Genomic DNA, 57,671 nt, shown 5'->3' with positions numbered 1-57,671 from the left:
TGGGATCCGGCAGTGGAGATCCCGTGACCAGAATGCCGCGAAGCGCAGAGAAGTCGTACCGAATTTTTGGATAGGTACCTCCACGATGCGCCATGGTGAGAACGCCCGCGCCTGTGCCGAAGAAAGTGATCCCGTGGCGGGCGACTAGTTCGAGGGACTTGTCCGGACCATTGTGCCCGGGTGAGCCATCATATGTCAGGATCGTTGCCCCCATCATCAGGTTGCCCATATGCAGATTCCACATCATCCATGTGGTTGCGACCGCAATATAGGCTCGGTCGCCAGGATGAACGTCGGCGTGGAGCCCGATTGCCTTGAGGAACTCCAAGATCACCCCACCATGGGAATGGACTATGCCCTTGGGCTTGCCCGTGGTTCCTGAGGAATACAGGATCCAGAGCGGATGCTCGAACGGAACCTGCTCATATCGGGGCTCAGCCGAGACCTGGGTGATCTGCGAGAAGCGAAGCGCATCCTCCGCGATATTTCCGACGTCCTCGGGATTGCACTGATCGACCACGATGAACTGTTCAACGGTCGGTAGCACCTCGCGGAGCTGATCGACCGTTCCAGTCATGTCCCGCATTTTGCCCGCGTAGTCATAACCGTCCACAGTGAACAAGACCTTCGGCGCGATCTGTGCAAACCGGTCGGCGACACCGGTTGGACCAAAGTCTGTGTTCACCACGGACCATACGGCACCGACGGCAGCCGTGGCCATCAGCGCGACGACGGTTTGTGGAATATTTGGCAGCACCGCGGCCACGCGATCTCCCGGCTTGACACCGAGATCCCGGAGCTTGTGCGCGAGGGAAGCGACTTGGGCCTCGAGTTCGCCCCAGGTGAGTTCGATGGACTCCGCCGTCTCATGATCACCGATGACGGCGACCTCATCCGGGCTGGTCTTCGCCGTCCGCAATGAGTTCTCGGCGTAGTTGAGTCTGGCACCGGGGAACCACCGGGCCCCGGGCATCTCGCGAGTGGTCAGGACTTCTTCCGCCGTTTGGGTGGCTACAACACCGAAGTAGTCCCAGATGTCCTGCCAGAATTCCTCCAGATTGTCGACGGACCACCGGTGCAGTGACACATAATCAGGGACCTTGATACTGTGCTTCTTCTCCGCCCAGCGGGCGAAGTCGTACATACGGGATTTTTCAACCTGTTCACGGCTCGGCCCCCACAGGAAGACGTGCTCGCGCGGAGTCTGTTCGGTAGCTGTTTGGGTCATCTTCAATCCTTATTCCTTCCAAATCACCTGGGTTCGGTCAGTCTTGAAATGGCCCCTGAATACTGTGCTCAGCGGCCAGACGTTTGACCGCTTCACGATCACGTCGGTCTAGCGCATCAACCAGGTTTGAGTGAAGCTTGTATCGATCGCGTATATAACAGGCCAGCGGTCGGGTTTTGTCGGATTCCACCGCGACGGTATGGCTGCGGATCATATCCAAGAGGCTCACGTAGATTGAGCGCAAAGGCTTGTTCGGCGTCACGCGGGCGATCGCCTCGTGCAGCGACCAGTTTGCACGCAGGAAGTCCAGGTAGTCCCCGGTTTCCATGGTCGTTTCCATCTCCTCAAGAGAGCGGCGCATCCGCGCGATATCGGCTGCCGAGCTATGTTCCAATGCATCTTCGATCAACAGCGGATCCAGCGCGTCACGAATGCGCACGGCATAACCGACATCTGAGGCATCCGCATCAAGCCGCAAAAGCGAGTTCCCGAGACGAGCAAGTGGGCTCGGCGCTACCGAAAACAGCCCTCCACCTGGCCCAGTCCTGGTCGAAACCAGGCCACGAGATTCCAACAACCGCACAGCCTCGTTGAATGTGCCTTTCGATACACCAATCCGCTCTCGGAGCTCTTTCTTGGTCCCCAGGTGGGCTCCCGGCGAAGCGGCTTCTGCCCAACGGCCAAGAACGAGCGCAGCCTGCTCGGCACGGCTCAGCGACGCTTCCGCTCCGGTCAACATCTGTGTCATGAATCTTCTGAACCCCTCTCATGCTCATGGCTTTGCCCCTCATGAGGTGCACTTCCCTCAAAGATTCTTTCACTTCGTGCTTGACAGGTGATCTACCTTACGTCCAGTCTATACCTATTGAGCATGACTAATAAGGCTCAATACAGATCAATCGATGGAGATGGATCATGAACGCTGAAACCCGAGCACCTCAGCACACGGACGTGACGGTTGTGGGCGCCGGCCCGGTGGGGCTCGGGCTTGCGCGGCTCCTTGGCCTTCAAGGCCACTCCGTGGTGGTGATCGAGCGACAAAATGCCCCGTACCCTCTACCCAGAGCGGTCGTTTTCGACGACGAGATCGGGCGAATTTTCCAGAACATGGGCTTGGCCGAGCAAGTGCGCAAAATCTCCGCGCCGGTCCCCGACCACTACGAGTGGCGGAACCGCGATGGTAGGACCCTGCTCTCAATGGACTGGTCGGGGACCGGCAACTGTGGTTGGCCGGTCGAGAGCTTCTTCGCCCAGCCCGAGCTCGAAAGAGTCCTTGCCGAGAGCCTCGAGGAAATGGACACGGTCACGGTTCTCCGGGGGACCGAGCTGGTCTCCCTGGAAGACCAAGGAGACTCCCTCACAGCGGAATGCATCGGCCCCAACGGCGACTTCGAGATCGAGGCGCAATTCCTAATAGGTTGCGATGGCTCCAAGAGCACGGTCCGTGAGGCACTCGGGATCCAGATGAAAGACCTGGGTTTCCGTTACGACTGGCTGATCGTAGATACCTTGCCTCAGGACGATCTCGAGTGGTCGCCGCAGAACTGGCAACTCTGCGACCCCCGACGGCCTACAACGCTTGTTTCCGGCGGCGTAGGGCGTCGCCGTTGGGAGTTCATGCGACTGCCAGGAGAGGATCCTGCCGAGCTCAATACCGAAGAGCGCGCGTGGGAACTGCTCCGCGGCTGGGACAGGACTGCCGAAAACACCGAGATCGAGCGACGGGCCCTCTACACGTTCACGGCCTGCTGGGGTCAAACCTGGAATCGCGGCCGCGCCGCGATCGCAGGTGACGCTGCCCACCAGATGCCGCCTTTCGCCGGCCAGGGCATGTGCTCGGGACTCCGCGATGTCGCAAACCTTGCCTGGAAGCTCGACCTCACACTGACAGGATCCGCAGGGCCAGCCATCCTGGATACCTACACCAGCGAGCGTAGCCTACACATCCGCTACGCGATCGCTATGTCGGTGGCTCTTGGCCAGGTTATCTGCGTCTTGGACGAGGATCAGGCCGAAGACCGAGACCAGCGGATGCTCGCCGGCGGCGGCGATCCCGCCAAGGTCCTACCGCTGACGGAGTCCCCAGTCCTCGGGGACGGAATTACCGACCGAGCGGCGGCCAGCGCTTCAAACAAGGGAACTCTCGCCCCACAGTTCGCGGTGGCCGATGGTCTGCTCGATGAAGTGACCGGGCCCGGGGCCGTACTCCTGACCAAAAACCACCGCTCAGATACACGTCCCCGGTCGTTTTCGATCGAAGAACTAGGCGATCCTACCGGTGCATGGACCAGGTGGTTCGACGAGATCGACGCGGATGCCGTGATGATCCGCCCTGACCACTACATTTTCGGCGTAGCCGATGCCAGCAGAGCAGCGGCCCTTTATGACCGCTATACCGCCGCCTTCACCTCAACCATGGTCCCGACCACTATCTAAGGAGATCACCATGACTAATAACCGACAGTACAACCGCCCGACCACCGCACCGAAGTTCCACCACACAACTTTCACGACCCTTCACTTAGACGAGATGGTCGAGTTCTACGAGAAAGTCGCCGGGCTGCAACCGGTCTACTACGGGGAAGATGCTGCGTGGCTGTCCAATGACGAAGCCAACCATCGCATCGCGCTTCTGGCCTTTCCCGACCTCAAGAAGCCCGAGGACAAGGGACATACGACCGGACTTCACCACACCGCATTCGAATACCCGGATTTCGATTCCTGGATTCTGAACTATAAGCGTCTCAAGCGTCTGGGCATCCACCCGTTCGTCGCGCTGGACCACGGCATGACCATGTCGGCCTACTACCTCGATCCCGAGAGCAACGGTGTGGAGATTCAGGTGGACGCTTTCGGTGATTGGCAGAAATCTCGGACCTGGATGTATTTCTCAACGGAGTTCGGAGAGAACCCGATCGGCGAGCACATCGACATGGAGAAGATCCTCGCTGCTTATGAAGAGGGCCAAAGCATGGAGGAAATTCACCGCAGGGCACGCAATCAGGAGTTCCTGCCCGCTGAGATCCCGGATATCCATCTGCCCGAGGCTTGGTAAACCACTTTCATCCCACCTAAGGAGACTCATGAAAATCGCTAACCTGTCCAACCGTGTCGTGCTGATCGATTCGAAGGGGCGCGCCGTCGACGTTGAAAGGGCCAGTTCCGGAAAGTTCGGACCCGCCGCTCAGGATATCTACACCCACTGGTCCGAATTCTCCGCCTGGGCGGGCCGAACCGACATTTCCTCCATTACAGCTACGGACTACGAGGCCACCGAACTCGGATCACCCACGCCGGAGCCGCGCCAAATCTTCGCAATTGGCCTCAATTACAGTGAGCACGCGAACGAGTCGGGATTCCAAGAGCCCGATAAGCTGCCGCCGATATTTACCAAGTACGTCTCTGCGATGACCGGTCCAGTCAGCTCGGTCGAGTTACCGAGGGATGGCAACACGGACTGGGAAGTCGAGCTGACCGTGGTGATCGGCAAGGAAGCTCACCTGGTGTCCAAGGACCAGGCGTGGGACTATGTGGCCGGCCTCACCGCGGCCCAGGACCTATCAGAAAGAATCACCCAGACTAACGGCCCGGCTCCGCAGTTCGGTTTCGGCAAGTCCTTCCCGGGCTTCCTACCTGTAGGCCCGTACGTGGTCACCCCTGATGAGTTCCCCGACCGAGATGCGATCAGCCTCTCCTGCGAGATCGATGGGGAAACGATGCAGGCCGGCAACACACGGGATCTGATCTTTAGCGTCGCGCAGTTAATCGAGGGAATCTCTCAAGTCGTAACGCTCTACCCTGGCGATTTGATCCTCACCGGAACGCCTGCGGGAATCGGCAACGGACGGAACCCACCGCGCTTCCTCCAAGCCGGTGAAGTGTTGACCTCACGTATTGAAGGAATCGGCGAGCTGCAGCAGTCCTTCACAGGCCCGGTGGCGTAAACATCGAACTGCAGCGTTAGCCCCCCCCCCCCCCCGACTAGTCGACCTCCGAGGACGCAATGTGAACACCCCCGACCTCTCCTGGATCTTTGATTTGGAGCCGGCCTGCAAAGCCGGGGAGCTGTCAACTGTGAGCTCCGGCTGGCGGGTCAAAAAGGCGAGCGCCGCACTGGGCAGCGGTCCGGTGACCTGGGCAGTCGAGCTCGGCAGGAGTATGGCCGCAACGATAGCCAGCGAGGTCCCTGGCCATCGATCGGACAACGGCTCGGATATCCTTCGGATGGGCAACGAATCGGTCATACTTCAAGCGCTGCTCGAATTTTCCGGAGTTCCCAGCGGCACCCTCGTAACTGACGACGCACTCGGTGGTGTCCAAGATTTCGTCCAGAGGCAACTGACCATGGAAGACATGCTGAGGGGTATCCGATTTGGGCATTCGTTACTGACCGAAGCCCTTCTGGACGAATGCATACGACGAAGTGATCCTGATTTGGCCCGTCAGCAAATGCGCTTCATCTCAGGGCGCATGTTCGAGCTTTTCGATGACTTCGCCCTGCGCATGGAACAGGAATATCACCAGCAAGAGGCACAGTGGGCCCAGAGCCAAACTGCCAGACAAATTCGAACGATCGAATCCATCGTCCAAGGCCACAGCATCGACGAGTTGGCCGCGGCCCGAATCCTCCGCTACGACCTGAAGCGAACACATGTGGGTCTGGTTGCGTGGAGCACCGAGCGGAACATGGACGCGGAAGATGGCAGTGCCGTCAAAGCCCTCAGGAGGGCCTTGAGTGATGTAGGCGTCGGACAAAGTCTAGTGATCCCCGCACACCTGGGCGTGGCCTGGGCCTGGACCTCAGGCGGGTGCACCACTACTGAACTAGCTGGGCGCCTCCGAGCTTTGCGCCTTCCTTCCGATCTACGGATCTGCATCGGCTCGGCTGGCATGGGCATCCAGGGATTCCGCACCTCCCACGACGACGCCGAAGCGGCTTTTGCTCTAGCTTCCACAACGTCGACGCCCGGTCACGTGATCGAGCACTCTGACGTCGATACTGCCGGACTACTCCTGGAGAATCGCGTTCGCGCCAGGAGATTCGCTGTTAGTGAGCTCGGCAGGCTATCCACCGAGCAAGCAACGGTAGCAGATCTGCGGAAAACTCTGGCCGTCTATCTGGAAACGTGCGGAAGCCCGCAAACCGCATCGGAGAGGCTATCGGTATCCCGAAATACCGTGACTTACCGCGTCCACAAAGCCGAAGAGCTTCTGGGCCGAGATGTGTCCGTTCGCCGCTTTCAGCTACAGGCCGCCCTGGAAATCCTCGCGCGACTCAGCAGTTGAGACCTTCAGAGTTCTCCCCACCAGGTTAATGATTCTGTCGGTAGGTGACGGCCCGATCCGGCGTTGAGCGGAGCGATTCTGCTCTTGCAATAGACAAGGGGCTGTTCGCGGCAAGACGTCGTATCATAGTCCTGGACCCTGCCCAAGAAGCCCAGGTGGTCGCCCGCGGTTACAACACTATCGAGCCGGCAGTCCATCCAGAGCACTGCCCTTCTCAAACGCGGCATGCCGGAGAGCGACTCGCAGAGCTCGATGTCGTCGAAGCGATCCGGAGCTGAGGAAGCGAACCGATAGCACTGAGCCTCGGCTCCTCTCCCGAGCACGTTAACGCCGAACCATCCGGAAGCTTCGATTACGCTAGCAGTTCTAGAGCCCCGCTGGGCAAAAAAGATGATCATCGGTGGATCATAAGAGGCGCAGGTCAGCGAACCCACTGTCATGCCAAAGGGGTCGTGCCGATCGAGTGCCGTAACCACGGATGCTCCGGTGGGGAGGTGGCCTGCGGCCCGTCGGAACCTGGTCGCCGCGTCCGGTCCGGTCAATGGCGTTACCCGTGCGGTCGTCATGATGAGTTCCTCCTGCCTGAGACGCCGGGCCCTTCGCCCAGCGCAGATTCCTTCGGGGTATTGCTGGTTACCATTCAACGCCGGCCCAACCCTCCACCCCAGGGCTGCGGGCCCAGAAATCCCACTTTTCTCGTGCGGCTCGCCCAAATCTCATTCTGGAAAACCAGGAGCACAAAGGAGGAGGAAAGTCTGTGCCGAGAGCACAAGACAGCTGTGATCCCGGTTGCCACACTGAATGAAAACGTGTTCCAGATCACTGGACGCGGTCTCGATGATGAGAGGAAGCGATCGCAATGACGACCACAACCCGGACACCCGACACCACGAACTTGGCCGGTGTCGAAGAGCTCAAGAAACGCGTGATAGACATCCAGGGTGTGATCAGCGAGCACGCCCGGGAGAGTGAGGAGAACCGCCGCATTGCTCAGCCAGTAATTGACGCTCTGGATGAAGCCGAAGCATTCAAGCTCACGATCCCTAGACGCTACGGCGGGCTCGAACTGTCCATTCGCAACTTCGTAGACATCAATGCGTTGATCGCAGAGGCGGATACTTCCACCGCTTGGGTCACCACTTTGATCAATGTTTGTTGCTGGGTAGGGGGACGGTATTCGCAGCAAGCGCAGGACGAGATCTGGGGAGAGAACCCCGATGCCAAGGTGTGCGGCGTACTTGCGCCCAACGGCACCAGCAAGCGTGTAGACGGCGGTTACGTCATCAACGGCAACTGGGGCTTCGCCTCGGGTAGTCAGCACGCGGATTGGACGCTTCTCGGTATACCAATGGTCGATGAAACGGGCGCGCAGGTCGATCAGGGGGTCGCTATCGTTCCGATAGGCGAGTTGGGCTATAAGGATACTTGGTTCGTGGCAGGAATGTCCGGAACAGGCAGCAACACCCTGATCGCGGAGGATGTATTCGTCCCGGACCATCGAGTACTCTCGGTAAGTGAGGCACTGAAAGGCGAAACGGCTACGGAGTACAAAGACGAGGCCTTGTACCGCACTTCTTTCGCCTCGGTGCTTGCGCTAGTTCTGGCCGGTCCACTTGTCGGCGCAGCCCGCCAAGGCCTGAATCTGGTCCTCGCCTCCATGGCCAAGGGCAAGGGCATTTCCTACACTTTCTTCGACCATGCGGTGGATGCAGGTTCCACGCAGATTGGCATCGCCGAAGCGGCAAGTCTGATCGACACAGCTGAGCTCCACATCCAGCGCTCCGCTAATAATTTGGACGAGCATGCGAGAGCGGGCACTCAACCGTCCATGCTCGAGCGCTCCCGCGTGCGCATGGATACCGGCTATGCTGCTGAAAAGACACGTGAAGCTATGGACAAGCTACTGTCAATCCAAGGCGCTGGCAGCTTCGCGACCGCCAACCCGCTCCAGCGCACGTGGCGTGACCTGAACACGGCATCCCGCCACGCGATCATTGGACCGGGCATCGCCACGGAAATTTACGGTCGTGCGCTTTTGGGAATCAAAGAGCCGGTCAGTCCACTGGTCTAAGAACTCTGCGACGATGCCCCGCGGCGACCTGGCGCGCCCAGGTACGCCCCGCGGGGCCTCTTACCCATACAGCCAGAGCCCCTGACCCAACACTCCGGCGTCACACTGCTTGTTACTCGGAAGACAGGCCTTAGCCGCTGGAAGGTTCCTTTCCGAGCCCTTTTGCCCCTGCCCTGAGCAACGAACCCGGCAAAAGACAGCGATTGACCGGGGGCCGCGACTCCGTGGTCGCTACCAGTGCTGTTGAAGGGTCGAGTGAGGATCCTCGGCAGCGGCCAACCCCTGTGAGTTTGTCACAGGTCACGGCCTCCTCCAGTGGGTGGGGAGACTACCCCAGTCCGCCGGGAGGAGGCAGGCCGCATGCTCGAAAAACACTCACACCGGCGCCTGCAACCCTAATAGGTTTACAGTCGTGAACCGAATAGACGCTCCGCATTCGCGGTAGCCAGCTTTCGCCATGACGAGACCCCGCGGGGGGCGTCGGCCGCGTCAATACTCTCCAGCTGTGCGTCCACACCAGCCGCGGGCGTCCAGCAAGAATCACTGCCGTAAAGAATGTGATCGGAACCGGCCACCTTTTCGAGGACCGGCACGGCAGTTGGGAATGGCGTGCCCGCCATATCAAACCAAAACCTGTTCATGGCATCCTGCCATGCGGTAGTCCCGGTGCCTAACATCCGCTGGAAAAGCGCGATACGGTCTGAAAGAGCAGGCAACACTGCTCCAGCGTGCGGGACGATCACCTTCATGTCCGGATAGCGGTCCAAGACCCCGGAGAAGACCAAATCGACGATACTGCGAGTGTTGTCGAACATGAACTCGAGCATCGGCCGCGGTCTGCCCAACGCTGACTGCTCCCAGCCGACAGGAGAGGTCGGATGCACAAACACTGCGGCCTTCCGAGCGTCAAGCTCTGCCCACAACGGCTCCATTGCAGGGTGTCCGAGATATTGACCGTGAGCGTTCGATTCAAGCGCTACACCCACGGCCCCGAGATTGTCGAGTGAGCGGCGCGTCTCGCGAATGGCCGCATCCATATTGGGAACAGGGACTGATGCGAAGAACCTGAAGCGGTCAGGATAGTGCCGGACGTGACGCGCGGCAGCGTCATTCACGGATTGAGCTAGCGAAGCCGCATCGTCGTCGTCACCGAAGTGCACTCCGGGTGACGAGATCGAAAGCACTGCTTTGCGAATCCTTCGACGATTCATATCCGCAAGCTGTTGGTCAATGGTCCATGATGGCCAGCCAGGCATCCCGTCCGGATACACATGCCCGGCGTCCTGCGCTGCGGCAACGTAGTCCTCCGTGAGGAAATGCGCGTGGACATCTATGAGCTCGGTTTTGTCCGGCATACTGACCATCCTTCTTGCCCGGCAAGACTCAGACATTAATTGACTTTAGTGAACAAAATTGTACACTATTTCTCATGACAACAAGAATTCGAAATGTGCGCCTTGCCTTCGCCGCCAGCAAAAACAGCAACCATCCAGTTGATGTGGTCTTCGATGCGGCTATCACCTCAATTCGCCCTGCGTCAGACAATGCGATGACAGACGGAGACGTCGACGGGACTGGGAAGTTCCTCTTGCCTGGCCTCATCGACACTCATGTGCACCTTGGCTCAAGCAACGCCTTGCAGAACGCTGCGCGGGCCGGTGTCACCACACTGGTCGACCTCGGCACCCACCCTGACTCACTGATAATCGAGCAACGGGAGACCATAGGCGCCCCCGCGATCGTCAGCGCCGGCTCCGCGGCCTCTGCGCCAGGCAGTACCCAAATCACACGTATGGGTTTTCCCTCCGCGAGCGGAGTCACCGGTGCGACGGATGCGGATCGATACCTCGACTGGCGCGTTCAAAATGGATCCGACCTCATCAAGATCATCATTGAAGACCCCGACGCGACCGACGTGCCCGCTCTAGACAACGCAACCCTCGCCGCCTTGGTCCAAGGAGCACATAAGCGGGGTCTGATGACCGTGGCACACGTTGTGACGGCTTCCGCATTCGACCGCGGCCTTGATGCCGGCGTCGACATCCTTACCCACGCGCCGCTCGACCGAGACCTGGCGGACACGACGCTGAAGCAGATGCTGAGGCAGGGGACGATCTCATCCCCGACACTGGTCATGATGCGCGCCATGGCACAGGTTCAACTCGGCGACCGAGCCGATGAAGCATTTCAACATTCCGTCGACAGCGTTCACGCAATGCATGCGGCTGGAGTTCCGATCGTCGCTGGAACGGACGCGAATGAAACGCCGATCGCCCCTGTAGAGCATGGCCCTTCCCTCCACGACGAGATCGCTTATCTGCAAAAATGCGGGCTGACTCCATCCGAGGCACTCACCGCTGCGACGAGTGCAGCTGCGGACGCGTTCGGGCTATCCGATCGGGGCAGGATCGACATTGCCAAACGAGCCGACCTCGTCCTCGTCGACAGCGACCCCACCATTGAGCCCCGGATCCTGCGTCATCCTGCAGCTGTGTGGATCGCCGGCGTGGCCGTAGAGACGAACTGAACAGTACAATAAAACTCCTCACTGCGGGAACGCAGCAGGTCCGCCCTGCGAGCGCATGGGATGGTGATCGGAAACATTCCGGTTAACTTGCGCTCGGCGGAAGCATTTGACTGGAGTCACACCTCCAGCGCCCAGCCCCAATCCGCAATCAGCTAACGGATCTCGGAAGAGTACGGCTGCAATATTATGGACACAAAGGCATCGACACGTGAGCGTAGCCCAGATCATGTTCTCCGGGAGCGAGTTCTTGATCGCCATCGAGGAAACACGAACGAGCCTGAAAGGTACCTACATATCAGCAAAGGGCGAGGTCGCATTGCTTACTAACATGCCGAACAAATCCTGTGTCTGGAAATCAACCCCTGAGCCACACGTCATCCTGCCGCTGTGGCGTAGTTACGACCAATACCAGGTAGCGGCAACTCTCCGCACCACCGTTCCTTGGAGCGTGCGATAGTGAGCGCACGTGCCCGCCGACGAGGCAGCGAGCTCGAACACGCAGTCTTCGAGGCCACACTGGCCGAACTCGCCGAACACGGCATGGCAGGCCTGACGTTCGACCGCATTGCGGCCCGTGCGGGAGCAGGCAAAGCCTCCCTGTATCGGCGGTGGACCAGCCCTGAGCAACTTGTCATGGCAGCGCTGACCCGCGCCGAAGACCAAGCAAGGCGAAGCGAACATCCTAGCGGTACCCGCCTTGACGCTGTCGGCAATCTCCGCTCAGAGCTAATTACTTTCCTGGGGGATCTGGCGACTGGACTCACCACCCCTCTTGGTCGAGCACTAACACCACTACTGCTCGAGCGCGACCGTCGGCCCGAGCTCTGGAACCAGATCACCGTCCTTTTGGTCAATCCACGTCAGCGGCTTGTCTCCGAAGCACTCACACGCGCAGCCACCGACGGGCAGATTGATGCCAGCGCGGTGACCCCTGCACGAATCAGCGCCGGGCCTGCAATCGTGCTCGCCAGTCACCTCACCACGGGACCCGTTACGTCCGCCGAAGTGACCGATATCGTCGACGAAGTGATTCTCCCTGCCCTCGGATGGATCAGCCGGTGAGACAGCAGATCGTCTGATCAGGCTCTAACTACGGGCGTTATCATCCTCTGACCACTTCTTCGAAGGTACGGCCGCGGAATTGACAAGTTCTTGGTCATCAGTGTTGCTCCTAGCATTCAGTGCTCTTCCGTCTCCTTGGAATCCGTCAGGGTACGCACCCCAATGAAGGACATGACGAGCACAATGCCCGCCAGAATCCAGAAGGAGATCTGCTGGGAGTGCACGAATCCGTTGACGGTCGCGGCATCCCACGCGCCGTGCGGCAGAGTCTTCCCGACGACAGTCGCCATGACCGTTCCGACGACCGCCACGCCCACGGCGTTACCGAGTTCTTGAGCGGTGTCGTTCATCGCGGAACCGATTGAGGTGTGGGTTTCAGGAAGGGCACCCAAGAGGGCGACCGCGCCCGTCGTCATGATGGTTCGCATACCCATGGTCATGATGAGCATCCCGATCGCGCACCAGACATAACTGTGGGAAACCGCATACACCCACAACAGCAGACTCCCCAGAACCAGCACCGAGCCGATCATTGAGGTTTTGCGGTGGCCGAGTTTGACCACCATTCTGTCGACGAAAGGCCCGGCCAGCAGCATTCCGGCGACGAACGGCAGGTTCGCCAACCCGGCCTTGAAAGCGGACCAACCCCATGCGAATTGATACAGCTGGGTCGAACCGAACATCACACCGACCATCGCAATCATCACGGCGGTCTGGATGATGGCCGATCCGCGAACCGTCGGAATCGATAGCAAGGTCAGGTCGAGCATCGGATCTTTGGCCGTTTTCTCTCGCCAGATGAAAGCCACCAGACACACGATCCCTGCAACCAGGATGCCCAGGGTCTTCGGAGAGGACCAACCGTATTCGGTTCCTGCGGTGAACGAATAGAGGATCAAACCGAGAGCTCCGACGGAGAACAGCGCTCCGGGAACGTCGGTTCCGCCGACTCGACGGTCCTCCAGCTTGTCCCTCTCAACACCGAGTCGAACCCCCAGCCACGCGATCAGGGCCATCGGGGCGTTGAGGACGAGGAGCGACTGCCACGGCCAGCTTTCCACGGCGAGTCCGGCCAGCGTCGGCCCAATCGCGAAGCCGATCATGGACACGACCATGATCACACCGATCGCCTTGGTCCGCAGATCTTCTCGGTCGAAGAGGCGGAAAACCAAGGACATGGTCAGCGGGGCCATGAGTGCGGCGAACGCCCCGGACAGGGCACGGACGGCGATCAGCTCTGCCGGGGTCTGCACGAGCAGAACCGCCAGACCTGCCAGACCGAAGAGCGCGAGCCCGGTCAACAAGGTGCGACGCCGCCCGAGCTTGTCACCGAGGGTGCCGCCCACCATGAGCAGCCCTCCGAAAGTGAGGGAGTAGGCTCCGACGATCCACTGAAGGTCCGTCGGACTCGCGTGAAGGTCTCGCCCAACCGTAGGCAAGGCGACGTTGAGGATCGAGTTGTCGACCATCTCCACGAGCATCGCCAGACAAAGGCCGAGGAGTGCGGGCCACGCCGCGCGCAAGCTCTGAGGCTTGTTGGAGGCTTGTGGTGGAGCCTCCATCGTCGAAATTTCTTGGGCAGACATAGGGAAACCTTTCTATCGGATCGAACTGTGTTCGATGAATAGAACACCGTTCGATAAGTCGAACCGTGTTCGAGAATAGAACGTTGTTTGATTCCGCGCAAGAGCCTGCGTAGATTTTTGGGTATGACATCGTCCAGACCCGGGCCGAACAGGCAGAGCCTCACCGCCGCAGAGCGGGCGCAGCAGCGCGAAGTACGCCTCAATGCGCGGCGCAATGCTCAGCGCCAGGCACGCAAGAACGACCGGGTGGCGAATCAGAGATCACGATCCGGCAACGGCCGGGGGATGGCCCGTCAACGAGCTTCCCTTTCTCTCGACTCGATCCTTGAAACAGCCATCGCAACCCTTGATCGTGAGGGCGCCGAAAAGCTGACCCTCCGCGGCCTGGCGGCCGACCTGAACAGTGGGGTCGCCAGCCTGTACTGGTACGCGAGCGGCAAGGAAGAGCTCATGGCGTTAGCGGCTGACGAGTTGCTCGGCAGAGCCCTGCGGGAAAATGAGATCCTGGATTCCTCCGGGACCCCCACGCCCGCCGGCTTTGCGGATTTCTCGACTCCAGCGCCTGACCCTCGTACGAGCGAACAAACCGTCGACGCCCTCATGAGGCTTCGTCGTCTAATCCTGTGCCTCTTCGCACAGATGCTTGGACACCCGTGGCTCGCCGCTCAGCTCATCAAGGCAGGACCCGATGAGCACAATTCCTTCATGTACTGGGAAACGGTAGGGCAACAACTCTTGCGCATGGAGCTGTCCCGTTCCCAGCAATTTCACGCCTCTCTGGCCGTGATCAATTACGCCTCTGGCATGGGCGCAGAGATCGCCGAGGGGGCTAAGGAAATAGCTGACTTGGAGAGCAGGGAAGAAGGCTTCATCGACCAAATCCGCGAATGGGAAGCCTCGGATCCCGAAGAGTTCCCGTTTGTTCACGCGATTCTCGGGGAATTCGGCAAGATGGACGACCGTTCCCAATTCATCGCAGGGCTGGATCTGCTCCTGAGCGGGCTAGAGCGCCAAACCTGGGGGTGAGCGCTCGTCCAAAGGTGCACATGATCGTCGTCAGACCTGCCCAAAGACAGCCCTCACGGATGTCTTTGTCCCGCAATGCTGTCCGGCCTAAGCCATTCCCCGGACCATGCGGCCCGTCGTCGACGGCGCCCACGACCCCTCTGTTTCGAAAGCCTCGCCCAGCTCCTGGAACCCGTGACGACGATAGAAACGGGCAGCGGCCTCGTTGCCGTTGATGAGCCACAGCAACGCCGGGTCCTCCGAGGGCAAAACCTCCTGCAGCAATTCTTTTCCTAGACCGTCGTTCTGGGCCTCGGGAAGGATGTACAGGTTAATGAGTTTGCGCAGCCGCTGGCCCGCTGGGGCTTCGAGCCGGTGGGCGCCGATCTCGCGCTCCCAGTCCTCGAGCGGACCCGCGTCGGTGGCCAAGGCTATGCCGACGGGTCGAAACCACATGTCCGGGTCCGCACCCACGGAACAGCAACCGTAATCATTGCTCTCACCGAATTGGGGGTTCGCCCAGGCGATGAAAGCCCGGGCACCCGGCTGTGAAAGATACTCAAGGTCCTCGGAAGCGATCTCACCAGCCTGAGCACGCATCCTAGGCCCGAAGTCGGGCCCGATGATTTCCCGGTACGACTTTTCCAGAGCACTCAGGTGCACCTGCGTGTAGGTCGAAGCATCTTCGACGCCAGCGGGAGAAATGACATATTTTCCGTCACAGACGAAGGTCATTCATTTCCTTCGATTGCTTGCTCGAGCCTTTCGAGCTTGCCCGTCAATTCGCCTTCGTACCCTGGTCGAATATCCGCCTTGAGCACGAGGGACACGCGCGTTCCATACTCGCCGACGGCTTCGGTCGCGCGTTTGATGACGTCCATGCATTCGTCCCAGTCGCCTTCGATGGTGGTGAACATCGAATCGGTGCGGTGGGGCAAACCGGATTCGCGGACGATGCGGACTGCCGCCGCAACGGCTTCATGGACCGAAGCGTCGGGGGACTCGCCGCCGGACGGGGCAACTGAGAATGCGAACAACATGGTTCCAGAATGCCACCGACCATGCTCAATGGCCTAGAGAATTCCGCCAACCGTTGAATCTTCCACATGAGACGTACCACGTACCGCCGTGACGACGCCGCGCCTAAAATCGATATCGTCAGCGCGCCGAGCAGGCGAGCCCTCCAGCGAAGGATGAATCATGACCACCGGAATTTTTCTCGATGCAATGACCCCGCGGGCGGGTAAGACTCTGATCGCCTTGGGCCTGACCGATTCCTTGATTCGCAGGGCGGACTCTGTCGGCTATTTCCGGCCGGTCTTCGAGACCGACTCGGTCGAGACCGACCCTCGGATCAGGCTCATGCGCCAGACCTTCGATCTCGACGGTTCTTCGGCACGCGGCGGCGTTTCGCTGGCGCGATGCCGCGAGCTTCTCGCCGCCGGAGATCTCAACGAGCTGGTCAACACGTCCTTGTCAATCTATTCGGAGATGAGTCAACAATTCGACGTCGTCATTGTGGACGGCACCGATCTGCTGGCTCACAATGCGGCAACTGCAGAATTCGACATGAATGCCAGACTCGCCAACAACATGGGTTGCTCCGTCCTGGCAGTGATCTCCGGGGCCGAAGCAGACAGCGTCGAAGACATCGTCAACTCCGTGGAAGTTACACGCGCCGAGCTGCACGCTGCCAAAACGGATCTGCTGGGCATCATTGTCAACAGGGTTGATCCGGAGATGGCCTCCGAGGTCGAGGCCCATGTTCCCGCGGGGCGCCGCGGGGGCCACGTTTACGTTGTTCCGGAGACTCCAGCAATTTCGCACCCCACGGTCGACGAGGTTGTCAACGAACTCGACCTCGAAGCCGAGGGGGTCGGGGCATCCCTGGATCGCGACATCCAAGCGGTCAAAGTCGCGGCGATGACGGTCGGCAATTTCCTCGAACAGATGGCGGACGGAGACTTCGTCATCACGCCGTCGGACCGCTCCGACGTCGTGATGGCGACTTTGGCCTCTGCGCTCTCCCCGACGTTCCCGGTTCCTTCGGGTGTGCTCCTCTCGGGGGATCTGCATATCAATACCGCGACCCAAGCGTTGATCAAGGCTGCTCCCTTTCCGATCCTGCGTACCTCGGTGGATACTTTCTCCGCGGCACAGGCCGTGGGAGCGGTTCACGGCCAATTGCGGGCAGGTGCACCCCGAAAGATCGCAGCGGCCATGGGCGAATGGTCGAAGTCCGTGGATGAGAAGGAACTGCTCGGGCGCCTTGACTTACCTCGCCCCGCCACCATGACCCCATTGCGCTTCCTGCACGAACTGATCGAAACGGCCCGCTCGAATCGGCGCCGCATCGTTCTGACCGAGGGGGAAGACGTCCGAATCCTGCGTGCTGCCGAGATCATTGTCCGGCGCGACTTCTGCGATCTGACCATTCTGGGAAGCGAGTCGACGGTGCGCGAACTGGCCCAGGCCGAAGGCATCGATCTCAGTTTCGCCTCCAGCGGATCCCCCAGCCGGGGCGAAGTCAGATTGATTGACCCCACCGATTCCCCGTTGCGGGAGGAATACGCCGCCGAATACGCCAGGCTCCGGGCGCACAAGGGCGTAGAACTCGAGCAGGCCAAGGAACGCATGCTGGACGGTTCTTACTTCGGAACCATGATGGTTCAACTCGGTCATGTGGACGGGATGGTTTCGGGCGCTGCGCACACCACGGCCAATACCATCCGCCCGGCCCTGGAATTCGTGAAAACCAAACAGGGAGTCAACATCGTTTCCTCGGTGTTCTTCATGCTCCTCGAGGATCGCGCGCTGGTGTACGGGGACTGCGCGGTGAACCCCAATCCCAATGCCGAGCAGCTCGCCGACATCGCCAAGGCGAGCGCGCGGACCGCAAGGCAGTTCGGCGTCGAACCACGGGTTGCCATGCTTTCCTATTCAACCGGAGGGTCCGGCTCGGGCGAGGACGTCGACCGCGTTCGTGAAGCAACCGAGTTGGTGCGCTCAACACACCCGGATTTCGAGGTCGAGGGACCGATCCAGTATGACGCCGCAACCAATGCTTCAGTTGCGGAGTCGAAGCTCCCGGGCTCTCAGGTTGCCGGTCGGGCCACAGTTTTTGTGTTCCCGGATCTCAACACGGGCAACAACACCTACAAGGCGGTTCAACAGTCCTCGGGCGCCGTGGCAGTCGGCCCGGTCCTCCAGGGGCTTCGCAAACCGGTCAATGACCTTTCTCGCGGCTGCACGGTCGACGACATCGTGAACACTGTGGCCATCACGGCGATTCAGGCGCAGTCGGAGTAGCCCGCACCCAACCAGTGTTCTGCCTCTGTTCTCTCTGCCGGGCATCAGGTTCATTGATTGTCCTAGCGGTTCCGGGCGTCCGACCTTAGACTTCACTCAAGCACCGTGAAGGAGTTCGAGCGCTATGAGTGTCCCGCGTCCTGAATACATCGATTTTCCTGGAATGAGAACAGTGGTTGTTCGGTTCCGCGAACTGCCCATGCGTGAAATGCCCACTGCCATGGACGAGGCATTCTCAACCTTGGGGCAGGCGGTTCAACAGGGCCTGTTCAGCCCAGCCGGTCCCGCATTCTCCCGCTACGAGTCCGTTCCCGACCAAACCGCTACGTTCGAGACCGGATTCCCAGTGGACGAACCTTTGAGCGAAACGGTCACCGTCGGCGATGTGAAGATCATTCCGTCCGAGTTGCCGGCCTGCCGCTTGGCCACAGCGAGGCATCGTGGCCCCTATGACGGGCTCCCGGAATCGTGGCAGTCCTTCATGGAAAGGCTCGAAGCGGACGGCAAAACCCCACTCATGCCTTTCTGGGAGGCTTACGAGACCAAGCCGGGCCCCGACGTCGCCCCCGAAACGCTCGTTACTGGGCTGGCGATACCCGTCAAAGACAAGTAGCCGAGCACCCACCTGTTCCGAGCGCAACCCAACGCCAGAGAGGGTCGCCAACCCGGCCGAAACGCCACCGCCGTTGTCGCCCCCCCGCGAGCCTGCGGACCGCATACGCCATGGGCATACACCCCTTCCGCATCCGTCGAGAACGGGAGTAGCGTTTGAAGAGATGGGTGTTGGTTACGCCGAACAGCGTGACAGATGAGACCCGGAACCAGGGCGCACAGAGCGCTCCGGCGACACAACCCTTCTTCAGGAGGTGCAATATGAGTCGCACGAACAAGGCAGAGGACTCTCCCGAAGAAAAAATCGGGATGAGCCCGGAAGAAGAAAAGGCCTATCAAGAGGAATCGGGTTCTCAAGGAGAACCCGGCGACGGCGCAGTCGGTGACATGACCGATTCTCAGGGACGAGCGCCCGCTACGGATAACTAACTCCCGTCCCCTTCACATAGCTATCAGACGAACCACATTCGAGTCCTGAATTCAAGGACCCTCACAGAGGAGTAGCAATGACTGAAACCATTAAGGCCCCGCAGCCCGCAGGCGACACCAAAACCCGCCGCGAGAACGCGGAAAAGGGATTCGTTGCCCCCAAAGAATTGCGTGATGACCTGCAGAAGGTTCTCGTTGACCTGATCGCCCTGCACATGGTCGGGAAACAGGCCCACTGGAACATCGTCGGACCGAACTTCCGCGATCTGCACCTGAATCTGGACGAAGTCGTCGACATCGCCCGCGAGGCCTCCGACGACGTCGCCGAACGCATGCGCGCCCTGCACGCTACGCCGGATGGTCGGCCTGCCGTTGTCGCCGTGGACACCACTCTGCCGGAGATGCCTCAGGGAGAAGTGCTGACCACCGATGCGATCGACGTGGTCGTCCGCTCCCTCGAAGCAACCACGGGCACCATGCGAGAAGTACACGACGCCGTGGACGAGGCCGATCCCACGTCGGCCGATATTCTGCACGGAATCCTCGAGAAACTCGAGCAACAGGCCTGGTTCATCAGCGCAGAAACGCGTACTCCGGCCAAAGCCAAGTAATCTGGCCCATTTCTGAGCATCTCAGCCCGGGAAGTCATCGTTATCGGCCTAGCCGAAACACATGATTTCCCGGGCTTTGTACGTTCGGGTGGCAGTGCTTCCGTCACCCGGGTGTGTTAGACCAGAACCACTACGAATTTCGAACATCGCCACCGCACCAAGGGCTTGTCCAAGCATTCGCGTCATCAGAACGATGCGTATGCCGCTCCAGGCGTAGAATTTCTATAGTTTCCCTATACATCAATCACTCGACACAGGAGATGCGGAAGGTGTACAACCCCCAACGCTTTAAGGACTACTTCGAAAGCGCCTTCACCTATGAAGCCGGCTTCCGACGCAATGTTCGACGGTACGGATCCGACCCAGCGATCATCGACCCGGAAACCAACCGACAGTGGACCTACGCCGAACTCGACGCCGACGTCGCGCGGGCCGCCTCCGCCCTGATCGAGGCCGGGGTAGGCCGCGGCGATGCCGTTGTTTATCAGCTTCCCAACTGCCCCGAATTCGCAATTCTCTATCTTGCAACGCAACGTATCGCCGCGGTCAGCGTGCCGATCAATTACCGTTTGTCGGCAGGGGAAACCTCGCACATTCTCGACGACAGCTCCCCCAAGGTTTTCGTATTCACCGACAAATACCGAGAGACGGCCGACCAGGCCGTCGAACTCGCACAAGGCAACCCGATCGAGTGGGTCCTTGGCGACGAGACACGGGACGGAGCCGTCGAGTTCTGGGATGCTGTGAATTCGGCCCCGGACCACAACCCGCGCGTGCCGGAAGACTTTTCCACGTATGAAGAGGCCACCCGTCTCTACACCTCAGGGACCACGGGGATGCCCAAGGGCGTGCCGCTCCCCTCGCTCGTTGACGTGATGTCCGCCCACGACGTCATCATGCATTTCCCCTTGTCACCAAACGATCGCACGCTCAACACCACACCCTGGTTCCACCGGGGTGGCTTGTATTCCGGTGGCCCGAACCCTGTCTTCTACTCCGGCGGCTCGGTGGTCCCCATGCGCGTATTCGACGCGGACAAGGCGCTGGATCTCACGGAAGAACTGGGAATCAGCTTCCTCATCGGAGCGCCGGTGACCCTCGGCATGCTCGCGGCTGCCCAGGAACGTCACCCGCGAGACCTTTCGACACTTCGAGGCATCGTGACGATGGGCGCTCCCCTCTCCCGTGCGGATGCCATCAGATACCAGGAGGTCCTGACCCCCCGGATCTTCAACGGGTACGGGACGACCGAGACCTTCTGGAATACCTTCCTGCGCCCCGAAGACCTGCCGGACCATGCGGGTACCGCTGGTCGGGCCAGCACGGACGACGACGTCGCTGTCGTCAAAATCTTCGAAGACCGAGTCGCGACCCCTGAAGAAACGGCGGCAACCGACAACACCGAAATCGGTGAGGTCATCATGCGCTCCCCCAAGTCCGGATTCTCCTATTTCAACAATCCGCACCGCGACGAGGAAAAATTCCACTACGGCTGGCTCTACCCAGGCGATTTGGCGACGTGGGACGATCAGGGATTCGTGACCGTCGTCGGACGCAAGGACGACATGATCATCTCGGGTGGAGAGAACATCCACCCGGTCCAGGTCGAGGAAGCCCTCGAGGAGCACCCCGGCGTGAATGCCGCGGTGGTCGTGGGCGTGGCAGACAAGCATTGGGGCCAACGAATTGTCGCCTATATCCTCCCCGAAGGCGATGGCGTCACTGCGGAAGAGCTCGACGCGCTGTGCAGGAACAACCAGCGCTTGGCCGATTTCAAACGCCCTCGCGCTTACCGGTTCGTAGATGAGCTGCCGCTGACGCCAACCGGCAAGAAGATGCACTTCAAGGTCGCGGAACTCGCAGCCGAGGACGACGCCGCCGAGAGGCTCATCACGCCCCAGAAGTGATCCGGAGCTCGAAGCCCAGAAACGCGTCGTGACGGTGAGATACTGGAGCGTGCACCGTCACGACGCGAAGGGAACCCAATGCTCGTCCTCGTCATCAATTCCGGATCTTCGTCGATCAAGTATCAGGTGCGAGAGGTCTCCACGTCTGAGGAGAACATCGCTCCCTACACTTCATCTATGCCGGCCATCAACGAACGCATCACCCTGGAGCGGGCGACACTGGGCGCGGAGGGTGATGAGGTTCTGACGAAAGGCCTCATCGAGAACATCGGCGAAGGCGGGGGGATCGGCGATCACTCCCAGGCATTGGACGTGATGGCTGAACGCCTGGACCGTGAGCTGAACGGTCGCGAGATCGACGCCGTGGGCCACCGCGTCGTCCACGGCGGCGAACGCTTCTCCGCGCCGGTGATCGTCAACAACGAGATCATCCGCGCCATCGAACGCCTCGCGCCGCTTGCACCGCTCCACAATCCGGCCGCGGCCCTGGGCTTGCGCGCCATCCAGAAGAAGTGGCCGAGTTTGCCGCAGGTGGTCGTGTTCGACACCGCGTTCCATCGTTCCCTCCCGGAAAAGGCGTGGCGCTACGCCATTCCGGACGCTTTCTACCGCTTGCACGGCATCCGCCGCTACGGCTTCCACGGAACCAGCCACGACTACGTGACCGGCAAAGCCGCCGAATTCCTCGGAGTGGCTCGTGAGGAATTCAACGCGGTCATTGCACACTTGGGAAATGGCGCCTCGGTCACCGCCATCAGGGGCGGCACATCGATCGACACCTCAATGGGGTACACGCCGTTGGCTGGCCTGGTCATGGGCACCCGCTCGGGCGACGTCGATCCCTCGGTGCTCACGGGAATCCTGACGCGCAACAAAGACGTCGACGCCGAGCGTTTGGACGAAATCCTCAACAAAGAATCGGGCCTTGTGGCCATCGGCGGCACCAATGACATGCGCGAGCTCGCCGAACGTGCCGGCTCCGGTGATCGGAACGCGCAGTTGGCCATGGACATGGCCGCGTATCGCTTGGCGAAGTACATCGGCGGTTATCACGTTGCTGTCGGAGGGATGCGCAGCCTTGTCTTCACCGCTGGCATCGGGGAGAATTCGGCGGTATTCCGCAAACTCGTGGTTGAGGAGCTCGCTGCTCTGGGCATCACGTTGGACGAAGAAGCCAACGAGGCCCGATCCGGTGAGATCCGGGTGATCTCCGCGAAGGACTCGACGATCACGGTTTTGGTCGTCCCTACCGACGAGGAACGCGCCATCGCCGAGGCGACAGCAGGCTTGGTCACGGCCCGGGCCGACCACCGGTAGCCCCTGTTCACGGGCAGCGAGGGCATTGACCGGTCTGTGTCAGCGATACTGCGACGTCCTCGCTCCGTGACGCAGAGCCTGACGGAGATGCGGTGTCCGGGCGTACCACCCTCCCTGAGTCGACCCTGGGAGCATCCCTTTCCGACGCCGGAGCCTCGGACACAGCTTTCCTGTTCGCGCGCCGAAGCACGACGGCTCCCGCTGCGAACCCCGCCACCAGCACCAGCTGGACGATGGAGACGATGCCGAAGGCCTGGGTGGACGTGAACAGAGACTGAAACCATGCGTAGGCCGCGCCGATCGTGGCGACACCGGCCGCGATCCCTGTCTGTTGCATCGTTGAAATCAATCCGCCCGTCAGTCCGCCGACGCGCTCCGGGACTTCCGCCATCACAGTGGATACCAAGGGACCGAATTGCAGGGCCTGACCGACTCCCAGGACGACGGCAGGAACCTGGAACCACCATTCCCAGGCGGTGTCGGAGACCAGGGACACCAACCCCACGCCGATCAGACCGATCCCCTGGAGAGCCGCGCCGAGCAGCATGGTGCCAGGCCCACCCAGCCGGGCGGTGATGCGGTGATACTGCAACGAAGCCATGAGGAAGGCCAGGCAGAACGGAACGAGCACCGTCCCGGACATCCAGGCGGGATCGCCCCGACCGGATTGGGTGAGTACCGCGTAATTGAACGTCCATGCCCCGTACCCGCCGAAGAACACCATCGCCATGCCCCCGCCGATCACGAGGGGCCGAGCACGAAGCACCTCCGGAGGCAACAGAGGATGTCCTCCACCGCGGGCGGCCGCTCTCTGCTGCACAATCAGCCCGATAAGTGCCACGAACGCAAGGACCATCAAGGCCACGCACCAGGTGGACCACCCCGCCTTCGGACCCAATGAGAGTGCGACGATCAAGCCGCCGAGTGTGGTCAGTAACAGAATGGCCCCGGCCGGGTCGGTCCTCAGTCGCGGATTTCCGCCGTCGAAGGGCAAACGGAATGCGTTCAGTCCGGCGAGAACACAGAGTACGGCGAACACGGCGAATGCCAACCGCCACCCGAGCTCAGGCCCACCCGCGGATACCAGGAACCCGCCGATGACCTGACCGGCCACGGTGCCCACCCCGGCAGCGGCGGTGTACATCCCGACCGCCCGAGTCCGAGCCGCTCCGGAGACGGTGGCCTGGATGATCGAGAGGATTTGCGGCATCATCCCGGCAGCGGCAAATCCTTGCGCCACCCGTGCCGTGATGGCAGAACCGGGATTCCATGCGCAGGCCACGGCGACGGAGCACACGGCGAGTCCCAGCATGCCAATGATGAACAGGCGACGCCGGCCGAATTTGTCCCCCAACCGGCCGCAGTAAATGATCCCGGAGGCGAACGCGGCGGCGAAGATGCCGACCATGAGCGCGCTCTGACCGTCATCGGCGCCGAGCGATTCCTTCATCTGGGGAGCGGCGATCGAGCCCAAGGAAAAGACGAAAGTGGAAAGAAGGGCCGCCAGGTGCAGCGGCCAGAGGATTGGTTTGTTCATGCCTCTACCGTGCGGCGGGCAAGGAGGAAATGGCAGTGCCGGGCGATGCTGGTAGTGCCACTACCAGGATGAGGGGTTTCTTCCTGGTTCACGGGCTTGCAAGAATGTTCTCATGACAAGGACGAACCCCGGGGAGCTGAGCAACCACGAGTTGGGCGCATTCCTGCGCAGTCGTCGAGATCGGCTGACGCCTCGGGACGTGGGCCTGCCGTGCGGGCCGCGACGGCGTGTGCCGGGACTGCGTCGTGAGGAGGTGGCGGTTCTGGCCCACGTCGGCACCACCTGGTACACGTGGCTCGAGCAGGGACGCGAAGTCCATGCGTCCGTGGATGTCCTGACCGCTATCGCGGACGCACTGTTGCTCGAACCCGAGGAGCGCGCGCACTTATTCAGGCTGGGCGGCTACCCGGCGCAGGCCCAGCGCCCGGGCACAAGCATCATCGACGACAGGCTCCGCGCAATGCTGAACAAAGCAATGCCGTACCCGGCCATGGTTCACGATGAACTCTATCGGTGGCGCGTCTACAATCCCGCCTTCCGCTTTCTGATCGACGACGCCGACGAGGCGGCGGATCGATCCTGCGTCCATCAGCTCCTGGAGAACCGAGCATGGCAGAACGCGTTCCGAAATGATCCTGAACAACTTCGGATTTTCGTGGCCAAACTGCGCGCGTCATTCGGCGAGTCACCCGAGCACCCGGATTGGTCCGAGCATCTGAACAGGCTCCGGACCCACGAGGAATTCCGCAGGCTCTGGGATTCCGGTGACGTGGTCCGCGAGGCCAATCACATCAAGACCGTGGACAATCCCTGGGTGGGAACCTTGCGCCTGAGCAATCTGACGCTCGTGGTGCAGGAGGACCGCAGGCTCGCCCTCTCGATCCACCAGCCCGAGGACTCGACGACTGCCGCCCGTCTGGAACACCTGCAGGAGTTGATCCACACGGGTCAGATCGAACGGGCTCAGGGGCACCGCGTGCCACCCGGACCCGACGAGGACGTCGTGCGTCGGTTGCCCCTGCGCTCGGTCGGGTGAGACTGCCAGGCCTGGCGGATGGGCCACCCTCCTGGTAAATCTGAACGATATGCACGTGTGCAGCACAGACCCCGAAAAACCTCAAGCCTCATGAAATATCCAAGAAAGGTTGACCATGTCGTTCTCTCTTCCCCAGGAACAGTCCACCCGATCCATCGGCCGAAAGGCCGTCTCGAGCGGCGTGAGTCGTCGAACCGTACTGGCGGGCGCCGCCGCCGCGGTCCCTGCGGCGCTGATCGCGACCGCCGCCGGCGCCTCGGCGCCGGGCAAGGGAGAAGCGCCGGACAGCAGGCAACGGCCCGACATGGCATCCAAGATCCGTGAGCTCGAGCACGAACTCGACGGGGAGATCGGCGTCTATGCATTCGATACGTCGACCGGCGCCTGCTTCGGCTACCGGGACCAACAGCGGTTTCTCTTCTGCTCGGTGAGCAAGGTTCTCGTGGCAGCCACGGTACTGAACCGCGCTTCCCAGGATCCGACGTTGCTCGAGCGGCGAGTCAGCATCACTCGGGAGGACATCTTGGCCTACGCGCCGGTGACCAGCCAACATCTGGAGGACGGAATGACCGTCGAGGAACTCTGTGCGGCCGCTCTGACGGTCAGCGACAACACGGCGTCGAACCTACTGATGGAGCAGTGCGGCGGCCCCGAGGCCGTGACCGCTTTCGTCCGGTCCACGGGCGATGTCACGACCAGACTCGACCGGATCGAGCCCGACCTCAACGAGGCCTCCGGTGTCCTCGACACGACGACTCCTGCCGCGTTCTCCGAGACCTTGAACCGACTGACCCTCGGCGACGCACTGACTGCCTCCGGGCGGGACAAACTCGTCGGGTGGATGAAAGAATCGACAACCGGCGCCGAACAGATCCGTGCGGGCCTCCCGGAGGGAACACTCACCGGCGACAAGACGGGGTCGGGCACCCACGGCGAGTCCAACGACGTCGCCGTCATCTGGCCACAGCAGGGGGCGCCGGTCATCATGTCGGTCTTCACCAAGTCACACCGTACGGATGACACCGTCGGCCAGAAGGCCGCCATCGCCGGAACCGCCGAGGCCGTGTTCGAGGGCCTCATCGGCTGAGGACGAAGTGCAACCTCAATCTGTTGTGCCGCCGGTCCCACTTCCGACCATTGCACCGAGACTTCGGACGCGAAGACACTACTTCTCTGAACACACCCCACGCCGAGTGTGACGTGGGCTATACAAATCGACCCACAGAGTTTATATTTGGCCTAAATAAATTCTCATCGGGGCGAGGCGCCCCACGTCAGGAGTTCTGATGGCGAGTGTCAGCTTCGCAAATGTCACATGCAGGTATCCGGGCGCGATCAGGGATTCAGTCTCACACCTGGACCTCGAGATCCGCGACGGCGAGTTCTTGGTCCTCGTCGGTCCGTCCGGATGCGGGAAGTCCACGGTCCTGAGGATGCTGGCGGGCCTGGAGGAGGTTACCGACGGCCGCATTTGGATCGGCGACCGGGACGCCACCGCACTACACCCGAAGGACCGGGACATTGCCATGGTCTTCCAGAACTACGCGCTCTACCCGCACTTGACTGTCCGCGAAAACATCGGATTCCCGCTCAAGATCGCAAAATGCCCTAAGGACAAGCGAGACCGGCGGATCAAGGAAGCAGCCCGCCTGCTCAACCTCACCGACTACCTGGACCGCAAACCCAAGGCGCTGTCCGGCGGCCAACGCCAGCGCGTAGCCATGGGTCGAGCGATCGTCAGATCGCCCGAGATTTTCCTGATGGACGAACCACTGTCCAACCTCGACGCGAAACTCCGCGTCCAGACGCGCAGCCAAATTTCGGAGCTAACCGATCACCTAGGGGTCACCACAGTCTATGTAACGCACGACCAGACCGAGGCAATGACCATGGGAGACCGCGTCGCCGTTCTGAAGGACGGCCAGCTCCAGCAGGTCGACACTCCCGCCAACCTCTACGACCATCCCGCCAATGAGTTCGTGGCCGGGTTTATCGGTTCGCCGTCCATGAACGTTCTTTCGGGGACCGTCGAGCCCTGCGGCGTACGGCTCGAGAACGCAACCGTCGAATTCCCCGACGACATGCGCGCACGCACCTCGAACCCAACTGTTCACTTGGGGATCAGACCCGAGGACCTCGAGGTCGTCGAACAGTCCCGGGGCTTCGAGGCCCACGTGGAACTCGTGGAGGAGCTAGGCGCCGACGCCTACGTCCACGTCTCGCTCCCGCGCCGTTCCCCTGTCACCATTGTTTCACCGAACACAGAACGGCCGGCCCACATCATCGTCAGGACCTCCGGACGCAGCCCACTCAAACGCTTCGACCGCGTCTGGCTGGCCCCAACCGGTCACGGGCATTTCTTCGACGCCGAGACTGGTCACAACCTCGCCCCCGATGATGTCGCGACCGACGCGGGCAATGAAAAGGATGCTCGGGTCGCGACCGACACGGGATCCACCGCCGCTTGAGCGGCTTGGCCTGACACGATCTCGCCCGAACCGGTCCTATAAGTCCGCGGGCCCGCCGCAGACCACAGGTCAGAGTCCCCTGAGCGCCCGCTCCTGTACACCCTCGATGGCTGCAAAGACGGCGCCGTCGCGCACGGCGTCGGCCCCGGAGGCCGAAGCCGAGACCGTGAGCCACGGTGCATACAGGTACCGTTGTACCGACCGCTGAATGGACGCCGTCAGGCCGCTCAGCGCCGGGGCCATGCCACCGGAAATCACCACCCCGTCCAGCCCGAGGGGGCCCGCGAGCAGAGCGCACACACGAGCGATCTGGTCCGCCACCTTCTCGACGATCCCTCGAGCGACATCGTCACCCTGATCCGCCATGGCGAATACGTGCTCGGCGCGAACGCTTTCCTCCGACCACATCGACAGACTCGTGGTCAGGCCGGTCCCGGCCGCCGCTCGCTGGATGGCCTTCACGGCAAGGGTCTGTGCACTGTGCCCAGCACCGTCCGGCGTCCCGACGCCGTCCACCAGGTGCAGAATCTCCAGCTCGCCCGCATTGCCGCGCCGCTGCCGCAGGAGTTGGGAGTTCAGCACGATCCCTGCGCCGTACCTCTGCCCGACCAACAGAGCTGCGAAAGAGGAATCTCGCAGCCCCGGATCACGGTGCAGCTCATTGAATGCCGCCAAGTTGGCGTCGTTTTCGACGCTGGCGAGCCATCCCCTGTCATCCATCAGTCGATTGAGTCCAGGATTCATCGTGCGCCAATACTCGTTCGGCCCTTCGGGAGAGAGTCCGTCGAGGTCCACCGGTGCGGGGACGCCGAAGACTACGGAATCCACGTCGGAGGGCGAGAGGCCGGCGTCGTCGAGGGCCTGGTCGACGGTCCTGACGATGGCGCACCGACGCTGTTCAGGGGTGCCCCATCCGTGCCCCATCGAGATCTGCGCCGTCCCCAGGGCCGTTCCCGCCAGGTCGGCCACGGCCGCTTTGAGACGATGCTGCCCAGCATCGACTCCCACCACAATCTTCTTCCGGGCGTTGAAGACGTATCTCAGGGACGGGCGCCCCTTCTTGTACGCGCCTGCGTCCCTGGAGTTCTCGACTTCCAGAAGCCACCCCTCCGCGACCAGGTCCTTGCACAGCGCCAACACGGTAGCCCGAGTCAGGCCGATGCTCTGCATCAGGTCGCTGGCGGTCACGGGTTCGCCTTCCCACATCGTGGACAGCACTGTTCCCGCGTTCATCGACCGCACCACCTGGGATGAGCCCGCCCTGATTGGTCGCTGATTCATCACCCGACCTCCTTCCTTCGGACCCCCGCGTGAGACTTTGCCTTTGTGGGTCTGATTTATTCCAGATTATTGCCTCCCCTTTATTTAGTGTCTATATTTAGTCCCACGAGTAAATGTGTTTCAGAACACTGGAGGCCCATGTGAACGGCGAGGAAACCACGAGTGCGCACACGCTGAGTCGGCGAGCCCTGTTGGGCGCATCCCTAGGAGCTCTCGGCCTCGGTCTCTCAGGATGCGGTTGGACGACTCGCGCCGCCGAGGTAAGGCTCTACCAGTCGAAACCCGAAGCAATCCCGTATTTCAGGAAACTTGTGGCCCGCTTCAACGATAGTCAGGACGGCGCCCTCAAGGCTGTACACGATACGGCCTCGAATCTCTCCTCGGGATTCGCCCGGGCCGCTCCCCCGGACCTCGGCCTGTTGAACTACAACTACGAGATGGCCCGATTCCAGGAACGTGGCGAGCTGTCGGACCTGTCGGACATAGCCAGCGAAGCCAGGATCGCCCCACGCTTCCAGGACCTGGTCGACCAGTACCCCACGTATCCGGGTCGTACCAGCGCCATCCCGTACTCCGTAACCTCGGCCGCGACTCTCTACAACAAGGAGATCTTCGACAAACACGGCCTGGACATTCCTAGGACCCACTCCGAGTTCCTCGACGTCTGTGACACTCTCCAAGAAGCCGGCGAGACCCCCATCTGCTTGACCTCTGCCGCGGCCTGGACCATCGCCCAAGGCATCGTCGATTACAGTATCGGCGGCTCAATCGACGTCGCGCACTTCTTCGAAAGGCTCCGCAATCAGGGCGACCAGGTGACCCCGGAATCGGAGTTCTCTTTCAGCCAGGTTTTCCGCGAGCCACTGAAAAAGGCCCTGACCATCACGAGCAAATACGCGAACAAGAACGCCGACGGGCTCAAATACGGAGACGGAAATGTCGCCTTCGCCCGCGGCAAGGCCGCGATGTACTTCCAAGGCCCCTGGGCGCTGCCAGACATTCTGAAGCTGAACCCCGAGGCCAATCTCGGCGTATTTCCCCTGCCGATGACAGAGAACGCGGAAGACCTCAAGGTCAGAATCAACCTCGACCTTGCCCTCTGGATTCCGGAAAAGGCCAAGAATCCCGAGGCCGCCCGGAAGCTTCTTCGATACCTCATAACCCCGGAGGTGGCCGACGACTACAACGAAAAGAATCTGGGCTACTCCGTGCGGGATGGTGCACCGGCTGCAACCGACCCGCGCCTCGTGGACATGCAGAGTTACGTGGACAGGGCGGCCTTCTACCAAGGGGTCTCCACTGCCGTACCCAAGACGATCCCCTTCGAGAGTTACATGCAGGGCCTATTTACCGGCGATGACCTGGATGAGACTCTCAGGACCCTCGACGGCGACTGGCAACGCCTCGCACGCCGCCAGACGCCGTAGTTTGCTCAGGCGCCCGCCCCACAGGAGGGCACCCAGACCCAAGGACGAAGTCATGACAACCGATACCGCACCAACCCGGACCGATCAACGCCCGAACCGCAGGCTGGCTCCGCTCAGGAGGCGACGCCGCATCGAACCGGTCTTCTACCTTTTCCTGCTGCCCGCTCTGGTTCTGTTCTCCCTGTGCATTACCCTTCCTGCACTGATGGGGATCTTCTACAGCTTCACCGATTCGGTCGGCTTCGGCGGGTTCCACATGGTCGGATTCAAGAACTACGCGGTACTGTTCTCCGATCCCAGTATGCTCAGGGTCTATGGGTTCACGATCGGCATCGCGCTGGCCACGGTCGTCCTCGTCAACGTCGTCGCACTGTTCCTGGCCATCGGGCTGACCAGCAACATCAAGTTCCGTACCCTCTTGCGGACGGTATTCGTGCTTCCCATGGTGGTCTCGGCCATCATCATCGCCTTCGTCTTCCAGTTCATCTTCTCCACCACGCTTCCGGCCTTCGCCGAGAGCATCGGTTTCGGCCCGCTCACGGATTCGATCCTGGCCGATCCTCACCTCGCCTGGATAGCGATCGTGCTGGTTACGGCCTGGCAGGCCACACCCCAGGCGATGCTCATCTACATCGCGGCGCTCGTGACGATTCCCGACGACGTGTACGAAGCGTCTTCATTGGACGGCGCGAGCTCCTGGCAGCAACTGACCCGCATCACCGTGCCCATGATTTCCGGATACGTGCTGATCAACGTGATTCTGGGCTTCAAGAACTTCCTGAGTTCCTACGACATCATCGTGGGTCTGACCGATGGCGGCCCTGGAACTGCAACCCGATCAGTGGCTATGTCGATCTTCAAGGGGTTCGAGACGGGCGATTATGCCTACCAAATGGCCAATTCTGTGGTCTTCTTCCTGATCACCCTGGCAATTGCCCTTTTGCACATGAGGATCTCCCGAGGAAAGGCGAACATCTGATGTCCGCAACCATGATGACTCCGCCCGAGACGGACTTCCCCGAAACCGCATCGTCGGTCCGACCGATGGAAAGAACCACGTCACCGCGGCGTCGCGCGAGCCGCAATGCCAAGGCGTGGGTGCGCACCGCGATCCTGGCCGTGTGTTCGCTGGCGGTACTGCTGCCGTTCTTCGTCGGCATTTCCATGGCCTTCAAGACCACGGACCAGGCCGTCGAGGGACAAGCCTTCGACCTGCCGCGGCCGTGGTCGATGGAGGGGTTCCGCGAAGCGTGGGAACTGACGAATTTTCCCACGGTCTTCACCGTGTCGTTGACGATCACGGCGGTGAGCGTCGTCGGATCGGTGCTGCTCAGTGCGATGGCCTCCTACGCGATCGCACGAAATTGGCACCGTCCGTTCTTCAGATTCTCCTGCTATTACTTGCTGGCCGCGATGTTTCTGCCGTTCCCGGTCCTGGCCCTATCCCAGGTCAAGCTCAGCGGGTACGTCGGACTGGCGAATCCGGCCGGCGTGATCTTGTTGCACATCATGTTCCAGCTATCCTTCAACGTCATGCTGTTCACGGCGTTCATCCGCGGCCTGCCGGAAGAACTCGAGGAGAGCGCCCGGGTGGACGGGGCCTCGGCTTCCCGAATCTTCTGGACCCTGATCTTCCCTCTCATGGGGCCGATGACGGCTACCGTCGCGATCTTCACGCTCCTGGCCTCCTGGAACGACTTCATGATGCCGTCCATGATTATCGCGAACCCGGACATGCAGACCCTCCCCGTGGTCCAGAAGATGTTCCAGGAGCAATTCAGCAACAGCTACAACATCGCCTTCGCCTCGTACCTGCTGGCGATCGGGCCTTCGATCATCGCCTACGTTTTCTGCCAGCGGTGGGTCATGTCCGGCCTGACCCAGGGCGCTCTCAAGTAACCACTGTTTTTCGTTTCCCCCCCTCACGAAAGGACATCCGTTGACTGCATCAACGACCGAACAGCACCTCGCCACGGACTTCTCCCTCCAGGGTACGGACTGGTGGCGACAGGCCACGGTCTACCAGATCTACCCGCGATCCTTCGCCGACCAGGATGGCAACGGGATCGGCGACCTCCGCGGGATCACCTCGCGGGTGCCGTATCTAAAAGACTTGGGCATCGATGCCGTGTGGCTCAGCCCCTTCTACCCGTCGGAGCTGGCCGATGGGGGCTACGACGTCGCCGATTACCGCGGCGTCGACCCCAAAATCGGTTCGTTGCAGGACTTCGACGAGATGTCCGCGGCTCTGCACGAGGCCGGTCTCAGACTCATCGTCGACATCGTGCCGAATCACACCTCCGACCGGCACGAATGGTTCCAGGAGGCACTGGCCTCCGGTCGGGGTTCTGCGGCCCGCGACCGGTACGTGTTCCGTGAGGGATCGGGACCGGACGGCAACGAACCGCCGACGGATTGGGTGTCGATCTTCGGCGGTCCCGCGTGGACCCAGGTCGCGGACGGCCAGTGGTACCTACACAACTTCGCCCCAGAGCAGCCGGACCTGAATTGGAAGAATGAGGAGGTCAAGGAGGACTTCCGCAGGACCCTCCGCTTCTGGTCCGAACGGGGTGTGGATGGCTTCCGGATCGACGTCGCCCACGGACTCGCAAAGGATCTCTCGGAACCTCTGCCGACCCAGGCGCAACTCGATGCCATGCCTCATGACGGCAACCATCCACTGTGGGACCGAGACGAAGTCCACGAGATCTACGCCGACTGGAGGAAAGTCTTCGACGAATTCGATCCGCCGAGGACCGCCGTCGCCGAGGCCTGGGTCGAGTCCGACCGCAGGCCCCAGTACGCGAGTCCCTCCGGACTGGGGCAAGCCTTCAACTTCGATCTCCTGTCCGCAACCTTCGAGGCGGATAGTTTCCGCCAGATCGTGTCCTTCAACCTGGCCCTCGCCGAGGAGTCCGGGTCATCGAGCACGTGGGTCCTGTCCAATCACGACGTCGTCCGCCACGCGACGCGCTACGGGTTGCCGACGCGCGCCGGAAGCACGAACAAGGAGGTCGGCAATGAGTGGTTGCTCTCCGGTGGGCCCGAGAACCAGCTCGACAGGGAAACCGGGATCCTCCGGGCGCGAGCCGCAACGCTGTTCGAGTTGGCCCTTCCCGGAAGCGCATACCTCTTCCAGGGCGAGGAGCTGGGTCTCCACGAAGTCGCCGACATCCCGGAGAGCGAGCGTCAGGATCCGACGTACTTCAGAAACCGTGGGGTCGAGATCGGGCGCGACGGATGTCGGGTGCCCCTGCCCTGGTCCTCGAGCGGGACGAGTCTCGGATTCGGTGAGGCCGGTTCCCATCTGTCCCAGCCGGCCTGGTTCAGCCAGTATGCCGTGGACACCGAGGACGCGGATCCGGAGTCTACGCTCAACCTGTACCGGCGGGCCCTGGCCCTCAGACGGGAGTGGCTGACCGCCGAATCGCTCACGTGGGTCGAGCACACCGACCCTGATGTTCTGGTCTTCCGCCGCCCCAACGGGTGGGTGTGTGCAACGAACTTCGGGGATTCGCCGGCCGAGCTTCCTGAGGGTGAGATTATGCTGACCAGCTCACCACTCGAAGACGGCAAGTTGGCTGGAAACTCGAGCGTCTGGTTGCGGGGGTAGCCGCGGAGAGATGACGAAGCCCGCGCATGCCTGGCGCATGCGCGGGCTTCTTTGTGGTGTTTTCAGATGTTAATTCGCTGCGGCGGCAGGCTGGAGCCGGTCCAGGTCCGCCCAAGGAGTACGTGCTGCCACATGCGTTCGCAAGGGTCTCAGAGACCTCGCCATATTGGCGCCGACAGCCGCACAGACCACGCCGTCCTTACCGTAGACCGCGGTGAACTTACCGTCGTCGAGGTTCCCGTCAACGACTTCGAATGAGTCGGCGTCACGCGGAAACCCATAGACCTGAACTTTCACATCGTATTGGTCCGACCAGACGTACGGCACAGAACGAGCAATAGGTGGCTGACCGAGAATGGACCGCGCAACATTCATACCCTGCTCGGTCGCGTTAGTCCGGTGCTCAAGGCACACAGAACGCCCCATTTCAGGGTGCCACCACGCCGCGACGTCCCCAGCTGCCCAGACCCCGGGAGCCACCTGTCCTCGCTCATCGCATTCCACAGTACGATCCGCGGGAATTCCGCTTCCTTCAAGCCATTCGACGTTCGGGTGGGATCCTATGGTCATCAAGACGTTTTTCCCGGGCAAATGTCGCCCGTCCTCCAGCAGAATTCCGTCGACGGAGCCATCGGGGGTCAAAGAAACTCGCTCTGCCCGCCCTTGCTCTATCCGCACCCCGTGCTGGTGATGACGTGCGGCCAGCACAGTAGCGACCTCCGACCCCAGCGCTCCGGCCAGCGGAGCGTCCTCTGAGCTCAGGAGGGTGACTTCGCATCCGAGAGTTGCCACCGCGGCAGCCGTTTCAGCACCGAGGAAACCTCCACCGACGACCACCAATTCCGGATTGTCGGTCAGTGCCTGACGAAGCTCAATGGCGTCCCCAACGGTTCGCAGGACATGAGCCCCGTCGAGATGCTCAGTGAGCGGCAACCACCGCGGCCGGACACCGGTGGCGATGACCAGCTCATCGTATGAAATGGCGGTGCCGTCATCGAGGAACAAGCGCCGTTGATGAGTATCCAAACCGGAAGCGCGGCACCCCGACATCCAGCCTGCGGACAATTCGCTCAGGGACTCTTCAGAACGAAGATTCAACTGCTCCTGGTTCCACTCGCCGGTCAAGAACCGCTTTGACAACGGGGGCCGGTCGTAGGGCAGAGCAGTCTCGTCTCCGACCATCGTGATCTGCCCGTCGCACCCACCGCGACGGAGAGTTTCCAAGACGCCGAGACCTGTGGCCCCGGTACCGACCACGACGATATGCCGAAGGGTCATTCGTGAACCTCGATCGCCGCCGCGGGGCACAGAGCAGCTGCATTTCGTACGTTCTCGTGCTCCCCCGCGTCCGGCTCCTCCTGCAGCAAGACCACGATGCCGTCTTCGTCCCTCTGGTCGAACACTTCCGGAGCCGCGAGGACGCACTGTCCGGCCGCGCAGCACTTTTGTTCGTCAATTGTGATTTTCATGTGTGTGTTCCTTTTCAATTGCGTTCGTTGTTCTCTCAGTCCGGCCGATGAATGGGCCGGTTACCAAGTAACAGGTAGCGAGCGGACACCGTAGTTCGTGCCGAAAGCGTCCATGGGCACTTCCTGCGCGTCCACGGCGAGTTTCAGGTTGGGGAAGCGTTCAATCAGCTTCGGCAACACCGTTTTGAGTTCTGCGCGGGCCACGTTCTGACCCAGGCATTGGTGGACCCCGTAGCCAAATGCCAGGTGCCGGGTTGTTTTGCGGTCGAAGTCAGGCACATCCGGGTCGGAAAAGACTCGGGGATCGCGATTCGCCACCGGCATGGCGACGACGACGAGGTCGTCCTTCTTGATCTGTGTTCCGCCGATTTCGACGTCTTCGAGTGCCACACGACCGAGACCGAATTGGACGATGGTCAGGTACCGAAGCAATTCCTCGATGGCTGGCCCGATCTTTTCCGGATTGTCGCGCAGTTCCTCCCACTTTCCGGGGTGGGTCAGCAAGGTCATGATCGACAGCCCCATCATGGCAGCAGTCGTGTCGTGCCCGGCGAAGAGAAGCAGGACGCAAATGCCCGTCAGGTCCTCATCCTTCAGGATGGTGTCCCCGGCTGCGGCAATCCGGATGAGCTCACTGATGAGGCCTGCGGAATCCGGATCCTCCTTCTTGGCTGCGATCAGAGTGGAGATGTAGTTCATCAGCCATTGGGCGCCCGCGTCTCGTTCCTCCCGGGGCTTGCTCATGTCCATCATGTTTTCGGTCGCCCCATGAAAACCGTCGCGGTCTTCGTATGGCACGCCCAGGATTTCGCAAATCACCAAGCAGGGAATCGGGAGGCAAAGTGCTTCCACGAGGTCCACGGGGCCTGTTTCAGAGGCAATCGCGTCGAGGTGTTCGCCGACAATCTGATCGATATAGGGTTGCAGGTTCTTCTGGACTGACTTTGGCGTGAATTTCCCGGTCAGCAACTTGCGGTATGCGCCGTGGTCGGGCTCGTCCATCATGACGAAAAGCGGCGGCAAACCACTGCCGCTGTCATCTGCGCTTTCTCCAGTCTCGCCCTCAGGGGTGTCGTGGCGAGGCCGATGAGCACTCATGCGAGGGTCTGCGAAAACCTGACTTCCCTCATCGAATCGGGTCACCAGCCAACCTTCGGTTCCGTTAGGGAACCGCACCCAGTGAACAGGCTGCTGCTCTTGTAGGGCTTGGTATTCCGGCGGCGGGTCAAGTGGTGAAGCCGCATCTCGTTCGACGGGCATTTGGGTAGTGGTATCAGTCATGTGGATTCCTTTTTCTCGAGTCGTGGTGCTGGTGCGTGATCAGGAGTCTCGCGAGGGAAGAGCATCTTTCCGATGCTCGACGAGGGCCTCGGAGATGCCTTCTTGTAACCGGGTTGCTCTGCCCCAGCCGACATAAAACGCGAGATGCAGTACAACCTCGTCAAGCTGTTCGGAAGTGAGCTCCTGGTTGGCGAGAGCGCCTCGCACTTGGGTTCGAATCAGATCGACGTCCCCCAATGCGGCCGTAGCGCCCAGAACGAGCAGACGACGGTCGCGTATGGACAGTTCCGGGCGATTCCAGATGTCGCCGAATAAGTGGTCTACGGTCTCCTGCATAAAGGCCCCGCCTTGCTCGGGGACACGTTGGCTGAATCCTGATCCGTAGACTTCATCCATCATCTGTCGACCGTCTCGTTCAGTTTCCTCCGGAGGATCGAGGTGGAGAGTCTCCGAAGCCCCGGCAAGGCTCGCCTCGACCAGCGGCAGCCGTAGGCCAGAATCGGCGGCGAGCTGTTGAGCGGCCGAGAGGTCCTTGGTCATCAAGGGAAGTATTTGATGTCCCACGGCGTCGGCATCACCGTTCTGCTGCATCTGGAGCAATAACAGCAAAGTGTGGCCGTCCGGATCCGCGGTCTGGATAACCTGGATGAGTGTCTGTGGGTCTACCCCGGCGGATTCGGCCAGCGAGGCCGCCTCACTGACCGTGCGCCAGCTGCCGTAGGTGACTATGTTGCGGGCGATTTTGGTCGCCATTCCCGCGCCCAGCGGGCCGCAATGGACCACGGCTTTGGCAAAGTCATCCAGTACCGGACGGACACGATCAACCTCTGAGGTGTCACCGCCTACCATGACGACCATCCCGTTCTCGGCCGCTTTGTCCCCTGGCGTGACGCCGCAATCGAGAAGCGTCACGCCGTGTTCGGCACACAGGTCTGAAAGCTGTCTGACACTGGCCAGGCTGACGGTGCTCAGCAGAACGACTGTGAGACCGTCGTGGGCGGCTGCCAGCACCCCTTGTTCTCCATTGAGAACATCCAAGGCCTGCTCTGCGCTGACGACGGCAACCATCACGACGTCGCTTCGGGCCGCCACATCTGCAGGCGACGAGGCCAACTCAGGACTGCCTGGAAGGTCCGCCGCCTGTGGGCGAATGTCGTAGACCAGTGGGGTACGCCCGCTCCGGGCAAGACTCGTGGCAACTCCCCCTCCGATCATCCCGAGCCCGACTACCCCCGCGCGGAGTCCGGGTTCATCCCGTGTTGATTCGTTCATGAGCCATCCTTTTGTTGCGTGTCTCGCTCCGTCGCGCTAGCGCAAAGGACGAAGAGGGAACCAGAATTTTTCTAACCTAACTTAGTTAAGTTAAGACTGTAGACCCTTGTCCTGTGTCGTCAAAATGATGGGAACGAGGGTCTAGGATCCCTCGAGTAGGGCACGGATTCGCAGTGATGCCTGGCTTTCGCCTTGTCCAGCCCGGTCAACAAACCCAGGTTCTTGAGGAGCGACCATCGAGTCCAGAAGCCCGTCGGCGGTGCCGAGGACTATAGGTTCCAGGGATTCCTCGTAAAAAAGACTATGAGCGAGGGAGAGACTGCCGTGCATCCCTGACCATAGGGTTTGAACTACCTGATCAACCGGCTGGGACAATAGATACCCCGCCTGGTTGCATCTTTCCACTGCGGTCCGCAGACTTCCCGAAACGACTTTGGCCGGATGGTGCCGGACCCGTGAGCTATCAACCTGGGGCTGACGTGTTTCGTACAGTAGCCGGTAATAGCCGGGGTACTCCAGGCCGTATCGGCAGTATGCATGCATTTGGGCACGCAGCCTAGCCAGCGGCTCTTCCGCAGCTTTCTGGTCGGCGACGTGCATGCAGGATGCCAGCTGATCGTACTTCTCGGACAATGCTGCCCACACCAAGTCGGTCTTGTCATTGAAGTGAAGATAGATGCTCGGAGCAGAAACTCCCGCTTCCGCAGCCACAGCTCGCATGGTCAAACGCTCGATGCTGCCCCATTTGTCGAGCAACCTGCTGACGGCCTGGAGAATCTCACCCCGCAACTGACCGCCGTCGCCCCGCCGACGTCGCTCCCGACCCTCTGCCATATTCGCACCTCCCAGACACCTTTCAGCTTACGCAACTTTTTCACGTCTGGGATCAGGCCGTCTCGACGTCTTCGCGGAGCAATTCACCGAAAGTCTCGAACCCGCACGCGCGTGCGACTGGCTCCTGAAACCCGTGCCCTTCGGGGTGCGCACGGTGAGAAGAACCTGGGCTTCTGAGCGGTGACGCTCGCCATCACCGGCCCCTGGTCATTGCCGAATCGAGCAAGAGGGGCAGTGGATGAGGTTGAACAACCGCACCCACCGCCCCTCCCGAACGGTCCCTCCCCGGCTTTCGAACTACGGACAACGAATCGTTGCCGCATCGTCGGGGGAGCCTGTGAACCGATTACGACTTGCCGTAGATCCGCGATCCCTCGTCGACGCCCTCAAAGCGGAACGGGGACTGGGTCTGCCTCTCGGTCTTGTAATTGTCGAGCGGCCGGACCATGGTCCCCGGGTGCAGGGCTCGGTACTGGTTGTAGTCGACGGGCTCGCGTGCGTCCAGGATCGCCTGATGCTCCTCGGCGCGGAGGTGATCGCGGTAATCGGGCTGGATTACACCCACGAAGAACTCGGAGACCGCGCCGGAACCGTAGGAGAAGAAGCCGACTCGCTGACCGGCAATCTCCTCATCCGAATCCAGCAAAGCCAGGAATCCCAAGAAGATCGAGGCCGTATAGCTGTTGCCGAGTTGCTTGTTGTATCCGAAGGTCGGGGCCAGTGCGGCGGCAGCTTCGGCCTTCTCCAGCGGGGTCCCGGCTTCTTCGGTCAACCGAACGTGCGCCTTGACCGCCATTTTGGTGAAGGGCTGGTGATAGCAGAACCAGTTGATGTCATCGAAGTCGACGCCGCCATGCGCACGGTAGTCATTCCACGCCCCCACCAACGCATCCAAGTACGCCCCCACGGAGAACTTTCCGTCCACGAGGGCGGTGTTGCGATGGTTCGGCCGCCAGAAGTCCTGGACGTCCAGCGTGTACACGCCCTGGGCAGGTTCGATCGCCAAAATATCCGGGTTGGCCTGCACCAGGAACGCGACGGCGGCAGCTCCCTGCGTGGGCTCGCCGGACGTGTCCACGTCGTATCGGGCGACGTCCGACGCGATGACCAGAACCTTTTCCTCGGGGTTCCGGGCCACAATGCCGAGCGCCATCTGGAGCGCGCCGATTCCGCCGTAACAGGCCATCTTGGTTTCGATGGTGCGAACCTCGCGCGGAAGGTTCAACAGCCCGTGCACGTAGACGCCGGCCGACTTGGACTGGTCGATTCCCGACTCGGTCGCAAACAGCAGGGTACGAATCCCATCGGTACCGTTGCGTTCGATGATGCGTTGGGCGGCCGCGGCCCCCATGGTCACGGTGTCCTCGTCCTCGGCGGTCAGACTCATGGTCTCCTGGCCGATTCCGATGTAGTACTTGTTGACGTCGATGTCCTGCTTCTCGGCAAGATGCGCGAGATCGAAGGAGTAGTGACCGGTTGCGAAGGCGATATCTTGGATTCCGCTCGGGACGGCGCCGTGTGCGGCCCCCGCCTGCGGGTTTTCCGTGGTTTCTGTGCTCAACTACTGATTCCTTTCAATCTTCACGTGCGCTGCCATGAGCTCACCGGGATTAGTCTGAGCGGCCATCAGGGAAAGCTCCCCGCACAAGACCGATGCGGCACATAGAACCGCGAGACGGTGGGCATTCGCGCCGGGCTCCCGATCTTCACGGCAACCCAGCTTCTGCAAATTGTCCTCGACAACGGTCAGACCTGCGCCCTTGCCGTTACCGACAGTCCCCACGATCAGGTTGGGGAGGTTGCAGGAGAAGTACAGATCGCCGTCTCGAACTTCGGCGGTCGTCACCCCTTGCGAACCTTCCACAATATTGGCCGCATCCTGCCCCGTGGCAAGGTAAAACGCTAAGAGCATATTGGCATAGTGCGCGTTGGCCGCACGCAGGCCGCCGGCCAGGTTGGTACCGATGAGGTTCTTCCGCACGTTGAGGTCCGCGACCTCTTCGGGCGTGGTCTTGAGATGACGCACAACGACGTCCCGCGGGATCACGATTTCGGTCACGACGTTCTTGCCGCGCCCCAGAATGCCGTTGACCGCCGTGGGCTTCTTGTCCGAGCAGAAGTTCCCGGAGATCGACCCGTACTCGAGTTCGGGGTATTCCTGGAGAATCCAGGGCATGAGGTTGTCGGCCGCGAGGGTGACCATGTTGTGACCGGAAGCATCGCCCGTGGTGAAGTCGAAACGGACGTACAGAAGATTGCCCGCGTACTGGAAGTGCAGGTCGATGAGTTTCGCAAACCGAGATGCCTGGGACACAACGGCCTGGAGGTCACCCCGTCGTGCGTCCAGTTCACGAGCCACGCGATGGGCCGCTCCGGCGTCGGGCGCTTCGAAGTACACCGAGCGGGTCATGCGGTCGTCGACCAAAGTCGCGCGGATCCCGCCTTCGACCAACCGAGAAATCTTGGATCCTCTTTTGACCGAGGGCCACAGGGGCGTTTCGTAGGTTGCAAGGGGAACTTCGACCTCTTCGTTTCCGATCACGTTCCCGGACACACGGATCGGCCCGATCCACTGCGTCGGGAGAGGTGTCTGAAACGGCTCGTGCATATTTCCTCCGGTCATCGTCTAAAGCTGCGCCTGTTCGCCAGGAACGCGAGATTCACGCCCCGCAGTCGGGCCGTCTCGGCGAGTTCGCCGCCGATCATCACGTCGGTTTCGCTGAGTTGCCGAGTCGTGGCCGCACCGAACATCGCATACATCTCGATGAGGCGGTCCCGCCAGTCGTTGACCTGCTCTATAAGGCGTTTGGTTCCTGCGGCGTTCGCCTCGACCCCTGACTCCCCCAACACCGTGTGCAAGAAGGTCCCCGCAACTCCTACCGCTCGCGCTCCGAGGGAAAGACCCCGGATCACGTCGTACGGGTTTCGCACTCCGCCCGAAGCCAACAACGCCGGGCGCGGGGTCTCCGCCGGGAGCGTCGTCGCGTCCAGCAACGATGCGGCGGCGGACTGGCCGAAGTCGGCCAGGAAAGCATAATCTTTGCCCGCGCGTCTGTCATTTTCAACCCGTGCAAAGTTGGTTCCACCGTTTCCGGCCGCGTCGGCGATGCTCACGCCCAGTTCCGCGAGGAGGGCGACCGTCTCGCGAGACATTCCGAAGCCGACTTCCTTGACGATCACCGGAACGGGCGTGGACTCGACGACGGACGCAATGTTCTCCGCCCAGGACCCGAAACCGCGCGAACCTTCCGGCATCACGGTCTCCTGAACGGAATTGATGTGGATTTGAAGGGCATTTGCTTCAAGGGCCTCGACGACGCGCCGTGCCTGGTCCGGGGTGGCATCCGCGCTGAGGTTGCCCATCACGAAGCCATGAGGGTTCTTGTCACGGAGCACACGGAAGGTCGGAAGCACGCTTTCGTCGCGGAGGTAGATACTCATCGAACCGGTCGCCATCGCAATGCCCGTTTCGGCCGCTGCTTCGGCCAGCGCGGCGTTGACCTTACCGGTGGTTTCGGTCCCCCCGGTCATGCCGTTGATGTAAAACGGAAGGGGCCAGCGGATATCGCCTGGCAACGAGGTCGAGATATCGACGTCGCTCGCGTCGATTCCGGCCAGTCCGTGGTGAAGCAGGCGGACCTCGTCCCAGTCCGTCCGCGCGCGCTCCTCACGCTGCTGGGCTGCGGCGAAGTTCAGATGGTCATCCTTGCGGTTACTGATCATGCTGAGTCCCTCGTGTTGGTGGAACGGATGGAATCCGCCAGGATTTTCTGCCCTCGTGACGAGACGCGAAGAGGCAGCGGACGAATATTGGCCTTGATCCAAGCCCTTTCCAACTCGCGGTCGTCACTGCCCGCCGGGCCGATCGCGATTCCGCAGTCTCCGCCGCCTGAGCCTGAGGACTTGGCCGCCCAACCGGATCTCAGCGCGGATTCCACGAGCGCGGTCAATTCAGGAGTTTCGATGACGCTGTCCCGTTGCCTCGCCAATTCTCCCAGAATCGTGCGGGCTTCAGCCACAATTTCGCTCAAATTTTCAATGTTTCCGCTGATCAAAGCCGTTTCAAGTGCCTCTACCTGCGCATCGGAGCGTCGCAGCAAGTCTGACGGGAGTGCCGTCTTCTTCCGCAAGCGGCCCACGAGTTCCGGGGTGTCCGCCGGCTCACCGGTCCATCCGACCCGCACCGTCAGCGGCGACTCAGCGGGCGATTCGACAGCCGTCGATGACGCGAAGCTCGCGGTGTAGGCGGCCGCGCGGTCGTCACCATCGCGATCCAGCCCGTCCAGACGGTCCAGGCGCAGCCCCGGCCACTCGATGGCGAGGAGGTCCTCGACGTCGCGTTCGCACGAAGCCTCGAACAGCCATTCGCGGTCCGGCGATGCATAGGAGACCCATCCGCCGAGTGAACTCGCTGCGATGTCACCGCCCGAGGTCGTGCGCGTGACCTGCATGGTCGCGATCATGGCAAGGCGGTAGATCTTCTCCGGGCTGAGGTCCAAACCATAGATGCACCCGATAGCACCGACCGCAGCCACAGTCACCGCCCCGGAGGAACCAAGCCCGAATTTGGTCCCGGTTGCGGCGTCGTCGAGATGACTGCTGACGTGGAGCTCGTAGTGCTTCGCCTCGAGCCCGCGTTCGCGACGAAGTCTCTCGACCGTCTGCAGGGCGGCCACGAGATAACGGTAGAAACCGGCCGTATCCTCATCGAACTCGACCACGTTTCCGGAATGTCTCCACGTCAGGGGCTGGTCGCTGGCGGTCGAGAAGAGAGCCCCGACCTCTTCCGCGGAGCGCGCCTCGACGCTGACGTAACGATCTACCGCAATCAGAATCGCTCGGTGACCGGGCTCGACGACGGCGTACTCGCCCACGACGTAAAGCTTGCCGGGCGCCTCGGACAGGATCATGCATCCTCCACGAGGTGCGCGCCTGGGCCGGAGCGCGCCGGAATGAGTTCTAGATCGGGGAACCGATCCGAAAGTGCCCGATGCGTCTTTTCGAGGTCTTCGTCCCGGCAGAGAACGGCCACGTTGGGCCCGGCGTCCGCGGTCCCGTAGACCTCCAAACCGTCGGCACGAAACTGTGCCACGGCGTCGAACAGCTCGATCGAGGTCGGAGCAAGGTAGCGAATGGGCGGCCGGGCGGCGTTGATCGCGGCGTGCATGCGCAGTGCGTTGGACTCGGTCAGTTCGCCTACTTGCGTGTAGTCGCCGTCAGCGAGCGCGGCCGTCATCGCCGTCAGATCCTGTGCGGTGCCGGATACCCAACCATCGAAGAAGGATGATGTCCGCGCTGTTTCGCGCATCGCGACCCGCGAGGAAATGGACTTCTGCGCAGCTGAGACCACGGCGATGACCATGGCGAGCCGCGGGCCGGGGATCTGTTCCGCATAAGATGCAGCATCGGCCTCGTCGCCGGTTCCTTCGCCGGCGCGCCACACTGCCAGGTCTCCCAAGACGGAGCGGCAAGCCGATCCTGAGCCCCGGCGGGCCAAGCGGGAAAGGGACACGGTGTCGGTGGGCAGCCCGTAGGCCCGACTCGCCGAGGTCGCGAGTGCCGCGAATCCGGAGGCGCTAGAGGCCAGTCCCGCGCCGGTCGGAACGGAATTCCTGGATTCGACACTGGCTCGGGTAGTGCGACCGGACTTCTCCCGAACCAGCTCCAGGAATGTCCGGACACGGGCCAATGGTGTCCCGGAGACTTCCGATCCATTGAGGAAGAACCGGTCCTCTTTCAATGATGGGTCAAGAGTGACCGAGGTCTTCGTCGGGAAAACGTCCAACGTCAATGACAGGCTTCCGGTCCAAGGGAGCACCCGCTCCTCGTCCCGCTTTCCCCAGTATTTGATGAGGGCGAGGTTCGGGTGGGCCACGGCCGTCGCACGGGCAAGGGTCACTGCTCGAACTCCTCTGGGTTCAGGATCCAGGTTTGCAGCGCCCCGGCCTGCCGAAGTTCCTTGGCCAGCTCTTCGCCGTGCTGGAAATCCCGCGCAAGGGCGATGACGCAGCCGCCGCGACCCCCTCCGGTCAGCTTTGCCCCGAGGGCTCCGGCGTCACGAGCGGATCGGACCAGTTGATCCAGATGCGGGCTTGAGACCGATAACTCGCGCAGGGCTTCGTGAACCTCGTTCATACGGCGTCCGAGCGCCTCGCGCTCATCATTCTTGAGATTCTCGCGGGCCGCAACCGTGTGGTCGCGGATCGTTTCGAAGTATCGGGCGACGTCGCCCGGGTTGGTCCGCCGCATTTCAGTGACGGCGCCGACGGCCGAGTGGGTGTCGCCGGGCTGACCCGAATCGGCGACGACGATCGGGGCCCCCAGATTCACCTCAATATTCTCTGCGATGCCGGCCTGGAACCAGATTGGCGAGCGGCTGAGGACGGTATATGCGTCCAACCCCGAGGGGTTTCCGTGAGCCACCCTCTCGCCGGTCTGGACGAGTCCGTGGCGGACGGAACGCGGGAGGTCGTTGCCGGTCAGGTCGAGAATCGCATTTGCGATGCTGGCCGCTCCCGCGGCGCTGGAACCGAGTCCGCGCTCGAGCGGGAAGTCTCCGATGCATGTGATGTGGAGACCTTGCTGGTGATGCCCGATGAGCTCGAGGGTTGCGGTAATGGTCGCCCCCAGCGGGGCGAGCATCGGGGGCGCGCTGGCGAGCGGACCGTCATAGATGTCAACCGTGAGCCACAGCGGTCCCGGAGACGGGGTTGCGGTGGCCGTCAGGCCGACCTGCGGCAGCGGGAACGCAATTGCGGGATGCCCGTGGACCACCGAGTGCTCCCCGAAAAGAATGACCTTGCCCCACGCCACGGACTGACCGACCGCGGACGACTGAAGGGGGTCGGCCTCTTTCAACTTGTGCAAATCTCTGAACTCCGATGGGCAAGGGTAAATACTTTCCAAGACGGATCAAGCATATTCCGTATACCCCAGGTTTCACGCACCACGCGATTTCGGCTTCAGTTCGCACCAAAGGCACCGCCCAGAAGCGTGGCCCGGAGCTCGCTGCCGTCTTGGCTGGTCTGTCATCCGCGGAGAAGCGACAATCATCGGAGATGACCGGTCCCTACGGCTTCCTCAGGATATCGAACATCACGCATCTGTCAGGTTGGACCCTCCCAGTCCTGTGCTCATTACCATCGGGCGGAGTGGCTGTTATCACCTTCATGTTGCGGCGACGTACGGGCATATTTCGGTTCTTCGCCCCGCTCGGAAGCTTCGACTTGCACCTCGGTTTCGTGCCGCGAGGTTCGCCGTCTCGCCTCCTTACCAACGCCCCATACTGGGATCGAAAGTTGGGTCGTACGTCTGCATATAGCCGGTGTCGTCTCTTTCCAGCATCTCGACCTTCACATACTGCTCGTGCAGACGCGACAGTTTCTCGTGGTCCAGCGAAACGCCGAGTCCGGGACCTGTCGGCACCGAGACGGCTCCGCCTTCAAAAGTGAACGGCGTTCCCGACACGACGTCATCGTCGGGCTTCTTCCAGGGCCAGTGCGTGTCACAGGCGTAATCGATATTGGGTGTCGCACCGGCCACATGCAGCATCGCGGCCAGACTGACTCCCAGATGGGAGTTCGAGTGCATGGAGAGATTCATGCCGAATGTGGACGCTATTCCGGCCAGAAGTTTGGTGTGTTCCAGACCGCCCCAGAAATGTGGGTCGGACAGGATGATGTCGATGGCCTCCCGGCTCACGGATTCCGGGATGTGGTCGAAGGCGACGACGAACATATTCGTCGCGAGCGGCATCGGAACATGGCTCCGGACCTCGGCCATTCCGTCCAGCCCGGGAGCGGGATCTTCGAGATATTCGAGTTTTCCTTCGAGTCGTTTGCCGATTTTGATCGCGGTACTCACGGACCAGGCCGCATTGGGGTCGATCCGAAGGGGCATGTCCGGGAACCTTTCTGCCAATGCCTCCACGGTCTCGGCTTCGTCCTCGGGCCTCAAGACGCCGCCCTTGAGTTTGAGCGCTGTGAAACCGTACTCGGACACCATCTTTTCCGCTTGATCAACTATTTGGGACGCGTTGAGCGCCTCCCCCCATTGATCCGGCTCCATGCCGGGGTGAGCCGACCACTTGTAGAAGAGATATCCGCTGAACGGGACGCTTTCCCGCGCCAGACCGCCCAGGAGGCTGCTGACGGGAACGCCGAACTGCTGTCCCTGGATGTCCAGGGCGGCGACCTCGAAGGGCGAGTAGACCCGGTCAAGAGTCGAGGACGTTGTGACCATGCCGGCCATGCCGTCGCCGCCGCGGACGGAATCGTCGGCCAGTGCACGCGAAACGGCGCAGCGCATCGCGAGCAGGCTCTCCGCGTCGACCCCGATGAGCGCACGAGCGGCCAGATCAAGTCGTGAGAGGTGAACGGCCGAGCCGTACGACTCACCGATACCCGTGATACCCGACGCCGTTTCGACTTCAATGATGGAACGGAGCGCGTATGGCTCGTGAACACCCACCGAGTTCAGGAGGGGCGGGTCCGAAAAGGCAACTGGGGTGATCCTGATGGTTGAAATCGTGGTATCTGCGGCCATGGGCTTCGCCTCCGGATCGGTGTCGAGATGTGTTCGAGGGGCTCTCGGATTGGCAGGGAGGACCCGCCTGAGTCACACGATCAGATTCATGAGCAGCACTCCTCCCAGCCCCAGAACCGAGAGAACGGTCGTGTACGTGGTGCGGGCCTTGAGGGTCTGCACGACCGACAAGTTGAAGTACTCCTTGAACATCCAGAAGCCGGGATCGTTGACGTGACTCACGGCGATCGACCCACAAGCGGTGGCCAGGACCATCAGTTCCGGGGACACTCCGCTCGAAGCAACCAGCGGTGCCGCAATTCCTGCGGCCGTCGTGACGGCAACCGATGCCGAGCCGAGGGCTACTCGTAGGATTACGGCGGTCAACCACACCAGAATGATCGGGTGAACCGGCCAGCCCGAGGTCATGTCCGCAATGTACTGAGCGATGCCCGTGGAGACCAGAACCTCTTTGAATGCACCGCCCGCGGCGATCACCATAATGATCATGGCCATGGCCCGCGCGGACTCGGACATGGAGACGGCCAACTCGGACAACGGCCTCCCGCTCATCGGGCCGAAGACGACGATGGCGACGAGAAGCGAAATCAGCAGGGCGACCGTCGGCGAACCGATGAAGGTCACGAATTGCATCAGGCTCGAGCTTTCCTCCCCGACCATGATGTAGATTTCCGCGCCGGCAATGAGAATCACGGGAAGAAGGGCAACGAGCAACGAGCGGCCCATACTGGGCATCTCTTCGTCCGTGAAGCTCTTTTCCGAGATGAGGCCGCGAGGGATCTCGGGCTGGATCTTCTTCACGAAGGACAAGCGCGGCCACACCATGGCCACCAGCACGCCGGCAGGAACCGCGATGAACAATCCGTAGAGCAGCGCCAAACCCGGAGAGGCCTGATAGATGCTCGCGGCCGCGGTCGGTCCCGGGTGCGGGGGCAAGAAGGAATGCATGGTCGACAACGCAATGGACATCGGGAGCCCGACCCACAGCAAGTTGGTCCGTGTCGCCCTGACGAGCGTGAAAGCGATCGGAACCACGATCACGAAGGCAGCCTCGTAGAACATGGTCACGCCGATCAGCATGGACGTGACCACCATGGCCCACTGCACGCGCTTCTCCCCCAAGAGGTCCACCACGCGCAGGGCAATTCTTTGCGCCGCCCCAGCGTCACCGAGGATTCTGCCTATCATGGCGCCGATTCCGATGACGGCGAGGGTTTCTTCGAGCTGACCACCCATGCCGCTGCCGATGATGTCGGGTATGTCGGCGACCGTGGCGGGTTTGTCGTCGACCGTCAGCACGCCCGACAAAGCACCCCAGCTTGCGACCAATACCGAGACGATCAGCAGCGCCACAAAGCCATTGAGCTTGAACTTGGTCATCAGGATGAGCAACAAAGCCACCGCAACGGCCACGATGAGTAGGGGCATCAAATTCTCCTTCGAATCCCCGCCACCCGGGCGAGAGCCCTGGAGCAGGTCGGATGCGTCAATTCGTGTTCTGGTTCACATTGGGGTCGAGCTTATGAGTTGCGCTTCAATATTGTCTATAACTAGGTTTGCATGAACTAATACCTAAAAGACATGAAACATTCGGAGGCCCATGTTTACCCTCGATCAGCTGAGATGCTTTGTCGCCGTCGCCGAAAACTTGCATTTCGGCCGGGCAGCCGAGGAACTTGCCATGACTCAACCCCCGCTCAGCCGCCAAATCCAGAAATTGGAGAAGAGCGTGGGGGCTCAGTTGATTCTGAGGACACATCGAAGAGTTGAGCTCACGGCGGCGGGTTCTGCTTTCCTCGACCAGGCCCGGTTGATTCTCACATCGGTCACTCGTGCCGGTGAATCGGCCGTTCAGGCCTCCCAAGGGCTTCAGGGGCGCCTGAGCCTGGGGTATACCGCAGCCGCAGGACTCACGACCCTGGGTCCCATCCTGACCCTCATGAAGGAACGCATGCCCGGCGTTGCGATCGATCTGCACCAGATGGTGACATCCCGCCAGCTCGAGGCCCTCGAGGACGGACGGATCAACGCGGGTCTCGGCCGGTTGTCGATGCCGTCGGAAGGCTTCAGAACCGACTCGATCCACACGGAGGGGCTGGTCCTCGCGGCCCCGGATGGCCATGAGCTACTGACCGGGCGGCATCTGCACCGCGAGGACGTCTTAGGGCATCCGCTGATCATGCACTCGGCGGAGGGAGCCCGATATTTCTACGACCTCGTGGTCAGGAACTTCAAGATCGACCACGCGGACGTTTCCCATTCCCTGAGCCAAATCACCACGATGGTCAGTCTGGTGGCCGCCGGACACGGCATCGCCCTCGTTCCGGAATCCGCGACCAAGTTGAATTTCCCGGGTGTCACATACCGCCAATTCGACGATTTGCGGAAGGACATCGTCGAGCTGCAGCTCATCACTTTGGCAGAACGACCCACGCCCACCGCCATACGACTCCGGCAGCTCATGGATTCCCTACCTCCGGACTGGGCGCGGTGATGCGAATCCCCGTGATACTGGAATGGCATTGATATATGCATAATTGCACTTGGACAGGCATGAGACGCAGTTCATAGACTCCGATGAGTTCCAACCATCGACGCACGAAACGTGAAGGAGTCCCCATGGCGCAGTTCTCGCCCCACGAGCTTGCAATCCATCTCAAGGATGGCTTGCTCTCATTCCCCGCGACGGCATTCGGACAGGACGGGGAGCTCGACGAAACCGCTTACCGGCGCCACATCGAGTGGCAGTCCAGCTTCGGCGTCGCAGGCCTTTTCGCGGCCGGCGGCACGGGCGAAGGATTCAGCCTCACTCCCGAGGAGAACGCCAAGGTCACGGATTGGGCGGTTCAATCGACCAGGCCGGAAGTCCCTGTACTCGGCTCGGCGTCCGGATCGACGAAACAAGCGGTCCGTTGCGCCCAGGCCGCCGAAGAGGCCGGCGCCGAAGGCATTCTTCTGTTGCCTCCTTATCTGACCGAATGCGACCAGGACGGTCTGCTCGAACACGCCTCCGCGGTGTGCTCTTCGGTCGACATCGGCGTCATCGTGTACAACCGCGCGAATGCCATTTACTCTGCCGAAACCATTGCCCGTTTAGCCGAAAGGCACCGGAACTTGATCGGGTTCAAGGATGCCGTCGGAAATATCGAGCAGCTCGCGCGGGTCACGGCCCGGAACGGCGACAGGCTCTTCTACCTCGGGGGTCTCCCCACGGCGGAAACTTATGCGCTTCCACTCTTGCAGATGGGCGTCAGCACCTACTCTTCCGCCTTGTTCAATTTCGCGCCGGAATTCGCTCTCGAATTCTACGCCGATGTCCGAAACCTCGATCATTCCTCGGTCCAAGAAAAACTGCGGAACTTCGTTCTGCCGTACCTGGACATCAGGGACCGCGGAAAAGGATATGGAGTCTCGATCATCAAGGCCGGGCTCGAGATCGTCGGCCGCGGATGCGGGCCGGTCCGTCCGCCCTTGCACGACCTCAGACCCCACGATTTCAGCGACCTCGAACATCTGATTCAGACCTCGAACGTCGCGGACGTTCGCACCCCTCAGGAAGGTGAAACACGATGACCAACACCCTCAACGGAAATTCACTGATCAACGGCGAGTGGGTCCCCGGGAGCGAAGGAGAAATCAAAGCTCTCAATCCGGCCACGGAAGAACACCTTGAACCGGTGTTTTCACTGATCGGCGCCGACCAACTCGATGCAGCGGCTCAGGCCGCTCACGAGGCTTTCCCGGGGTACAGCGCCACGGATCCCACGGAGCGAGCCGACTTCTTGGATCTCATCGTCGCCAACCTGGAGGATCGCAGGGAAGCCATCGTCGACCGCGCGAAGCAAGAGACGGGACTCACCGAAGCAAGACTCAACGGTGAGCTGTCCAGGACCTCGAATCAACTTCGGCTCTTCGCGACGGTGGTTCGCTCCGGGTCCTTCCACCGGGTTCGGATCGACCCCGCACTGCCCGAGCGGGAGCCAGCTCCACGGGCGGATATCCGGCAACGCATGGTCCCCCTGGGTCCTGTGGCCGTATTCGGGGCCAGCAACTTCCCGTTGGCCTTTTCAACGGCCGGCGGAGACACTGCTTCGGCGCTGGCCGCCGGTTGCCCCGTGCTCTTCAAAGCACATAACGCGCACCCTGGCACGGCAGAATTGGTAGCCCAGGCGATCCACGAAGCCATCACGGAGCTGGGTCTGCCAGCGGGCACCTTTTCTCTCGTGTACGGCCCCGGCGCAAAGATCGGCCAGCGGCTCGTCGCGGATCCGCGGATCACGGCCGTCGGCTTCACGGGCTCCCGCTCGGGCGGATTGGCCATTGCCCGGACCGCCTTCGAACGCGCTCGCCCCATCCCGGTATATGCGGAAATGAGCTCCATCAATCCCGTGGTTGTCTTGCCGGGTGCACTGGAATCGGCCTCTGATCTGGCCGAGGGATTCGTCGGCTCCGTCACGGGTTCGTCGGGGCAGCTCTGCACCGTGCCCGGTCTGATTTTCGTTCCGGAAGGCCCGGAGGGAGACAAATTCGTCTCTCGGACGGTCGAACTCGTTGACGCCGCCGTCGGCCAGACCATGTTGACACCCTCGATCGCCAAGTCCTGGGCCGAAGGAGTCGAGCACATGTCGGCTCAGAGCGGCGTCCAGATCGTGGCCCGCGGGCAGGACGGCCAGGGTTCCAACGCCCCCGGACCGGTGCTGTTCGAAACGAATGCGGAAACACTCCTGGTCAACGCCGAGTTGCAGAAGGAAATCTTCGGAGCGGCCTCGTTGATCGTCCGGTACCGGGAACCGGCTCAGCTTCAGGAAGCCGTGGCAAAGGTCGAAGGCCAGTTGACCGTGACGGTCCACGCGACGGAGGCGGATCACGATGACGTCGCCGCTCTGGTGCCTCGGCTGGAGAATTTGGCGGGCCGCATCCTGTACGGAGGGTGGCCAACCGGAGTCGAGGTCGGGCACGCCATGGTGCACGGCGGTCCTTTCCCCGCCACGAGCGATTCCCGCACGACGTCCGTGGGGACCTTGGCCATCGAACGTTTCCTCCGGCCCGTGGCCTACCAGGACTTCCCTCAGGACCTGCTTCCCGCCCCGGCTACGGATGCCAACCCGTGGGATGTCAGCCAGTCGATTGACGGCAAGTGAGCCGCCCGAAAGCGAGGAAATTGCCATGACACCTACTTCCGCACCCGTCGTCCGGCAGGTCGAAGTCATCCCGGTGGCCGGTCACGACTCGATGCTGCTCAACCTCTCCGGAGCCCACGCCCCTTTCTTCACCCGGAACATCGTGGTGATCACGGACAGCGAAGGCCGCACCGGCCTGGGCGAAGTTCCCGGTGGGGAGCCAATCCGGTCCACTATCGAGCAAGCGTCCGAACTCCTGACCGGTCAACCGATCACCCGGTACAAGAGTCTCCTCCGCCAAGTTGCTGCACGCTTCGCGGGCCAGGACGTGGCCGGACGGGGGAATCAGACCTTCGACCAACGCGTCACGATCCACGCCGTCACCGCTCTGGAATCCGCCCTGCTGGACGTGAATGGCCAATTTCTCGGCGTTCCCGTCGCCGAGCTCCTGGGCGACGGTCAGCAGCGGGACAGCGTTCCGATGTTGGGGTATCTCTTCTATGTGGGAGACCCGGACAAGACCGACCTTCCATATCTTCGGGAGCCTACGGCGACCGGTTGGGATAGGTTGCGGCGTGAAGAGGCCGTTTCGCCGGAGTCCGTCGTCGAGCTCGCCAAAGCGGCTCAGCAGAAATACGGATTCAAGGACTTCAAGCTCAAAGGAGGTGCCCTTCCGGGCGACCAAGAGGTCGAGACCATCAAGGCCCTGAGCAAGGAGTTCCCGGAGGCGCGAATCACCCTCGACCCCAATGGTGGTTGGCCGCTTGAGGATGCGATCCGGTACGGACGGGAAATGGCGGGCCACATCGCCTATGCGGAAGACCCGTGCGGGGCCGAGGGCCGTTTTTCGGGTCGAGAGGTCATGGCGGAATTCCGTCGTGCAACGGGACTACGCACCGCGACGAACATGATCGCGACCGATTGGCGAGAGATGGCACATGCGATCCGGGAAGCGTCCGTCGACATCCCTCTCGCGGACCCGCATTTCTGGACCATGTCCGGGTCCACACGCGTTGCACAGCTTTGCCACGATTTCGGACTGACGTGGGGATCTCATTCCAACAACCACTTCGATATTTCACTAGCGATGTTCACCCAGGTCGGCGCTGCCGCACCGGGCGAAATCACGGCCTTGGACACGCACTGGATCTGGCAGGATGGTCAGCACTTGACCACCCGCCCGTTCAAGATTTCCGAAGGACAGATCCGCGTTCCGGATACCCCCGGGCTGGGGGTGGAGATCGACCGCGAGCGACTCGAGGCGGCGCATCAGTTGTACCTCGAACACGGATTGGGCACCCGCGACGACGCTGCCTCGATGCGGTATCTCGTCCCCGGTTGGACCTTCGATGCCAAGCGCCCGGCCCTCGACCGATAGGAACTCATCATGAACTCTTCTCAGGATTCGATCCGGCACGTCGCGCTCTCCAGCGTCAGGTTGCCGCTGGACGTGCCGATTTCCGATGCCAAAGTCTTCACGGGCCGGCAAAAGCCCATGACCGAGGTGATCTTCCTTTTCGCTGAGATCACCTCCGAACAGGGGCTCCAGGGGATCGGCTTCAGCTATTCGAAGCGGGCCGGCGGGCCGGCGCAGTACGCTCACGCGAAAGAGGTCGCTGAAGGACTTCTGGGCGAGGACCCGAGCGATATCGCCAAGATCTACACCAAGTTGCTCTGGGCGGGGGCCTCCGTGGGACGCTCCGGGGTCGCGACCCAGGCCCTGGCCGCGGTCGATATCGCCCTCCACGATCTCAAAGCGAAGAGGGCAGGGCTGCCTCTGGCGAAACTGTTGGGCTCCCACCGGGATGCGGTGCGGACCTACAACACTTCCGGTGGGTTCTTGAACGCCTCGATCGGCGAGGTCAAGGACCGTGCCACTCGTTCCATCGAAGAGGGGATCGGCGGCATCAAGATCAAGGTTGGTCTTCCGGATTCGGCGGAAGACCTGCGCCGGGTTGCCGCGGTGAGAGAGCACATCGGTCCCGATGTGCCGCTGATGGTCGACGCCAACCAGCAATGGGACAGGCCAACGGCCCTGCGCATGGGACGCCGCCTCGAGGAATTCGACCTCACGTGGATCGAGGAACCCTTGGACGCCTACGACGTCGAAGGGCATGCGGAGCTGGCTCGCTCACTGGATACTCCCATTGCGACGGGCGAAATGTTGGCTTCCGTGGCGGAGCACGAGCGCCTCATCGACAACCGCGCGTGCGACATCATCCAACCGGACTGCCCCAGGGTCGGAGGCGTGACGCAATTCCAGAGGCTGCTGACTCTGGCGGACCAGAGAGGCCTGGATTTGGCCCCGCATTTTGCGATGGAGATTCATCTTCATCTGGCTCCGACCTATCCTCGCGAGCCATGGGTCGAACATTTCGATTGGCTCGATCCCCTGTTCAACGAACGATTGGAAACCAGGGACGGAAGGATGATCGTTCCTGATCGTCCCGGTTTGGGGGTCACTTTCAGCGATCAGGCCCGGGTATGGACCACGGATTCCGTCGAATTCGGCGTCAAGTAGCCCGACCCTTTTCACCATTCCGCAACGGCCGCCGTATCCCGACACGGCGGCCGTTGTCTTACGCGGCGAGCGCGTCACAGAAGGACCCAAAAGATCCATCTCTGGCGCGGGAACCTGCGGGGATGGCACTCTGAAAAACCAAGAAATCGCCGCATGTGACCTTTCGCCCGTGGCCCTACGGACCTCGTGCGCTGAGCCGGCCCTAACACCGATGCCATCGTGAGGACCAGCCCTGAAGAACCTCAATAGAACCGCCCTGACCCAACTGACCAAAGTCTCCCGGTACCCGCACCTGATCTCGGGACCGCGCCGTCGCCCCAAATTCGACCGACATCTCGCGTATCTGCTAGTGCTCCAGGCCGGTGCATTGAACGCCATCGGGTTCATGGCCCTGGGCCTTTACACCTCCCACATGAGCGGGATGGTTGCCGATATTGCCCATCACGTCATGCGCGCCGAAATCGGCCTCCTGCTCACGGGCCTACTGGCCGTCGGCTCCTTCACGGCCGGGACCATGGCGTGCACCATTATCTTCACCTGGGCCAAAAGAAGACGGCTGGCTAGCAGGTATGCGAATGTCCTCGTCTTCGAGGCAGTGCTCATCCTGATCGTCGGGATTCTCGCCAGCGATCTGGAGCACTTCAACCAAGAACTCATCATCGTGCCGCCGTTGTGCTTCGCCATGGGTCTGCAAAACGCTCTCATCACCAAAATCCGCGACTTCCCCGTTCGCACCACCCACGTGACGGGAATGATCACCGATCTGGGTGTTGAGGTCGGAACTTGGGTCTACGGACGTTTTTCGCGCAGCGGTCCCCCGGTTCGGCTAGACCCGGAAAAGGCCACGGTTCTGGCCCTTTTGATCATGTTGTTCTTGGTCGGCGGTGGCATCGGAATCGCAGGCTTCTGGCTCTTCGACTTCCGTGCCCTGATCATCGGTGCCCTGGTCGTTCTGCTGCTGTCCCTGCCTCCGAGCATCCGCGATCTCTCCCGGGTTGGGTTGAGGCCCCGCCGTCGGGCACAAGACCAAGCGGTCTGATGCCGACCCCAGAACCATGAAGATCCGACGACGAGGTCTTCGTCATAACGGATGACCTGTTGATCAAGGCACGCCTCATTCCCCGGCCGCACCACGACGTCGCCGCGACCAGACAATTGCAAGGACGATACAGACGGCAATACTGACTATCGAGGCGGCCGCACTCATCAAGGAAACAGCCACGCCCATGGACAGCCAGGACGTCAGAATGCCGACTGCAATCGCCGGCACGCCCGCACCCATGTAGAACACCAGGTACAGCGCCGCGTTCACGCCGCCACGGAACTCGGACGGTGTGATGCCGTCCAGCATCGCTGAGGCACCTCCGTAGGCCAGCCCATGCCCGGCGCCAGCAAATACCGCGGACCCGAGAACGACATCAAGACTCGTTCCGCCGTCGAGAGCCAATACGCCGAGGCTCGCGCCGATCAGACCCAAGCCCATGATCTGCATTCGAATCGGATTGATGCCCACGATCAAAGGTTGGGTTGCCATGGAAAACAACAACATTGCGCCGAGGACCCCGCCCGTCATCGCCGTCGTGGCGTCGGAAACGGCTCGTTCCAAGACTGTGGGAATTGTGGCGAGAAAGATTCCGGCCCCGGTCCAGGCCAAGAACCCGGTCGTCGCCGCCGCCATGAACAGCCGCCGAATCTGACGCGGAACCCGTGGTGCGGTCGGTCGCCACCGGCGCAGGGAAGTCATCCCGACACGTGGCATCCGAAGCACTAGAATCCAGCAACCTGCCAAGAATCCGAAGTGGACGAGATAAGGCAGCGACTCCGGAAGCGGGGCCCATTCGGTCAGGACGCCCGAGAAGAAAGGACCGGCAGCTGTCCCACCCACGAATGCCATGGTGGCAAGAACCGAGGCCCACACTTTGTGCTTGTTCTCACGCCCCGCAGAGCTTTCGATGACGCACGCCGTGGCCGGTCCGGTAACCGCGCCGAGAGCCATACCGTGGAAAGCGCGGCCCAAGAACAGCCAGAAGACGCTCCCGACGTAGAGGAAACAGGCTGAACCTGCCGCCGCCAGCACGATGCTGGCAAGCAGGACCGTGCGTCGCCCCACAACGTCGGATGCCGGGCCGAAGAGCAACAAGGATGGGACGCTGACCAGCGCGAACATTGCATAGACCATGATCAGGGTCAGATCGCTGAAACCGAGATCCGCTTGGTATCCGGGGTAGAGCGGAGTCGGGATGTATGCGCCGGCAGTCAGGACGAGAAGCAAAACGACACCGGTGAGCACGTTACGCGTGGTGCTCGGGAGACGTTTG

Annotated in this window: 50 protein-coding genes (2 of these 50 running past the window's edge); 27 read left to right on the top strand and 23 right to left on the bottom strand. The window is 61.5% G+C overall.

The genetic code is table 11. The features are described 5' to 3' along the window. Positions 1–1,228: the 5' portion of an acetoacetate--CoA ligase gene (locus sake_RS01270; RefSeq protein ID WP_129358488.1), read on the bottom strand. It extends 782 nt beyond the left edge of the window; 1,228 of the gene's 2,010 nt are visible here — the first part of the coding sequence; the start codon lies at positions 1,226–1,228; the stop codon falls past the left edge of the window. A 37-nt stretch (positions 1,229–1,265) separates the two neighbouring features. Further along, the gene (locus tag sake_RS01265) at positions 1,266–1,976 is read right to left on the bottom strand and encodes a FadR/GntR family transcriptional regulator (protein WP_129358487.1); all 711 of its coding nucleotides are present in this window, start codon (positions 1,974–1,976) and stop codon (positions 1,266–1,268) included. A 167-nt stretch (positions 1,977–2,143) separates the two neighbouring features. Between sake_RS01265 and sake_RS01260 the strand changes: the two genes are divergently transcribed. The 4 genes from sake_RS01260 (at position 2,144) to sake_RS01245 (ending at position 6,514) form a co-directional block, all read left to right on the top strand. Beyond that, on the top strand, positions 2,144–3,664 hold the full coding sequence (locus tag sake_RS01260; RefSeq protein WP_178945285.1) for a bifunctional 3-(3-hydroxy-phenyl)propionate/3-hydroxycinnamic acid hydroxylase: 1,521 nt from the start codon (positions 2,144–2,146) through the stop codon (positions 3,662–3,664). Positions 3,665–3,674: 10 nt separating this feature from the next. Then, positions 3,675–4,283 carry a VOC family protein gene (locus sake_RS01255; RefSeq protein WP_129358485.1) on the top strand — a complete coding sequence of 203 codons (609 nt, stop codon included), beginning with the start codon at positions 3,675–3,677 and terminating at the stop codon, positions 4,281–4,283. 28 nt (positions 4,284–4,311) lie between these two features. Next, positions 4,312–5,172 (top strand): fumarylacetoacetate hydrolase family protein, encoded by an 861-nt coding sequence (locus sake_RS01250; RefSeq protein ID WP_129358484.1) that lies wholly within the window; start codon positions 4,312–4,314, stop codon positions 5,170–5,172. Positions 5,173–5,233: 61 nt separating this feature from the next. Beyond that, positions 5,234–6,514 carry a CdaR family transcriptional regulator gene (locus sake_RS01245; RefSeq protein ID WP_178945284.1) on the top strand — a complete coding sequence of 427 codons (1,281 nt, stop codon included), beginning with the start codon at positions 5,234–5,236 and terminating at the stop codon, positions 6,512–6,514. Between the two features lie 5 nt (positions 6,515–6,519). On the opposite strand, the gene sake_RS01240 is transcribed toward sake_RS01245, so the two are convergent. After that, entirely contained in the window at positions 6,520–7,080 is a 561-nt protein-coding gene (locus sake_RS01240; protein WP_178945283.1) for a flavin reductase family protein, read from the bottom strand. Between the two features lie 293 nt (positions 7,081–7,373). Between sake_RS01240 and sake_RS01235 the strand changes: the two genes are divergently transcribed. Continuing rightward, the gene (locus tag sake_RS01235) at positions 7,374–8,585 is read left to right on the top strand and encodes an acyl-CoA dehydrogenase family protein (protein WP_178945282.1); all 1,212 of its coding nucleotides are present in this window, start codon (positions 7,374–7,376) and stop codon (positions 8,583–8,585) included. A gap of 404 nt (positions 8,586–8,989) precedes the next feature. On the opposite strand, the gene sake_RS01230 is transcribed toward sake_RS01235, so the two are convergent. After that, a complete protein-coding gene (locus sake_RS01230; protein ID WP_129358480.1) occupies positions 8,990–9,940 on the bottom strand; it encodes an amidohydrolase family protein in 951 nt (316 codons plus the stop codon). A gap of 74 nt (positions 9,941–10,014) precedes the next feature. Between sake_RS01230 and sake_RS01225 the strand changes: the two genes are divergently transcribed. Beyond that, the gene (locus tag sake_RS01225) at positions 10,015–11,112 is read left to right on the top strand and encodes an amidohydrolase family protein (RefSeq protein ID WP_178945281.1); all 1,098 of its coding nucleotides are present in this window, start codon (positions 10,015–10,017) and stop codon (positions 11,110–11,112) included. Between the two features lie 456 nt (positions 11,113–11,568). After that, positions 11,569–12,174: a TetR/AcrR family transcriptional regulator gene (locus sake_RS01220; protein WP_197964443.1), complete on the top strand. Its 606-nt coding sequence runs from the start codon at positions 11,569–11,571 to the stop codon at positions 12,172–12,174. Between the two features lie 116 nt (positions 12,175–12,290). On the opposite strand, the gene sake_RS01215 is transcribed toward sake_RS01220, so the two are convergent. After that, entirely contained in the window at positions 12,291–13,760 is a 1,470-nt protein-coding gene (locus sake_RS01215; protein ID WP_243155715.1) for an MFS transporter, read from the bottom strand. Positions 13,761–13,883: 123 nt separating this feature from the next. On the opposite strand from sake_RS01215, the gene sake_RS01210 reads away from it, so the two are divergent. Then, positions 13,884–14,786, top strand: coding sequence for a TetR/AcrR family transcriptional regulator (locus tag sake_RS01210; protein WP_243155714.1), 903 nt, complete (start codon positions 13,884–13,886; stop codon positions 14,784–14,786). 87 nt (positions 14,787–14,873) lie between these two features. On the opposite strand, the gene sake_RS01205 is transcribed toward sake_RS01210, so the two are convergent. Both sake_RS01205 and sake_RS01200 read right to left on the bottom strand, forming a co-directional pair. Then, positions 14,874–15,500 (bottom strand): GNAT family N-acetyltransferase, encoded by a 627-nt coding sequence (locus sake_RS01205; RefSeq protein ID WP_129358476.1) that lies wholly within the window; start codon positions 15,498–15,500, stop codon positions 14,874–14,876. Continuing rightward, complete coding sequence (locus sake_RS01200; protein WP_129358475.1) at positions 15,497–15,805, bottom strand: thiamine-binding protein; 309 nt, start codon at positions 15,803–15,805, stop codon at positions 15,497–15,499. Before sake_RS01200 ends, sake_RS01205 begins: the two co-directional genes overlap by 4 nt. A gap of 160 nt (positions 15,806–15,965) precedes the next feature. Between sake_RS01200 and pta the strand changes: the two genes are divergently transcribed. The 6 genes from pta (at position 15,966) to sake_RS01170 (ending at position 22,950) form a co-directional block, all read left to right on the top strand. Continuing rightward, a complete protein-coding gene (pta, locus tag sake_RS01195) occupies positions 15,966–18,074 on the top strand; it encodes a phosphate acetyltransferase (RefSeq protein WP_178945279.1) in 2,109 nt (702 codons plus the stop codon). Between the two features lie 124 nt (positions 18,075–18,198). Further along, a complete protein-coding gene (locus tag sake_RS01190; RefSeq protein ID WP_178945278.1) occupies positions 18,199–18,687 on the top strand; it encodes a GyrI-like domain-containing protein in 489 nt (162 codons plus the stop codon). A gap of 260 nt (positions 18,688–18,947) precedes the next feature. Continuing rightward, positions 18,948–19,115 (top strand): hypothetical protein, encoded by a 168-nt coding sequence (locus sake_RS01185; RefSeq protein ID WP_165000924.1) that lies wholly within the window; start codon positions 18,948–18,950, stop codon positions 19,113–19,115. 77 nt (positions 19,116–19,192) lie between these two features. Then, entirely contained in the window at positions 19,193–19,726 is a 534-nt protein-coding gene (locus sake_RS01180) for a Dps family protein (RefSeq protein ID WP_129358472.1), read from the top strand. Positions 19,727–19,986: 260 nt separating this feature from the next. Next, positions 19,987–21,633: an AMP-binding protein gene (locus sake_RS01175; protein ID WP_178945277.1), complete on the top strand. Its 1,647-nt coding sequence runs from the start codon at positions 19,987–19,989 to the stop codon at positions 21,631–21,633. A gap of 78 nt (positions 21,634–21,711) precedes the next feature. After that, on the top strand, positions 21,712–22,950 hold the full coding sequence (locus tag sake_RS01170) for an acetate/propionate family kinase (protein ID WP_129358470.1): 1,239 nt from the start codon (positions 21,712–21,714) through the stop codon (positions 22,948–22,950). A gap of 7 nt (positions 22,951–22,957) precedes the next feature. Here the strand turns inward: sake_RS01170 and sake_RS01165 are convergent, their stop codons facing one another. Then, positions 22,958–24,487 carry an MFS transporter gene (locus tag sake_RS01165; RefSeq protein ID WP_129358469.1) on the bottom strand — a complete coding sequence of 510 codons (1,530 nt, stop codon included), beginning with the start codon at positions 24,485–24,487 and terminating at the stop codon, positions 22,958–22,960. 112 nt (positions 24,488–24,599) lie between these two features. Between sake_RS01165 and sake_RS01160 the strand changes: the two genes are divergently transcribed. The 3 genes from sake_RS01160 (at position 24,600) to sake_RS01150 (ending at position 27,991) form a co-directional block, all read left to right on the top strand. Next, positions 24,600–25,523, top strand: a complete 924-nt coding sequence (locus sake_RS01160) for a helix-turn-helix transcriptional regulator (protein ID WP_129358468.1) — start codon at positions 24,600–24,602, stop codon at positions 25,521–25,523. A 115-nt stretch (positions 25,524–25,638) separates the two neighbouring features. Next, positions 25,639–26,610 (top strand): class A beta-lactamase, encoded by a 972-nt coding sequence (gene bla, locus sake_RS01155; RefSeq protein WP_129358467.1) that lies wholly within the window; start codon positions 25,639–25,641, stop codon positions 26,608–26,610. Positions 26,611–26,809: 199 nt separating this feature from the next. Then, positions 26,810–27,991: an ABC transporter ATP-binding protein gene (locus sake_RS01150; protein WP_178945276.1), complete on the top strand. Its 1,182-nt coding sequence runs from the start codon at positions 26,810–26,812 to the stop codon at positions 27,989–27,991. Between the two features lie 69 nt (positions 27,992–28,060). Here the strand turns inward: sake_RS01150 and sake_RS01145 are convergent, their stop codons facing one another. Further along, positions 28,061–29,272 carry an ROK family transcriptional regulator gene (locus tag sake_RS01145; protein WP_178945275.1) on the bottom strand — a complete coding sequence of 404 codons (1,212 nt, stop codon included), beginning with the start codon at positions 29,270–29,272 and terminating at the stop codon, positions 28,061–28,063. Between the two features lie 140 nt (positions 29,273–29,412). Here sake_RS01145 and sake_RS01140 point away from each other — a divergent pair, with 140 nt between their 5' ends. From sake_RS01140 to sake_RS01125, 4 genes are all read left to right on the top strand, one after another. Further along, entirely contained in the window at positions 29,413–30,699 is a 1,287-nt protein-coding gene (locus sake_RS01140; RefSeq protein WP_238147511.1) for an extracellular solute-binding protein, read from the top strand. Positions 30,700–30,751: 52 nt separating this feature from the next. Further along, entirely contained in the window at positions 30,752–31,678 is a 927-nt protein-coding gene (locus tag sake_RS01135) for a carbohydrate ABC transporter permease (RefSeq protein ID WP_129358463.1), read from the top strand. A 65-nt stretch (positions 31,679–31,743) separates the two neighbouring features. Further along, entirely contained in the window at positions 31,744–32,598 is an 855-nt protein-coding gene (locus sake_RS01130) for a carbohydrate ABC transporter permease (protein WP_129359384.1), read from the top strand. A 40-nt stretch (positions 32,599–32,638) separates the two neighbouring features. Further along, positions 32,639–34,312 carry a glycoside hydrolase family 13 protein gene (locus tag sake_RS01125; protein ID WP_129358462.1) on the top strand — a complete coding sequence of 558 codons (1,674 nt, stop codon included), beginning with the start codon at positions 32,639–32,641 and terminating at the stop codon, positions 34,310–34,312. 69 nt (positions 34,313–34,381) lie between these two features. On the opposite strand, the gene sake_RS01120 is transcribed toward sake_RS01125, so the two are convergent. The 13 genes from sake_RS01120 to sake_RS01060 form a co-directional block, all read right to left on the bottom strand. Further along, positions 34,382–35,590, bottom strand: coding sequence for an NAD(P)/FAD-dependent oxidoreductase (locus tag sake_RS01120; RefSeq protein ID WP_197964442.1), 1,209 nt, complete (start codon positions 35,588–35,590; stop codon positions 34,382–34,384). Continuing rightward, positions 35,587–35,781, bottom strand: a complete 195-nt coding sequence (locus sake_RS01115; protein ID WP_129358460.1) for a ferredoxin — start codon at positions 35,779–35,781, stop codon at positions 35,587–35,589. The genes sake_RS01120 and sake_RS01115 overlap by 4 nt, the downstream gene beginning before the upstream one ends. Before the next feature lie 60 nt (positions 35,782–35,841). Further along, on the bottom strand, positions 35,842–37,062 hold the full coding sequence (locus sake_RS01110) for a cytochrome P450 (RefSeq protein ID WP_197964441.1): 1,221 nt from the start codon (positions 37,060–37,062) through the stop codon (positions 35,842–35,844). Between the two features lie 39 nt (positions 37,063–37,101). Next, complete coding sequence (locus sake_RS01105; protein WP_129358459.1) at positions 37,102–38,334, bottom strand: NAD(P)-binding domain-containing protein; 1,233 nt, start codon at positions 38,332–38,334, stop codon at positions 37,102–37,104. 141 nt (positions 38,335–38,475) lie between these two features. Next, positions 38,476–39,168 (bottom strand): TetR/AcrR family transcriptional regulator, encoded by a 693-nt coding sequence (locus sake_RS01100; protein ID WP_129358458.1) that lies wholly within the window; start codon positions 39,166–39,168, stop codon positions 38,476–38,478. Between the two features lie 346 nt (positions 39,169–39,514). Continuing rightward, a complete protein-coding gene (locus sake_RS01095; protein ID WP_129358457.1) occupies positions 39,515–40,729 on the bottom strand; it encodes a hydroxymethylglutaryl-CoA synthase in 1,215 nt (404 codons plus the stop codon). Then, positions 40,730–41,776 (bottom strand): hydroxymethylglutaryl-CoA reductase, encoded by a 1,047-nt coding sequence (locus sake_RS01090; RefSeq protein WP_178945274.1) that lies wholly within the window; start codon positions 41,774–41,776, stop codon positions 40,730–40,732. It lies immediately after the preceding gene. Positions 41,777–41,787: 11 nt separating this feature from the next. Next, positions 41,788–42,891 carry a type 2 isopentenyl-diphosphate Delta-isomerase gene (fni, locus tag sake_RS01085; protein ID WP_178945273.1) on the bottom strand — a complete coding sequence of 368 codons (1,104 nt, stop codon included), beginning with the start codon at positions 42,889–42,891 and terminating at the stop codon, positions 41,788–41,790. Beyond that, a complete protein-coding gene (locus tag sake_RS01080) occupies positions 42,888–44,078 on the bottom strand; it encodes a phosphomevalonate kinase (protein ID WP_178945272.1) in 1,191 nt (396 codons plus the stop codon). The genes fni and sake_RS01080 overlap by 4 nt, the downstream gene beginning before the upstream one ends. Continuing rightward, positions 44,075–45,067, bottom strand: coding sequence for a diphosphomevalonate decarboxylase (gene mvaD, locus sake_RS01075; protein ID WP_129358453.1), 993 nt, complete (start codon positions 45,065–45,067; stop codon positions 44,075–44,077). The genes sake_RS01080 and mvaD overlap by 4 nt, the downstream gene beginning before the upstream one ends. Further along, positions 45,064–46,035 carry a mevalonate kinase gene (gene mvk, locus sake_RS01070; RefSeq protein WP_178945271.1) on the bottom strand — a complete coding sequence of 324 codons (972 nt, stop codon included), beginning with the start codon at positions 46,033–46,035 and terminating at the stop codon, positions 45,064–45,066. The genes mvaD and mvk overlap by 4 nt, the downstream gene beginning before the upstream one ends. Before the next feature lie 402 nt (positions 46,036–46,437). After that, the gene (locus sake_RS01065; protein WP_178945270.1) at positions 46,438–47,712 is read right to left on the bottom strand and encodes a glucarate dehydratase family protein; all 1,275 of its coding nucleotides are present in this window, start codon (positions 47,710–47,712) and stop codon (positions 46,438–46,440) included. Between the two features lie 72 nt (positions 47,713–47,784). Continuing rightward, complete coding sequence (locus sake_RS01060; protein ID WP_129358450.1) at positions 47,785–49,140, bottom strand: gluconate:H+ symporter; 1,356 nt, start codon at positions 49,138–49,140, stop codon at positions 47,785–47,787. Between the two features lie 172 nt (positions 49,141–49,312). Here sake_RS01060 and sake_RS01055 point away from each other — a divergent pair, with 172 nt between their 5' ends. From sake_RS01055 to sake_RS01030, 6 genes are all read left to right on the top strand, one after another. Then, complete coding sequence (locus sake_RS01055) at positions 49,313–50,206, top strand: LysR family transcriptional regulator (protein WP_129358449.1); 894 nt, start codon at positions 49,313–49,315, stop codon at positions 50,204–50,206. Between the two features lie 125 nt (positions 50,207–50,331). Then, positions 50,332–51,285 carry a 5-dehydro-4-deoxyglucarate dehydratase gene (gene kdgD, locus sake_RS01050; RefSeq protein WP_129358448.1) on the top strand — a complete coding sequence of 318 codons (954 nt, stop codon included), beginning with the start codon at positions 50,332–50,334 and terminating at the stop codon, positions 51,283–51,285. Next, a complete protein-coding gene (locus tag sake_RS01045; protein WP_178945269.1) occupies positions 51,282–52,853 on the top strand; it encodes an aldehyde dehydrogenase (NADP(+)) in 1,572 nt (523 codons plus the stop codon). The genes kdgD and sake_RS01045 overlap by 4 nt, the downstream gene beginning before the upstream one ends. A 25-nt stretch (positions 52,854–52,878) precedes the next feature. Beyond that, on the top strand, positions 52,879–54,210 hold the full coding sequence (locus tag sake_RS01040; RefSeq protein ID WP_129358446.1) for an enolase C-terminal domain-like protein: 1,332 nt from the start codon (positions 52,879–52,881) through the stop codon (positions 54,208–54,210). Between the two features lie 9 nt (positions 54,211–54,219). Next, positions 54,220–55,353, top strand: coding sequence for a mandelate racemase/muconate lactonizing enzyme family protein (locus sake_RS01035; RefSeq protein WP_178945268.1), 1,134 nt, complete (start codon positions 54,220–54,222; stop codon positions 55,351–55,353). Between the two features lie 232 nt (positions 55,354–55,585). After that, positions 55,586–56,392 carry a YoaK family protein gene (locus sake_RS01030; protein WP_371811964.1) on the top strand — a complete coding sequence of 269 codons (807 nt, stop codon included), beginning with the start codon at positions 55,586–55,588 and terminating at the stop codon, positions 56,390–56,392. 75 nt (positions 56,393–56,467) lie between these two features. On the opposite strand, the gene sake_RS01025 is transcribed toward sake_RS01030, so the two are convergent. Beyond that, positions 56,468–57,671 carry the 3' portion of an MFS transporter gene (locus sake_RS01025; protein ID WP_178945267.1) on the bottom strand. It continues 89 nt past the right edge of the window, so the window shows 1,204 of its 1,293 coding nt (coding positions 90–1,293); the start codon falls outside the window, past its right edge; the stop codon is at positions 56,468–56,470.

Source organism: Kocuria sp. TGY1127_2 (assembly GCF_013394385.1).
Lineage (GTDB): Bacteria > Actinomycetota > Actinomycetes > Actinomycetales > Micrococcaceae > Rothia.
The sequence above is the reverse complement of the archived record's forward strand: the minus strand, read 5'-3'. Positions and strand labels throughout refer to the sequence as shown.

Coding starts and splice junctions, on each gene's coding strand:
- sake_RS01215 (WP_243155715.1), bottom strand. CDS start 13,760: ATGTCTGCCCAAGAAATTTCGACGATGGAGGCTCCACCACAAGCCTCC.
- sake_RS01200 (WP_129358475.1), bottom strand. CDS start 15,805: ATGTTGTTCGCATTCTCAGTTGCCCCGTCCGGCGGCGAGTCCCCCGAC.
- sake_RS01255 (WP_129358485.1), top strand. CDS start 3,675: ATGACTAATAACCGACAGTACAACCGCCCGACCACCGCACCGAAGTTC.
- sake_RS01090 (WP_178945274.1), bottom strand. CDS start 41,776: ATGCACGAGCCGTTTCAGACACCTCTCCCGACGCAGTGGATCGGGCCG.
- sake_RS01035 (WP_178945268.1), top strand. CDS start 54,220: ATGAACTCTTCTCAGGATTCGATCCGGCACGTCGCGCTCTCCAGCGTC.
- pta (WP_178945279.1), top strand. CDS start 15,966: ATGACCACCGGAATTTTTCTCGATGCAATGACCCCGCGGGCGGGTAAG.
- sake_RS01040 (WP_129358446.1), top strand. CDS start 52,879: ATGACACCTACTTCCGCACCCGTCGTCCGGCAGGTCGAAGTCATCCCG.
- sake_RS01260 (WP_178945285.1), top strand. CDS start 2,144: ATGAACGCTGAAACCCGAGCACCTCAGCACACGGACGTGACGGTTGTG.
- sake_RS01145 (WP_178945275.1), bottom strand. CDS start 29,272: ATGAATCAGCGACCAATCAGGGCGGGCTCATCCCAGGTGGTGCGGTCG.
- sake_RS01190 (WP_178945278.1), top strand. CDS start 18,199: ATGAGTGTCCCGCGTCCTGAATACATCGATTTTCCTGGAATGAGAACA.
- sake_RS01130 (WP_129359384.1), top strand. CDS start 31,744: ATGGAAAGAACCACGTCACCGCGGCGTCGCGCGAGCCGCAATGCCAAG.
- sake_RS01100 (WP_129358458.1), bottom strand. CDS start 39,168: ATGGCAGAGGGTCGGGAGCGACGTCGGCGGGGCGACGGCGGTCAGTTG.
- bla (WP_129358467.1), top strand. CDS start 25,639: ATGTCGTTCTCTCTTCCCCAGGAACAGTCCACCCGATCCATCGGCCGA.
- sake_RS01110 (WP_197964441.1), bottom strand. CDS start 37,062: ATGACTGATACCACTACCCAAATGCCCGTCGAACGAGATGCGGCTTCA.
- sake_RS01175 (WP_178945277.1), top strand. CDS start 19,987: ATGCGGAAGGTGTACAACCCCCAACGCTTTAAGGACTACTTCGAAAGC.
- sake_RS01230 (WP_129358480.1), bottom strand. CDS start 9,940: ATGCCGGACAAAACCGAGCTCATAGATGTCCACGCGCATTTCCTCACG.
- sake_RS01180 (WP_129358472.1), top strand. CDS start 19,193: ATGACTGAAACCATTAAGGCCCCGCAGCCCGCAGGCGACACCAAAACC.
- sake_RS01105 (WP_129358459.1), bottom strand. CDS start 38,334: ATGAACGAATCAACACGGGATGAACCCGGACTCCGCGCGGGGGTAGTC.
- sake_RS01240 (WP_178945283.1), bottom strand. CDS start 7,080: ATGACGACCGCACGGGTAACGCCATTGACCGGACCGGACGCGGCGACC.
- sake_RS01160 (WP_129358468.1), top strand. CDS start 24,600: ATGACAAGGACGAACCCCGGGGAGCTGAGCAACCACGAGTTGGGCGCA.
- sake_RS01235 (WP_178945282.1), top strand. CDS start 7,374: ATGACGACCACAACCCGGACACCCGACACCACGAACTTGGCCGGTGTC.
- sake_RS01080 (WP_178945272.1), bottom strand. CDS start 44,078: ATGATCCTGTCCGAGGCGCCCGGCAAGCTTTACGTCGTGGGCGAGTAC.
- sake_RS01135 (WP_129358463.1), top strand. CDS start 30,752: ATGACAACCGATACCGCACCAACCCGGACCGATCAACGCCCGAACCGC.
- fni (WP_178945273.1), bottom strand. CDS start 42,891: ATGATCAGTAACCGCAAGGATGACCATCTGAACTTCGCCGCAGCCCAG.
- sake_RS01250 (WP_129358484.1), top strand. CDS start 4,312: ATGAAAATCGCTAACCTGTCCAACCGTGTCGTGCTGATCGATTCGAAG.
- sake_RS01120 (WP_197964442.1), bottom strand. CDS start 35,590: ATGACCCTTCGGCATATCGTCGTGGTCGGTACCGGGGCCACAGGTCTC.
- sake_RS01165 (WP_129358469.1), bottom strand. CDS start 24,487: ATGAACAAACCAATCCTCTGGCCGCTGCACCTGGCGGCCCTTCTTTCC.
- sake_RS01205 (WP_129358476.1), bottom strand. CDS start 15,500: ATGACCTTCGTCTGTGACGGAAAATATGTCATTTCTCCCGCTGGCGTC.
- sake_RS01055 (WP_129358449.1), top strand. CDS start 49,313: ATGTTTACCCTCGATCAGCTGAGATGCTTTGTCGCCGTCGCCGAAAAC.
- sake_RS01170 (WP_129358470.1), top strand. CDS start 21,712: ATGCTCGTCCTCGTCATCAATTCCGGATCTTCGTCGATCAAGTATCAG.
- sake_RS01225 (WP_178945281.1), top strand. CDS start 10,015: ATGACAACAAGAATTCGAAATGTGCGCCTTGCCTTCGCCGCCAGCAAA.
- sake_RS01115 (WP_129358460.1), bottom strand. CDS start 35,781: ATGAAAATCACAATTGACGAACAAAAGTGCTGCGCGGCCGGACAGTGC.
- sake_RS01265 (WP_129358487.1), bottom strand. CDS start 1,976: ATGACACAGATGTTGACCGGAGCGGAAGCGTCGCTGAGCCGTGCCGAG.
- sake_RS01150 (WP_178945276.1), top strand. CDS start 26,810: ATGGCGAGTGTCAGCTTCGCAAATGTCACATGCAGGTATCCGGGCGCG.
- sake_RS01065 (WP_178945270.1), bottom strand. CDS start 47,712: ATGGCCGCAGATACCACGATTTCAACCATCAGGATCACCCCAGTTGCC.
- kdgD (WP_129358448.1), top strand. CDS start 50,332: ATGGCGCAGTTCTCGCCCCACGAGCTTGCAATCCATCTCAAGGATGGC.
- sake_RS01045 (WP_178945269.1), top strand. CDS start 51,282: ATGACCAACACCCTCAACGGAAATTCACTGATCAACGGCGAGTGGGTC.
- sake_RS01210 (WP_243155714.1), top strand. CDS start 13,884: ATGACATCGTCCAGACCCGGGCCGAACAGGCAGAGCCTCACCGCCGCA.
- sake_RS01185 (WP_165000924.1), top strand. CDS start 18,948: ATGAGTCGCACGAACAAGGCAGAGGACTCTCCCGAAGAAAAAATCGGG.
- sake_RS01060 (WP_129358450.1), bottom strand. CDS start 49,140: ATGCCCCTACTCATCGTGGCCGTTGCGGTGGCTTTGTTGCTCATCCTG.